Annotated in this window: 45 protein-coding genes and 1 pseudogene (1 of these 46 running past the window's edge); 26 read left to right on the top strand and 20 right to left on the bottom strand. The window is 67.0% G+C overall.

The features are described from left to right. The 3 genes from C4B30_RS29685 to C4B30_RS29675 all read left to right on the top strand — a co-directional run. Positions 1-1,248, top strand: partial view of an NCS2 family permease gene (locus C4B30_RS29685; RefSeq protein ID WP_027781462.1) — the 3' portion only. It extends 102 nt beyond the left edge of the window; 1,248 of the gene's 1,350 nt are visible here — the last part of the coding sequence; its start codon lies off the left edge, out of view; the stop codon is at positions 1,246-1,248. A gap of 45 nt (positions 1,249-1,293) precedes the next feature. Beyond that, positions 1,294-2,394, top strand: coding sequence for an adenosine deaminase (add, locus tag C4B30_RS29680; protein WP_105133370.1), 1,101 nt, complete (start codon positions 1,294-1,296; stop codon positions 2,392-2,394). A gap of 224 nt (positions 2,395-2,618) precedes the next feature. Beyond that, positions 2,619-4,517, top strand: coding sequence for a WG repeat-containing protein (locus tag C4B30_RS29675; protein ID WP_105133369.1), 1,899 nt, complete (start codon positions 2,619-2,621; stop codon positions 4,515-4,517). Positions 4,518-4,538: 21 nt separating this feature from the next. On the opposite strand, the gene C4B30_RS29670 is transcribed toward C4B30_RS29675, so the two are convergent. Then, on the bottom strand, positions 4,539-6,767 hold the full coding sequence (locus C4B30_RS29670; RefSeq protein ID WP_105133368.1) for a penicillin-binding protein 1A: 2,229 nt from the start codon (positions 6,765-6,767) through the stop codon (positions 4,539-4,541). Between the two features lie 124 nt (positions 6,768-6,891). Further along, positions 6,892-8,400 carry a MocR-like pyridoxine biosynthesis transcription factor PdxR gene (pdxR, locus tag C4B30_RS29665; protein ID WP_105133367.1) on the bottom strand — a complete coding sequence of 503 codons (1,509 nt, stop codon included), beginning with the start codon at positions 8,398-8,400 and terminating at the stop codon, positions 6,892-6,894. A gap of 123 nt (positions 8,401-8,523) precedes the next feature. Here pdxR and C4B30_RS29660 point away from each other — a divergent pair, with 123 nt between their 5' ends. After that, positions 8,524-9,162: an FMN-binding negative transcriptional regulator gene (locus tag C4B30_RS29660; protein ID WP_105133366.1), complete on the top strand. Its 639-nt coding sequence runs from the start codon at positions 8,524-8,526 to the stop codon at positions 9,160-9,162. Between the two features lie 51 nt (positions 9,163-9,213). Here C4B30_RS29660 and C4B30_RS29655 read toward each other — a convergent pair whose 3' ends face one another. Further along, positions 9,214-9,795: a thioredoxin family protein gene (locus C4B30_RS29655; RefSeq protein WP_105133365.1), complete on the bottom strand. Its 582-nt coding sequence runs from the start codon at positions 9,793-9,795 to the stop codon at positions 9,214-9,216. A 239-nt stretch (positions 9,796-10,034) separates the two neighbouring features. Between C4B30_RS29655 and C4B30_RS29650 the strand changes: the two genes are divergently transcribed. Together C4B30_RS29650 and C4B30_RS29645 are read left to right on the top strand one after the other, a co-directional pair. Next, positions 10,035-10,775, top strand: coding sequence for a response regulator (locus tag C4B30_RS29650; protein ID WP_027781456.1), 741 nt, complete (start codon positions 10,035-10,037; stop codon positions 10,773-10,775). Beyond that, entirely contained in the window at positions 10,772-12,094 is a 1,323-nt protein-coding gene (locus tag C4B30_RS29645) for an ATP-binding protein (RefSeq protein ID WP_027781455.1), read from the top strand. Before C4B30_RS29650 ends, C4B30_RS29645 begins: the two co-directional genes overlap by 4 nt. 94 nt (positions 12,095-12,188) lie before the next feature. On the opposite strand, the gene C4B30_RS29640 is transcribed toward C4B30_RS29645, so the two are convergent. From C4B30_RS29640 to C4B30_RS29630, 3 genes are all read right to left on the bottom strand, one after another. Continuing rightward, the gene (locus C4B30_RS29640; RefSeq protein ID WP_105133364.1) at positions 12,189-12,923 is read right to left on the bottom strand and encodes a metallophosphoesterase family protein; all 735 of its coding nucleotides are present in this window, start codon (positions 12,921-12,923) and stop codon (positions 12,189-12,191) included. Between the two features lie 97 nt (positions 12,924-13,020). Next, the gene (locus tag C4B30_RS29635) at positions 13,021-13,557 is read right to left on the bottom strand and encodes a GNAT family N-acetyltransferase (RefSeq protein WP_105133363.1); all 537 of its coding nucleotides are present in this window, start codon (positions 13,555-13,557) and stop codon (positions 13,021-13,023) included. 12 nt (positions 13,558-13,569) lie between these two features. Continuing rightward, the gene (locus C4B30_RS29630) at positions 13,570-14,202 is read right to left on the bottom strand and encodes a LysE family translocator (RefSeq protein WP_105133362.1); all 633 of its coding nucleotides are present in this window, start codon (positions 14,200-14,202) and stop codon (positions 13,570-13,572) included. A gap of 299 nt (positions 14,203-14,501) precedes the next feature. On the opposite strand from C4B30_RS29630, the gene C4B30_RS29620 reads away from it, so the two are divergent. The 4 genes and pseudogenes from C4B30_RS29620 (at position 14,502) to C4B30_RS29610 (ending at position 18,440) form a co-directional block, all read left to right on the top strand. Next, the gene (locus C4B30_RS29620) at positions 14,502-15,695 is read left to right on the top strand and encodes a porin (RefSeq protein ID WP_089500609.1); all 1,194 of its coding nucleotides are present in this window, start codon (positions 14,502-14,504) and stop codon (positions 15,693-15,695) included. A 131-nt stretch (positions 15,696-15,826) separates the two neighbouring features. Further along, positions 15,827-16,072: pseudogene (locus C4B30_RS29615) on the top strand (GFA family protein); the annotation flags it as partial. 168 nt (positions 16,073-16,240) lie between these two features. Continuing rightward, positions 16,241-16,429 carry a hypothetical protein gene (locus C4B30_RS35730; protein ID WP_199779097.1) on the top strand — a complete coding sequence of 63 codons (189 nt, stop codon included), beginning with the start codon at positions 16,241-16,243 and terminating at the stop codon, positions 16,427-16,429. An 85-nt stretch (positions 16,430-16,514) separates the two neighbouring features. Continuing rightward, a complete protein-coding gene (locus C4B30_RS29610) occupies positions 16,515-18,440 on the top strand; it encodes an SMP-30/gluconolaconase/LRE-like region family protein (RefSeq protein WP_105133361.1) in 1,926 nt (641 codons plus the stop codon). 25 nt (positions 18,441-18,465) lie between these two features. Here C4B30_RS29610 and C4B30_RS35445 read toward each other — a convergent pair whose 3' ends face one another. The 3 genes from C4B30_RS35445 to C4B30_RS29600 form a co-directional block, all read right to left on the bottom strand. After that, complete coding sequence (locus C4B30_RS35445) at positions 18,466-18,618, bottom strand: hypothetical protein (protein ID WP_158683548.1); 153 nt, start codon at positions 18,616-18,618, stop codon at positions 18,466-18,468. Positions 18,619-18,635: 17 nt separating this feature from the next. Continuing rightward, positions 18,636-19,913: an MFS transporter gene (locus C4B30_RS29605; RefSeq protein ID WP_105133360.1), complete on the bottom strand. Its 1,278-nt coding sequence runs from the start codon at positions 19,911-19,913 to the stop codon at positions 18,636-18,638. Between the two features lie 129 nt (positions 19,914-20,042). Further along, complete coding sequence (locus C4B30_RS29600) at positions 20,043-21,506, bottom strand: mannitol dehydrogenase family protein (protein ID WP_105133359.1); 1,464 nt, start codon at positions 21,504-21,506, stop codon at positions 20,043-20,045. 158 nt (positions 21,507-21,664) lie between these two features. Here C4B30_RS29600 and C4B30_RS29595 point away from each other — a divergent pair, with 158 nt between their 5' ends. The 5 genes from C4B30_RS29595 to C4B30_RS29575 all read left to right on the top strand — a co-directional run bounded on the left by C4B30_RS29595 (position 21,665) and on the right by C4B30_RS29575 (position 27,196). Then, positions 21,665-22,396, top strand: a complete 732-nt coding sequence (locus C4B30_RS29595; protein ID WP_105133358.1) for a GntR family transcriptional regulator — start codon at positions 21,665-21,667, stop codon at positions 22,394-22,396. Positions 22,397-22,417: 21 nt separating this feature from the next. Next, entirely contained in the window at positions 22,418-23,626 is a 1,209-nt protein-coding gene (gene manD / locus C4B30_RS29590; RefSeq protein ID WP_105133357.1) for a D-mannonate dehydratase ManD, read from the top strand. Between the two features lie 29 nt (positions 23,627-23,655). After that, complete coding sequence (locus tag C4B30_RS29585; RefSeq protein ID WP_105133377.1) at positions 23,656-24,687, top strand: Zn-dependent oxidoreductase; 1,032 nt, start codon at positions 23,656-23,658, stop codon at positions 24,685-24,687. A gap of 75 nt (positions 24,688-24,762) precedes the next feature. Further along, on the top strand, positions 24,763-25,797 hold the full coding sequence (gene yiaK, locus C4B30_RS29580) for a 3-dehydro-L-gulonate 2-dehydrogenase (RefSeq protein ID WP_105133356.1): 1,035 nt from the start codon (positions 24,763-24,765) through the stop codon (positions 25,795-25,797). Positions 25,798-25,906: 109 nt separating this feature from the next. Then, positions 25,907-27,196 carry an MFS transporter gene (locus C4B30_RS29575; protein WP_027781442.1) on the top strand — a complete coding sequence of 430 codons (1,290 nt, stop codon included), beginning with the start codon at positions 25,907-25,909 and terminating at the stop codon, positions 27,194-27,196. A 36-nt stretch (positions 27,197-27,232) separates the two neighbouring features. Here the strand turns inward: C4B30_RS29575 and C4B30_RS29570 are convergent, their stop codons facing one another. Continuing rightward, positions 27,233-29,401: a TonB-dependent siderophore receptor gene (locus C4B30_RS29570; RefSeq protein ID WP_105133355.1), complete on the bottom strand. Its 2,169-nt coding sequence runs from the start codon at positions 29,399-29,401 to the stop codon at positions 27,233-27,235. Positions 29,402-29,801: 400 nt separating this feature from the next. On the opposite strand from C4B30_RS29570, the gene C4B30_RS29565 reads away from it, so the two are divergent. After that, positions 29,802-30,248 (top strand): hypothetical protein, encoded by a 447-nt coding sequence (locus C4B30_RS29565; RefSeq protein WP_105133354.1) that lies wholly within the window; start codon positions 29,802-29,804, stop codon positions 30,246-30,248. 175 nt (positions 30,249-30,423) lie between these two features. Here the strand turns inward: C4B30_RS29565 and C4B30_RS29560 are convergent, their stop codons facing one another. Further along, positions 30,424-31,389, bottom strand: coding sequence for a PDR/VanB family oxidoreductase (locus C4B30_RS29560; protein ID WP_105133353.1), 966 nt, complete (start codon positions 31,387-31,389; stop codon positions 30,424-30,426). Then, on the bottom strand, positions 31,386-32,465 hold the full coding sequence (locus tag C4B30_RS29555) for an aromatic ring-hydroxylating dioxygenase subunit alpha (RefSeq protein ID WP_105133376.1): 1,080 nt from the start codon (positions 32,463-32,465) through the stop codon (positions 31,386-31,388). The genes C4B30_RS29560 and C4B30_RS29555 overlap by 4 nt, the downstream gene beginning before the upstream one ends. Positions 32,466-32,663: 198 nt before the next feature. Here C4B30_RS29555 and C4B30_RS29550 point away from each other — a divergent pair, with 198 nt between their 5' ends. Beyond that, a complete protein-coding gene (locus C4B30_RS29550; protein ID WP_027781437.1) occupies positions 32,664-33,152 on the top strand; it encodes a MarR family winged helix-turn-helix transcriptional regulator in 489 nt (162 codons plus the stop codon). 66 nt (positions 33,153-33,218) lie between these two features. Here the strand turns inward: C4B30_RS29550 and C4B30_RS29545 are convergent, their stop codons facing one another. After that, positions 33,219-33,965, bottom strand: coding sequence for a TetR/AcrR family transcriptional regulator (locus tag C4B30_RS29545; protein ID WP_105133352.1), 747 nt, complete (start codon positions 33,963-33,965; stop codon positions 33,219-33,221). 170 nt (positions 33,966-34,135) lie between these two features. On the opposite strand from C4B30_RS29545, the gene C4B30_RS29540 reads away from it, so the two are divergent. The 6 genes from C4B30_RS29540 to C4B30_RS29510 all read left to right on the top strand — a co-directional run bounded on the left by C4B30_RS29540 (position 34,136) and on the right by C4B30_RS29510 (position 42,469). Continuing rightward, on the top strand, positions 34,136-35,317 hold the full coding sequence (locus C4B30_RS29540; RefSeq protein WP_027781435.1) for an isovaleryl-CoA dehydrogenase: 1,182 nt from the start codon (positions 34,136-34,138) through the stop codon (positions 35,315-35,317). A 30-nt stretch (positions 35,318-35,347) separates the two neighbouring features. Further along, a complete protein-coding gene (locus C4B30_RS29535; RefSeq protein ID WP_089500597.1) occupies positions 35,348-36,955 on the top strand; it encodes a carboxyl transferase domain-containing protein in 1,608 nt (535 codons plus the stop codon). 19 nt (positions 36,956-36,974) lie between these two features. Continuing rightward, positions 36,975-37,760 (top strand): enoyl-CoA hydratase/isomerase family protein, encoded by a 786-nt coding sequence (locus C4B30_RS29530; protein WP_105133351.1) that lies wholly within the window; start codon positions 36,975-36,977, stop codon positions 37,758-37,760. Positions 37,761-37,796: 36 nt separating this feature from the next. Then, positions 37,797-39,791 carry an acetyl/propionyl/methylcrotonyl-CoA carboxylase subunit alpha gene (locus C4B30_RS29525; protein WP_105133350.1) on the top strand — a complete coding sequence of 665 codons (1,995 nt, stop codon included), beginning with the start codon at positions 37,797-37,799 and terminating at the stop codon, positions 39,789-39,791. A 317-nt stretch (positions 39,792-40,108) separates the two neighbouring features. Then, positions 40,109-40,312, top strand: a complete 204-nt coding sequence (locus C4B30_RS29515; RefSeq protein WP_089500594.1) for a hypothetical protein — start codon at positions 40,109-40,111, stop codon at positions 40,310-40,312. A 42-nt stretch (positions 40,313-40,354) separates the two neighbouring features. Then, the gene (locus C4B30_RS29510; protein WP_105133349.1) at positions 40,355-42,469 is read left to right on the top strand and encodes a phosphocholine-specific phospholipase C; all 2,115 of its coding nucleotides are present in this window, start codon (positions 40,355-40,357) and stop codon (positions 42,467-42,469) included. A gap of 84 nt (positions 42,470-42,553) precedes the next feature. Here C4B30_RS29510 and C4B30_RS29505 read toward each other — a convergent pair whose 3' ends face one another. After that, positions 42,554-43,873: a galactosyl transferase GMA12/MNN10 domain protein gene (locus C4B30_RS29505; RefSeq protein ID WP_199779095.1), complete on the bottom strand. Its 1,320-nt coding sequence runs from the start codon at positions 43,871-43,873 to the stop codon at positions 42,554-42,556. A 415-nt stretch (positions 43,874-44,288) separates the two neighbouring features. Between C4B30_RS29505 and C4B30_RS29500 the strand changes: the two genes are divergently transcribed. From C4B30_RS29500 to C4B30_RS29485, 3 genes are all read left to right on the top strand, one after another. Beyond that, positions 44,289-45,431: a DUF2827 domain-containing protein gene (locus C4B30_RS29500; RefSeq protein ID WP_105133347.1), complete on the top strand. Its 1,143-nt coding sequence runs from the start codon at positions 44,289-44,291 to the stop codon at positions 45,429-45,431. 779 nt (positions 45,432-46,210) lie between these two features. Then, positions 46,211-47,014 carry an EAL domain-containing protein gene (locus C4B30_RS29490; RefSeq protein WP_089500590.1) on the top strand — a complete coding sequence of 268 codons (804 nt, stop codon included), beginning with the start codon at positions 46,211-46,213 and terminating at the stop codon, positions 47,012-47,014. 70 nt (positions 47,015-47,084) lie between these two features. Then, a complete protein-coding gene (locus C4B30_RS29485; protein WP_105133346.1) occupies positions 47,085-47,501 on the top strand; it encodes a hypothetical protein in 417 nt (138 codons plus the stop codon). Between the two features lie 144 nt (positions 47,502-47,645). On the opposite strand, the gene C4B30_RS29480 is transcribed toward C4B30_RS29485, so the two are convergent. The 6 genes from C4B30_RS29480 to C4B30_RS29455 form a co-directional block, all read right to left on the bottom strand. Beyond that, a complete protein-coding gene (locus C4B30_RS29480) occupies positions 47,646-48,782 on the bottom strand; it encodes a DUF2827 family protein (RefSeq protein ID WP_105133345.1) in 1,137 nt (378 codons plus the stop codon). Between the two features lie 33 nt (positions 48,783-48,815). Beyond that, entirely contained in the window at positions 48,816-49,283 is a 468-nt protein-coding gene (locus C4B30_RS29475) for a DUF4019 domain-containing protein (RefSeq protein ID WP_105133344.1), read from the bottom strand. Between the two features lie 26 nt (positions 49,284-49,309). Further along, on the bottom strand, positions 49,310-50,464 hold the full coding sequence (locus C4B30_RS29470) for a DUF2827 domain-containing protein (RefSeq protein ID WP_105133343.1): 1,155 nt from the start codon (positions 50,462-50,464) through the stop codon (positions 49,310-49,312). Between the two features lie 14 nt (positions 50,465-50,478). Then, positions 50,479-51,624, bottom strand: coding sequence for a DUF2827 domain-containing protein (locus tag C4B30_RS29465; RefSeq protein ID WP_105133374.1), 1,146 nt, complete (start codon positions 51,622-51,624; stop codon positions 50,479-50,481). Between the two features lie 386 nt (positions 51,625-52,010). Then, a complete protein-coding gene (locus C4B30_RS29460) occupies positions 52,011-52,673 on the bottom strand; it encodes an OmpA family protein (protein WP_027781421.1) in 663 nt (220 codons plus the stop codon). A gap of 120 nt (positions 52,674-52,793) precedes the next feature. Continuing rightward, the coding region (locus C4B30_RS29455; protein WP_199779096.1) for a YadA-like family protein at positions 52,794-57,671 on the bottom strand (4,878 nt) is incomplete at its 5' end.

Here is a 57,671-nt window from a genome sequence, read left to right as displayed (position 1 = left end):
GCGGGCGTCACGTCGTTTCTCGCGGCGGCGTACCTGCTCGTCGTGATCCCGTCGCTGCTCGCGACGGGCGGCATGGAGCGCGGCGCGGCGACGACCGCGACGATCATCGTGTTCGTGCTGTTCACCACGCTGATGGGGCTCTACGCGAACCTGCCGTTCCTCGTCGGCCCCGGTATCGGCGGCTCGGTGATCATCGGCGTGACGCTCGCGACAACCGAGCACGTCGGCTGGCAGACGGGCCTCGGCATCGCGTGCGTGTCGGGCGTGCTGTTCTTCCTGCTGACGATATTCGGAGCGCGCGGCGTCGTGGTGCGGCTGATCCCGGTGCAGATCAAGCTCGGGCTCGGCGCGTCGATCGGGTTGTTCGTCACGATGCTCGGGCTGCGCAATGCGGGAATGGTCGTCGCGAACGCGAAGACCAACGCGTTCGCGCTCGGCGACTTCTCGCGGCCGGGCGCGCTCGTCGCGCTGATCGGCCTGGCTGTCGCGATCGTGCTGCAGGCGCGCAAGGTGCCCGGCGCGATCCTGATCGCGATTCTCGTCGCGGCCGCGGCCGGCGTGCCGCTCGGCGTCACGCACCTGCCCGCGTCGTTCATGTCGCTGCCGCACGGCATCGCGCCGATCGCGTTCAAGCTCGATATCGGCAGTGCGTTGAGTCTGGCCGCCGCGCCGTACCTGTTCGCGTTCTTCGCGGCCGAATTCTTCTCCACGCTCGGCACTGCGCTCGCGGTCGGCGCGAAGGCAAATCTGCTCGACGAACAGGGCAACCTGCCGAACATCAACCGGCCGTTCCTCGTCGATTCGCTCGCCGCGACGCTCGGCCCCGTGTTCGGCATTCCCGCACTGACCGCGCTGATCGAGTCGGCGGCTGGTGTCGAGGCCGGTGGCCGCAGCGGGCTGTCGTCGCTGGCTGCTGCCGTGCTGTTCGCCGCGATGCTGCTGTTCGTGCCGGTCGCGCTCGCGATCCCGAAGGAGGCCACCGCGCCGGCGCTGATCCTGATCGGGTTGTCGATGTTCGCCACGATCCGCCATACGCATTTCGACGACTTCACCGACGCGCTGCCCGTGATGTCGATGGTGCTGCTCACGCTGATGTCGAACAGTTTCGGTACCGGCATTGCGGGCGGGCTGCTGTGCTACGTGCTCGTCAAGCTGCTGGCCGGCCGCTGGCGCGACCTGTCGTGGGGGCTCGTCGTGCTCGCGATTCCGCTCGGCTATTACTTCTGGACCGTCGTGAAGCCGCACTGAGAGACGGCTTTCGCGACGCATCGGCACTACCCACAAGAGACTGATATGAAGGGAACACCAGGCAACGTCCCGGCCGCGCGCACGGGCATCGACATCACGCCGGCCCATCGGGCCTTCTTCCACGCGCTGCCGAAGGTCGAGCTGCATTGCCATCTGCTCGGCGCGGTGCGGCACGACACGTTCGTCGCGCTCGCGGAACGCAGCGGCGCGCCGATCGAGCGTGCGGAGATCGATGCGTTCTATGCGCGCGGCGAGAAGCCGGTCGGCGTGCTGCACGTACTGCGCGCGCTCGACAAGTATCTGCTCACGCAGCCCGACGACCTGCGGCGGATCACGTACGAGTACCTGGAAGACGCGGCCGCGCACAACGTTCGGCATGCAGAATTTTTCTGGAACCCCACGGGTACGGTGCGCATCTCGGGCATCACGTATGCGGACGCGCAGGCCGCGATCGTGACGGCGATCCGCGATGCCGCGCGCGACTTCGGGATCGGCGCGCGCCTGATTCCGAGCATCGATCGTGAGCAGGACCCCGACGAAGCAGTGGCGATCGTCGAATGGATGAAGGCGAATCGTGCGGACGAGGTCGCGGGGCTCGGGATCGACTATCGCGAGAACGACCGGCCGCCGGAGTTGTTCTGGAAGGCTTACCGCAATGCGCGCGCGGCCGGCTTCCGCACGACCGCGCATGCGGGCGAGTTCGGGATGCCGTGGCGCAACGTCGAGACGGCCGTCGATCTGCTGCAGGTCGATCGCGTCGATCACGGCTATACGATCGTCGACAACCCCGAGCTGTGCGCGCGCTATGCGGAACGCGGGATCGTGTTCACCGTCGTGCCGACGAATTCGTACTACCTGCGGACGCTGCCGCCGGAGCAATGGGCGGAGCTGCATCCGATGCGCAAGATGCCGGGTCTCGGGCTGAAGATCCATCCGAATACCGACGATCCCACGCTGCACAAGGTCAATCCGAGCGAGGCGTGGGAGCTGATGTTCAGCCATTTCGGCTTCACGGTCGCGGAGCTGAAGCAGTTCATGCTGAACGGGATCGACGGCGCGTGGGCCGATGACGCGACGAAGGCTACGTGGCGTGCGGCATGGGCGCCGGAGTTCGACGCGCTGGCAGGCACGCTCGCCACGGGCTGAACGCGATCGAGTGCTTCGCCGGTCGGCGCGTCGCCCGGCCGGCGATTCTTTCGGATGGGGAAAGTGGTCGCCCTCGAAATCGGACAGCGTGCCTGCGCGCCGCCATGGTTGAACGATGACGGCGATGGGGCGCGACGCAGGCGGCGATCGCCGGCGTCTGGCGTACTCCTATAATGAGCGCCGACACGATCACGGCGACAATAAAAACGAGGGCGACCCTTCCGATGGGCAATCGAGCATGGCTCTATCTCCAGGCCGGTGACGGCGACGACGCGCGAACGATCCCGTTCGCGGAATCCAATAACCACTTCCCGCTGCTGTGGCGCGTGCTGCTTGCCGACGGCGGCACAGGCGACGCGATTACCGATCAGCGCGTGTTCGGCGACGCCGGCACGTCGAATCTCGTGAGCGACGCACGCGCCGCGCATGCGCGCGTCAGCCGGCTCGCATCGTTCGTCGCCGCGTATCCGCTGCCGGGCGACGATCCGGCGCTGGCGCGCCAGTTCGATGCGGTCGTGCGTCATCTCGGCGAATCGATCGATGCGCTCGGCGACGCGCATGGCGCGCCCAGGCTATCCGCGAACCTCGACGAACTGTCATGGCTCGACGACGGCGATCCGAACGACTACATCGACGAGGAGCGCGATGCCTGCACGCGCCTGTGGTGGCGCGTCGCGAACTGCATGGACTTCCGTGACGTGCGCGGCGTGCGCGACGTGCTCGAGATCGACATGCCCGCCGACTGGCGCGACTGGGCGTGGGGCTTCGGGTTCGGCGGCCTGTCGCACTACTACTTCTGGCGCCAGGAACCGCCGCGCCGTGCGACCTATGAAGATCTGTTCGGCGGCGGCGAACTGCATGGCGACTATCTCGGCGACGGCACGTTCAGCTTTCGCGCGCGCAACGGGCAGTGGGGCGTACGGCGCGAAACCGACGATGCATGGAGCGTGATCGTGCCGCCCGAATGGGCGAACCTGTGGGCTAGCGGCGCGCGTAACGATCGGTTGTTGTGGGCCGCGCGCCACGGAAAGGTCGGCCTGTTGCTCGCCGACGGCGGGGGGGCGCGGATCGTGCGCGAACCGGCGTTCGACGCGGTATGGGATTTCAGCGGCGACGTCGCCTGCGTGCGCGTTGGCGAGCGGTTCGGGCTTGTGCGTACGGACGGTGCATGGGTGCTGGAACCGACGCTCGACGATTTCGGCGAGTTCGCCGGCGGCGTCGCGTCCGCGAGCCTGGACGGCCGCTGGGGCTTCGTCGACACGCATGGCGCGTGGGTGATTCCGCCGCGTTTCGACGACGCGCATGAATTCGTGAGCGGCGGCGTCGCGGCGGTAGCCGAAGGCGGGCGGTGGGGGCTGATCGGGCGCGACGGGCAATGGCGCGCGCAGCCGGAGTGGGCGGCGCTCGAATGGTCGTCCGAGTGCGCCGCGTTCGTCGCGCGGCGCAATGGTCACGTCGGTCTCGTCGATGCGAAAGGCCGGGTGATCGTCGACCCGCATTACGCGGAAGTGGCCCCGCTGACCGACGGCGACCACGCGGAAATGTTCGACGAACTCGGCGCGATCCGCCATATCGTGCGGCGCGACGACGGGCGTTGCGCGATCGTCGACGGGCAGGGCCGCGTGCTCACGCCGTTCGACTTCGTCGACATGGGCGCGCTGTCGTGGTTGCCCGACGACGAAGCGGTGCCTGGCGAGCTGTTCACGCGTTACGCGATCGGCGTCCTGCCGGGCGAGCCGGTGCAGCTGGCGATCTGCGATCTCGAGACGGGCGCGACGATCGCGCAGGGGCGCTACGACGATGTCGCCGGCCTGTTCTGGGGTGCCGATCACGGCTGGCTGGCCTGCGTGCAGCACGACGACGGCAACGACGTGCGCGCGACGGTGCTGCGCGCGGACGGCACCGTGCTCCATCCGGCGCATTACACGCGGATCGGCGACGACACGCTGTTCGTCGACGATCGCGACGACGATGCCGCGCATGCGACGTCGATGCCGTGGTTCGTCCGCCGTGTCGAGATCGCGCAGCGCTGGAGCGTGGACGAACCGGTCGCCGCATTGCGCGACGACGGCGTGCCCGTGTGGCTGTACGCGGACGGCCACGCGACGACGACGCCTCGGTAGCCCGGCGCGTCGCCGGCACGCTCAGCGAAAGAACCTCAGCCAGTCGAACAAACCCGAATGCTGCGCGCGCCGCTTCGGCGCCGGCGCGCTGCGCGGCCGGAAGTCCGGCGAGAACTGCACGTGCGGATCGATCGCCCGCGCGCGCAGCGCCGCATCGTAGAACGACCCGACGATCGGCAGCGCGCTGTGCGCGCCCGCGCCCCAGTAGTCGCTGCGCAGCGTTACGCTGCCGTCGTCGAAGCCGACCCACGCGCCGGCCACCAGTTGCGGATGCATCAGGATGAACCAGCCGTCCGTGTTGTCCTGCGTCGTGCCGGTCTTCCCCGCGACGTCGATCCGAATTCCGTAGCGCGAGCGGATGTCGGCGCCGGTGCCGTAATCGACGACGCCGCGCATCGCGTCGACGAGCGTCTGCGCCGCGGCCACCGGTAATGCACGCTCGGGCGGCGCACTGCCGAACGCGGCGAGCACCTTGCCGTCGCGATCCTCGATGCGCGTGATCATCTGCGGCGCAACGTACACGCCGCGGTTCGCGATCGTGCCGTACGCGGACACCATTTCCTTCAGCGTGACGGGGCTCGTGCCGAGCGCGAGCGACGGCACCGCATCGAGCGGGCTGTCGCGCACCCCCATCGCGCGGGCGAGCTGCGCGACCTTCGCGGGGCCTTCGTGCTGCATGACCTGCGCGGTGATACGGTTGCGCGACAGCGCGAGCCCGTCGCGCAGCGTCATCGGCTCGCCGGTCGGCGGTTCCGCATCGGTTGGCCGCCACACGGCGCGGCCGTCGATCGGAATTGCGACGGGGCGATCGACGAACGTATCGCCCGGCCGCATCCCGTCCGCGAACGCGGCGCCATAGACGAACGGCTTGAATGTCGAACCCGGCTGGCGCCGCGCTTGCGAGACGTGATCGAACGGCGCACTGCCGAAATCGGGGCTGCCGACCCAGGCGCGGATCGCGCCGTTGCGCGGATCGATCGCGACGAAGCCAGCCTGTACCTGCGTCTTGCGCTCGCACAGCGCACGCATGAAGTCGCGATTCGCGCCGAGCTGCTTCAGCGCAACCACGTCGGCGAGCCCCGTGTCGCGCGCCTGGCGATACTCGGGCGTCTGGCGCATGAAGTCGCGGAACAGATCGTTGCGCAGCCCGCAGCCGGACGGCCCGCGCCATGCGCCGTCGGCGATCGCCTGCAGCCGTTCGGTCTGCCGCGTCAGCGCCTGCGTGGCCATGTCCTGCAGCCGCGCATCGAGCGTCGTGCGCACGACGAGGCCGTCCGAGTAGAGATCGTAGTTGTTGCGGTCGGCCCACGCGATCAGCCACTTGCGCAGTTGCACCGCGAAATGCGGCGCGAGGCCCGGCTGCGCCGTCTGCCGTTCGAAGTCGACGCGCAGCGGCTGGTGCTGCAGTTTCGCGAGTTGCCGCGGCGACAACATGCCCATTTGCGCCATCCGGCCGAGTACGATGTTGCGCCGCTGGACTGCCCGCTCCGGATTCAGCACCGGGTTGTAGTAGCTGTTGCCCTTCAACATCCCGACGAGCGTCGCGCTTTCCGCGATGTCGAGCTGGTCCGCCGACTTGCCGAAGTAGGTGCGCGCGGCCATTTCGACGCCGTAGGCGTTGTACAGGAACGGCACGGTATTCAGGTAGGTTTCGAGAATCTCGTCCTTGCTGTACACCGATTCGATCTTGAACGCGGTGATCAGCTCCTTCATCTTGCGCGTGAGCGTCGGCGCGCGGCCGACTTCGTCGGGATACAGGTTGCGTGCGAGCTGCTGCGTGATCGTCGAGCCGCCCTGGCGGTCGCCCGAGAACGTATGCAGCCCGGCCGCGAGCGTGCGGCGCCAGTCGATGCCGTGATGCGCGTAGAAGCGGTGATCTTCGGTCGCGATCAGCGCGTCGACCATGTGCGGCGAGATCTGCTTGAGCGGTACCCATTCGCGGTTCACGGGCCGGAATTCGGCGATCAGCTGGCCGTCGGCCGACAGCACGCGCGCGGGGCGGTCGATGCGCGCCTTGCGGATGTCGCCGATGCTCGGCGTGAACGGAACGAACGCGAGCAGGACCAGCAGGCCCAGCACGGGAATCGCGGCGAGCGTCAGCGCCACGCCGCGCCGGGTCGGATGGCGCAGGCGATGCAGCGCGCCGGCGCACAGTGCGCGGACGCGCGTGCGGCACGCGGCGGCGAGCGGCGCGACACGGGCGCGGCAACGGAGCCACGCGTTTCGGAGAAACGGCACGAAGCGATTCAAGGCGGCAGGGACGCGGAAGGAAGACGCGCGATCCTAGCAAACGGAGCCCGCGCGCCGGCCGCCGAAACGGCCGTTTGCTTGCAGGATTTACAGACGATTACGTTTGTTGCCCGCCGACAACCTTTTACGGCGTGCGGGGCCGCGATCCCGCAGACGAAACGACGTCCGCGAGCCGCTGCGCGGCCGCTTCCATCTGCGCGCGGCCGAACCCGCCGAAGCTGAGCACGAGCCCGGGGCGCGCCGTGCCGGGCGCGAACATCGGCGACACCGCACGCACCGCGACGCCGGCCTGGGCGGCGCGCGCGACCACGTCGAGATCGTCGATTCCTTGCGCGAGCCACAGCACGACGTGCATCCCCTGGTCGCCGGGCTGCACCCACGCGCGCTCGCGCGGCAGCCGCGCGCCGAGCGTGTCGATCAGCAGCGCGCGCTGTTCCGCATAGACGCCGCGCACGCGGCGGATGTGGCGATCGAGATGGCCTTCGGCGATGAACGCGGCGAGCACGTGCTGGTCGGCGGTCGGCGCGTGGCGGTCCATCAGCACGCGCGCGCCGCAGAACGCGGGCACGAGATCGTCGGGTGCGATCACGTAGCCGAGCCGCAGCGACGGAAACAGGATCTTGCTGAAGGTGCCGAGATAGATCACGCGGTCGGGCGCGAGGCCCTGCAGCGACGGGAACGGATAGCCTTCGTAGCGTAATTCGCTGTCGTAGTCGTCTTCGACGACCCATGCGCGGTGCGTGCGCGCCCATGCGAGCAGCGCATTGCGCCGCGCCATGCTCAGCGGCATGCCGAGCGGGTACTGATGCGACGGCGTGACGAACGCGGCGCGCGCACCGGGCGCGAGACGGACGCCGGCGTCGACGTCGAGGCCGTCGGCGTCGACCGGCACGCGCACCATCGCGTCGCGCCGCCCGGTGCTTTCGAGCAGCGCGGTGATGCCGCGATAGGCCGGATTCTCGACCCACGCGCGGTCGTCGACGCCGAGCAGCACCTGGCTCGCGAGATGCAGCCCCTGCTGCGTGCCGCTCGTGATCACGACCTGGCCGGCATCGCAGCGCACCGAGCGCGACCGGCGCACGTAGTCGGCGATCGCTTCGCGCAGCGGCAGCGCGCCTTGCGGATCGGCATAGCCGGACGGCGCGCCGGCGCCGCGAGCGCGCAGGCGATTGCCGAGCCGGCGCCAGATGTCGTCGGGCGCGGTGAGGCCGACCGGCACCGAGATCGCGAACGGCATGGCCGGCAGCGGACTGAATTCGCGGGCGATTCGCGCGAAGGTGGCGGCCGGCTCGGGCAGGCCGTCGTGCGCCGGGCGCCCGCGTCGGGCCGGCGGTTCGGGTTCGGTGGCGGGCGCCGGCTCCGCGAGCGCGTTCGCGACCCGCGTGCCCGCGCCGCCCCGCGATTCGAGAAAGCCTTCGGCGATGAGCTGCGCGTACGCATCGACGACGGTGCCGCGCGCCACCTGCAGCGACGCGGCCAGTAGCCGCGTGGAAGGCAGCGTGTCGCCGGGCCGGACGTCACCGCGGCGCACCGCGTCGCGCAGCGCTTGCGCGAGCTGGCGGCTCAGGTCGCCGGCCGCGCGGTCGAGCGCGCCGAGCGACGGGATTTCGACGATCCGGGCCGTTCTTGCCATGATTCTGGTCTGCTGAAATTGTTTCAAACCGGCTCTACAGCATAAACCAGTTTAGGGGCACAATCGACGCATGACGGGCCTGCGCCCGCGCCATTTCCCAGCCCGCACGACCGTGGAGCCGACATGTACGTCCCCGCCGATTTCAACGAACCCAATCCCGACGCGCTGCGCGAGCTGATCGTGCAGCACCCGTTCGGCAGCCTGATCACGCACGGCAAGAGCGGGCTCGACGCGAACCACATTCCGTTCGAGCTGGTGCCCGACGACGGCGGGCTCGGCGAACTGCACGCGCACGTCGCGCGGGCGAATCCGGTCTGGCAGGACGTCGCGGACGGCGACGAGGTGCTCGTGATCTTTCGTGCCGGCGACGCGTACATCTCGCCGAACTGGTATCCGAGCAAGCACGTCGCGCACCGGCAGGTGCCGACGTGGAACTACCGGGTCGTGCATGCGCACGGCCGCATCGCGGTGCGCGACGACGAGAAGTTCGTGCGCGGCGTGGTCGCCCGGCTGACGCGCACGCACGAGGCGTCGCAGCCGGTGCCGTGGAAGATGGGCGACGCGCCGCAGGACTACATCGACACGATGCTGCAATCGATCGTCGGGCTGCAGGTCAAGATCACGCGGCTCGTCGGCAAGCGCAAGCTCGGACAGAACAAGGCCGAGGCCGATATCCGCGGCGCCGGCGAAGCGTTGGTCGCGGACGGCCATCTCGCGATCGGCGAGGCGATGCTCGCGGAGGCCGACGCGAAGCACACGTGAGCGCACGAGGACCGCGGCGCGCGGGCGAGTATCGCGCCCGCGCCGCGCAGGTCACTGCGTGCGCGTCGAACCCTTCATCCCGTCCCCCGCCTGCGCGAGCGCCGCGCGAATCGCCGCCTCCGTCTTGTCGTACCCGCCCTCGCCATAACGCGTATAGACGATCTTGCCGTTCGCATCGATCAGGTACAGCGCGGGCCAGTACTGGTTGCCGTACGCGCGCCACGTGTCGTAGCGGTTGTCCTGCGCGACCGGATACCGGATGTCGAACCGCTTGATCGCATCGGCGACGTTCTTCGCATCGCGTTCGAACGGATATTCCGGCGTATGCACGCCGACCACGACGAGCCCCTGGTCGCGATACTTCCGATACCAGTCGTTCACGTACGGAATCGTATGAATGCAGTTGATGCACGAGTACGTCCAGAAATCGACGAGCACGACCTTGCCGCGCAACTGTTCGAGCGTCAGCGGCGCGCTGTTGTGCCAGCGGTCGATGCCGGTGAAACCGGGCGCCGCCATGCCGGCCGGCGACGTCTGCGCGCCCGCGTCGTCGCGGGTGCCCGCGAAGGCGGCGAGCCCGGCCGTGGCGACGAGGGCGATGACGAGGGCGGCGGTCTTGAGTCGGGGCAGCATGGCGTTCTCCTGATCGTTGGGGGCCGCGGCGCGCTGGCGGCGGCTGGACGGGTTTCGACAGGCCCCATTAGGCGGCGCCGACGTATCTGCGATGTGTCCGGCCGGCCGCGCGTATGCAATGTTGTGTGTCGTCATGGTGGCGCGATACATTGGGATACAAACGCGTGCCCGCCGTGCGGTATAAAAGCGGACATCGCCCGCCCGAACCCCGACACCGATACCGACACCTACAACGACTCATGGACAAGATCGACCACGTGCTGATCGTCGACGACGATCGCGCGATCCGCGAACTGATCGCGGACTACCTGGAGAAGAACGGCATGCGCGTGTCGCTGGCCGCGAATGGCCGGGAGATGCGCAACGCGCTGGATGACGGCGCGCCCGACCTGATCGTGCTCGACCTGATGCTGCCCGGCGAGGACGGCCTGACGCTGTGCCGCGACCTGCGCGCCGGCAAGTTCCGCACGGTGCCGGTGCTGATGCTCACCGCACGCGGCGAGGAAACCGACCGCATCATCGGCCTCGAGATGGGCGCCGACGATTACCTGGCCAAGCCGTTCGCGGTGCGCGAGCTGCTCGCGCGGATCCGCTCGGTGCTGCGCCGCGCGCGCATGCTGCCGCCCGGCATGCAGGTGACGGAAACGGCCGCGATACTCGCATTCGGCGAATGGCAGCTCGACACGACCGGACGCCACCTGCTCGACGCCGAAGGCACGCTGGTCGCGCTGAGCGGCGCCGAATACCGGCTGCTGCGCGTGTTCCTCGACAACCCGCAGCGCGTGCTGACGCGCGACCAGTTGCTCAATCTCACGCAAGGGCGCCAGTCCGACCCGTTCGACCGCTCGATCGACCTGCTCGTGAGCCGGCTGCGCCAGCGCCTGCGCGACGGCGCGCGCGAACCGCGCTACATCAAGACGCTGCGCAACGAGGGCTACGTGTTCTCGTCGGCCGTGACCTCCGTCGGCGGTACGCCATGAACGCGCGCATGCCGTGGCACTGGCCGCGCTCGCTGTTCGCGCGGCTCGCGCTGATCCTGTGCGTGGGCCTCGCGCTCGCGCAGACGCTGTCGTTCTGGCTGACCGTGACCGAGCGAGACCAGGCGACCACGAACCTGATGATGGGCTACATCGAGCGCGAGGTCGCGAGCTCGGTCGCGCTGCTCGACCATCTGCCGCCGGCCGAGCGGGCCGCGTGGTTGCCGCGCCTCGCGCGGCGCAGCTATGCGTTCATCCTCGGGCCCGGCCAAACCGGCACGCCGCCGGAGGCGCGGCTGTCGGCGCGCGTCGAGCGCTCGATCTCGGACGGGATCGGCGGCGACTACCCGCTGACCGCGAATTCGATCCCCGGCGACAGCGAACATCTGCAGGTGCATCTGCGGCTGACCGACGGGTCGCCGCTGACGATCGACATCCATCCGATGTCGACGGTGCCGCTGTCGGGCTGGCTGCCGGCCGTGCTCGTGGTGCAGCTCGCGGTGCTGGCCGCGTGCTGCTGGCTCGCGGTGCGGCTCGCGACGCGGCCGCTCAACCAGCTCGCGCAGGCCGCCGATGCGCTCGGCCCCGATCTGAAAGGCGAGCGGCTGAGCGAAGAGGGGCCGTCGGAAGTCGCGCGCGCCGCGCGGGCATTCAACGCGATGCAGGACCGCATCGCGCAGTACATGGCCGAGCGCATGCAGATCCTCGCGTCGATCTCGCACGACCTGCAGACGCCGATCACGCGGATGCGGCTGCGCGTCGACGTGATGGACGACGACACGCAGGGCGCCAAGCTGCGCCAGGACCTGCTGGAGATGGAGCATCTGGTGAAGGAGGGCGTCGCGTACGCGCGGACGCTGCACGGCACCGAGGAGGCCGCACGCCGCATCGATCTCGACGCGCTGCTCGACAGCATCGTGTACGACTACACGGATGCGGGGCAGGACGTCGCGCTGCACAGCGGCGCGCCGCTCGCGCTCGTCACGCGGCCGAAGGCACTGCGCCGCATCGTCGGCAATCTGGTCGACAACGCGCTGAAGTTCGCGGGCGCGGCCGAGATCGACGTGCGGGCGGCGCCGGACGGCGGCGCGGTGATCGCGGTGCTCGACCGCGGGCCCGGCATTCCGGACGATCAGCTCGACGCGGTGTTCGAGCCGTTCCGGCGCGTGGAGACGTCGCGCAATCGCGATACGGGCGGCACGGGGCTCGGCCTCGCGATCGCGCGGCAACTGGCGCTTGCGATGGGCGGTACGCTCACGCTGAACAACCGGTCCGACGGCGGCGGGCTCGAAGCGAGGCTGACGCTGAGGAGCGCGGGGTGACGCGACGCGGCGCGCGAGCGTCGCGGTTTCAGGCGCGTGCCGATGTGTGTGACCTGTGCGATGTGCGCGACGTCACACGCGTTGCAGATGCGCGTCAGCAGCGGCCGGTGCGCAGCGCGGCGGTCCAGTCGTCGCGACCGCGCGAGGCCGCGATGGCGGCGGCCGTGTGCCAATCGTATTCGACCGCATGGAATTCGACGTTCCAGCCGGCCGCCGTGCGCGACACCATCGCGTAGCGCGCATGGGGCGAGCCGGTTTCGATCCGGTGCGGATGCGGCAGGTCGTCCGCGTACGCCTGCAGCCCGACGCTGCCCGGATTGACGATCAGCCGGCCGTCGTCGAGCTTCGCGGTACGCGGCACGTGCGTGTGGCCGCACAGGATCAGCGAGGCCGCCGTGTCGCCCGCGCGCTGCGCGACTTCGTCGGGCGTGGCCGCGCGGCAGCCGTCGGGCGTGACCGTTTCGAGGAAATAGACGAGATCGCTGGCCGGCGTGCCGTGCACCATCAGCACGTCGCCGTCGAGCATCAGGCGTTCGGGCAGCGCGGCGATCCAGTCGAGCTGGTCGGCGCGCAGCGTGTCGTGCGCCCAGCGATCGGACAGCCGCATCGCGTCGCGATCGTAGGTGAGCAACTGCCGTTCGTGATTGCCCTTGACGGTCGGCAGGCCGAGCGCGATCAGGCGGTCGGCCGTCTCGGCCGGATGGAGCGCGCCCGACACGATGTCGCCGAGATTGACGATCACGTCGGCGCCGCGGCGGCGGACGTCGTCGAGCACCGCGTCGAGCGCGGCGAGGTTGCCGTGGATGTCGGATAGCGCGGCGATTTTCATGGCGGAGTGTCGATGAGGGGAACGGCGATTGTCGCCAATTCGGCGCGGGCCGTCCAATCGCGTGGCGGCGTCGGCGCGCGAGGCCGCGGGCGGCGCGTCAGTCGGTCGCGAGCCGTGCGTACATCGCGAAATCGCCCGGCGTGCCGCGCACCATCTTGTAGGCGCGCAGCAGCCCTTCGTAGCGGTAGCCGCACTTCTGCAACACGCGCGCGGAGCCTGCGTTGCTGGTCAGCACCACGGCCTGCATGCGGATGAAGCCGCCGTGCGCGAACGCCCACGCGGTGACGGCTTCGCATATCGCGCTCGCGATGCCGCGCCCCCAGTGCGACGGCGCGAGGTCGTACGCGATCTCCGCCGAGCGGTTCACGGTGGACACCGTATGCAGCCCGACCGTCCCGGCGAGCGCGCCCGATGCGGTGTCGACGATCGCGAGACGCCGGACCGAATCCGGATCGGCCGATTCGATGTTGTCGAACAGCGGCAGCAGATCCTCGGGCGAGCGCAGGTTCCAGCTCGTGTGGCGGAAGACGTCGGGATTCGACAGATACGCGTACCACGCGTCGAGGTCCGCGCGTTCGAGTTGCCGGAGCGACAGGCCGGGGAAGCCGGAGCGGGGCGGGGCGGCGATTTTCATCGAACCGGGCGCCTACGCGGCATGGCGTCGGTACAGCGCGAGCGAACCAGCGAGCGCCAGCAGCATCGCGCCGCACGTGCGTTCGAGCCACAGCGCGCCCGAGCGCTTCAGCAGCCGCACCGCGCGTGCACCGAGCAGCGCGTAGCCGAACATCACGACGCCGTCGAGCAGCGCGAACGTGACCGCGAGCGCGACGTATTGCGGCGCGAGCGGCGCCTGCGGATCGAGGAACTGCGGCAGGAACGCGGAGAAGAACAGATAGCCTTTCGGGTTCGTCACCGCGGTCAGGAAGCTTTTCGCGAAGATCGACGCGTGGCGTCCGGAGGCCGTGGCGCCCTGCGCGGCCGCGACGTCGAGCGATCCCTTCGACATCAGCAGCCGGATGCCGACATAGGCGAGGTACGCGGCGCCGAGCCATTTCACGACCGAGAACCAGAACGCCGACGCCATCAGCACCGCGCCGAGGCCGAGCGCGACCGCGACGATCAGCACGAAGTCGGACAGCATCGCGCCCGCGAAACCGTAGGCCGCGCGGCGCACGCCGTAGCGCGAGCCGTTGGTCAGCGCGAGCAGCACGGTCGGGCCGGGTGTCGCGATGCCGACGAACGCGACGGCGGCGAAGATCAGCAGGGTCGTTTCATGCATGAAGAAGCTCCCGATGGAAGGCGTGCAGCCGATTATCGTCTGCGTCGCTCCTGACTGTACAGGCGCGCCAGCCGCACCCCCGGTCGCATATCCGACTATCTCAATTTCAACAAAAAACTGTTGTCATTATTCCGCTTTGGAACGGAACCGGTTCCAACTACCATACCGGCCGCAGCGGGCATGCCCGCCGCATCGTCGCGCGCGAACGTCGCCGGCCTCGCACCGCCGGCGGATGTCGGCGCCCGCGCGTTACTCGCAACAGCCAGAACAACGGGTTCACCGCCCGGAGACATGAAACCATGAACAAGCAACTGATCGCAGCCCCGCTGCTGCTCTCGCTCGCGGGTATCGCCGCCGCGCAAAGCTCCGTCACGCTGTACGGCATCGTCGATGCGGGCGTGACCTATCGCAGCAACGAACGCGTCGGCGCCGCGGGCGCGTACACCGGGCATTCGAGCGTCGGGCTCACGACCGGCAACCTGTCCGGCAGCCGGTGGGGCATCAAGGGTTCCGAGGATCTCGGCGGCGGGATGCGCGCGCTGTTCGTCCTCGAGAACGGCTTCGACATCACCAACGGCACGTCGGGTCAGGGCGGCCGCCAGTTCGGCCGGCAGGCGTTCGTCGGCGTCGGCAGCGACCGCTACGGCACGATCACGCTCGGCCGTCAGTACACGTCGCTCGACGATTTCGTGAGCCCGGTCGGCCCGTCGTCGTTCATCGGCGGCTTCGGCGCGCACCCGGGCGACATCGACGATCTCGACCAGACCGCGCGCGTCGACAGCTCGATCAAGTACACGAGCGCGAACTACGCGGGCTTCACGTTCGGCGCGCTGTACGGCTTCGGCGGCCAGCCGGGCAGCATGAAGCAGCGCAACACGTGGAGCGTCGGCGCCGCGTACGCGGCCGGCCCGCTGCGCGTCGGCGTCGGCTACGAGCGCTCGGACAACAGCAAGACGGGCGCGACCGATCCGACGGCGGGCAAGTGGCAAGGCACCGACGACGGCCTGTTCAATTCGTCGATCAACGAAGGCTATGCGAGCGCGCAGTCGCAGCAGGTGATCGCGACCGGTGCGACGTACGACTTCGGCCCGGCCGTCGTTGGCGTGAACTACAGCAACGTGCAGTACCGCAGCGGCGCGCAGTCGCTGTTCAGCGGCCACGCGACGTTCAACGTCGCCGGCGTGTTCACGCGCTGGAACGTGCAGCCGCAGACGCAGCTGTTCGCCGGCTACAGCTACACGCGCGGCAGCGACGTCGACGGCATCGACAACCGTGCGCAGTATCACAACGTCACGCTCGGCGCCGTCTACGACCTGTCGAAGCGCACCAGCGTGTACCTGCTCGGCGCATACCAGCGTGCGTCCGGCACGACGCTCGACGCGCTCGGCCGGCCGGTGGCCGCGACCGCGTCGGTGTCGGACAAGGCGAACGGCCATTCGTCCGATTCGCGCTCGCAGGCGATCGTGAGCCTCGGGCTGCGCCAGAAGTTCTGACGCAGCGGTCGTTGCGCGTGCAACGGGGCTCGCGGCCGCCGCGGGCCTCGTTGTCTGCATGCTCCTTTACTGTCGCCTCCATTTTCGACGAGACGACATGACCCGCTCGACGGCGGCCGCGGGAGGTTCCGCATCCGTCGAAGTCTATGTCGCGGGCGTGGTGCGCGTCGTGCGGCGAAATCGTGTTCGGAACGAACCGGCTCGGCATGCGCGTCGTGCCGAACAGCCTGACTGCGCGTGCGCATGGCGGCCAATTGCCCGCCGACCTGCAGCCGACGATGGATCTGTTCTACCGGCAACGCATGATCGACATCGTCGATGCGCGGCCGAAGTACGTCGACGGCTGGGACGGCCCCACATTCGACGCGGCGAGCTGAACGATCGCCACCACGTGCCGGTACGGCCGGCGCGCGGTTTCCGCCTCATTCTCCTTTTCCCCGCTTTCCCAGCCGTGCGCGAAATCGCAAAAAGCCGATCGCGCCGGATAATATTTTTTCTCTTTCATTTAAATTTCGATTTGTAATAATTGGAACGATTTCCGGCGAATGAAAAGGCAATGCGGTCATATCAGAAAAAATGACGCATTTGCATTCGATGACCCGGAAGAAAATGCCGGGAAACGCGCCGAGGCGGCACGGCTGGCAGGCCGTCGTGGCGAGGGGTTCGCGGATTTTTCGATCGTTGACGAAAAAGCGCCGGACGGCAAAAGGCGCGGAGTGAATAATTCGGGGTAACGGCGAACGCGCATTGCCGGAATCACCAATATTTCATGCGCCGCGATTTACAGTGTCGACCATTGTTCGTCTGGGAGCATTATTCATGTCAATGAAACAAATCCGCGCGGCGTTGCTGGGAATGTGCATGGCGCTGCTGGCGCCGGCCAGCCATGCGCAGGCGCAATACTCGACCGACTGGCTCGCCAACACGTACGGCACGCTGGCCTCGCACGTCGGCAACGGCGCGCGCTCGATGTGGGTCGCGCCCGAAGGCGTGATCTACACGGCGTCGCGCTGGGACGAGAACGCGGGCGGCGTCGCGATCTACCAGAACGGCCAGCCGCTCGGCACGATCGGCATCCACGACGAATTCCAGGGCGGCGCGATCACCGGCAATTCGACGTCGCTGTTCGTCGCGCTCGGCTACAACCGCACGTTCGGCAGCGGCTCGGTGGGCCGCTACAACCGAAGCACGAACCAGCGCGACCTGCGCATTCCGGTCAGCACGTGGACGGGCATCCAGTATGCGGACGTGATCACGGGCCTCGCGACGGGCGGCAATCTGCTGTACGTGAGCGACTTCTACGGCAACCGCGTGCGCGTCTATACGACCGACGGCGTGTGGCAGCGTGACATCGGCGTCACGGGCCCCGGCGCGCTGGCGCTCGACGCGGCCGGCAACCTGTGGGTGGCGCGCAAGAGCGCGGGCGTCGTCGCGCAATTCAGCGCGACCGGCGCGGCGATGAACACGCTGCAGATGGCGGCCGGCGCGCGGCCGGCGTCGCTGTACTTCGATGCGTCGATGGGCCAGTTGATGGTGGGTGACGAAGGGCCCGACATGAACATCAAGGTGTACGGCGGGCTGCCTGGGCTACCGGTGCAGATCGGCACGTTCGGCGTGCAGGGCGGCTATCTCGACACGACGACGGGCATCAAGGGGCAGGTCGGCGACAAGCGCTTCACGCGCGTCGCGGCGCTCGGCAAGGATGCCGCCGGCAACCTGTACGTACTGAACAACGCATGGGGCGGTGGCTGGGATCTCGGCCGCAACGGCAGCACCGATCTGCATTCGTACAGCCCGATCGGCACGCTGCAATGGAAGCTGCAGGCGCTGAACTTCGAGGGAATCGCCGCGCCCGACCCCGCGACCGACGGCACGTTGTTCTTCAGCGGCAACAACGTCTATACGGGCACCGCGGGCGGCACGTTCGTCGCGAACACGGTCGACCCGTTCACGTATCCGAAGGACCCGCGCCTCGACATGAACGACTATCAGCGCGGCCAGCACTTCGGCCAGCTCGTGACGGTCGGCGGCAACCGGATCCTGGTCGCGTCGGGCCAGAATCCGGGCAACTTCAATTTCTATTACTTCAACACGGCGAGCGGCTATATCGCGATTCCGGCCGGCTCGCTGCCCGGCAAGCCGTTCAACACGACGCTGCAGGTGACGGCCGGTTTCGACATCGACGGCAACGGCGACGTGTGGGCCGGACTGAACGGCTCCAACGTGATCACGCGCTACCCGATGACGGGCTTCGACGCGACCGGCAAGCCGTCGTGGGGCAAGCCGGTGACGACGGCCGTGCCGAGCAGCGTGGCGCCCGTGACGCGCATCATCTACCAGGCCGACAGCGACACGATGATCCTCGCGCAGGGCCTCGCGGGCAACTGGGACTGGACCGCGATGAACGGGCACATCGAGGTCTATCGGGGTTGGAAGAACGGCAACACGAGCACGCCGAACCCGGTGATCAACCTGACGAGCGCGAACCCGAAATCGATCGCGGCGGCCGGCCACTACCTGTTCGTCGGCTACGTGCACACGGTGCCGAACATCGACATATTCGATCTGAACACCGGCGCGCTCGTCACCACGCTGACGAACTCGAACACGGCGGCGATGGACGTCGGCAACGACGTCGACTCGATGTACGGCGTCCGTGCGTACCTGCGCTCGACCGGCGAATACGTGATCACGAAGGACAACTACAACGGGTCGAGCATCGTCGTGTATCGCTGGCGCCCGTGAGGGCGCCGGCCGCACCGGCCGCGCGTCATGGCGCGCCGCGCACGCGGCCGTTCACGCTGCGCCCGTACATCGAGTCGGGCAGGAACCCGTGGCCCGACAGCTTCGTGCCGACCGGCGCGCCCTTTGCAAGCCAGTACGCATACGTTTCGAGCGTGGCGAGGGCGGCGTCGCGCGGCAAGCCGCCGCCCGGCGGCGTCAGTGCGCGGTGTGTTCGCGCAGGACTTCCGACGGCCGCGCATTGCGCACGAACACGCCGGCCAGCCCCGCGCCCGTGAGTGCGATCACACCGGCCAGCACGAACGCGGACGCGAACGAGCCGCTGCGTTCGACGATGAGGCCGGTGACGGCCGGGCCGATCACGCCCGACAGGCTGCCCATGCAATGCAGGAAGCCGCTGACGCCGCCGACGCGGGCCGGATGCACGACGTCCTGCACGATCGCCCAGTAGATCGCGCCCGTCACGTACAGGAAGAACAGCGACACGGACATCAGCGCGACCGCGCCTTGCGTCGACTGCACGGCGCCGGCCACCGCCACGCACGCGCCGGCGCCGAGCAGGCAGGTCACGAGCACGATCCGGCGCGACAGCAGCAGGTTGCCGGTGAGCCGGTAGAGCGCATCCGAGATCGCGCCGCCGCACGCGAGGCCGACCGTGCCGACGAGCCAGGGCACGACGGTGGCGACGCTCATTTCCTTGATGTTCAGATGGTGCGCGCGCACGAGGTAGCTCGGGAACCAGCTGAGGAAGAAGAACAGCACGTAGTTGTAGCTGAAGAACGCGGCGGCGGTCGCGAGGATGCGCGGCTGGCGCACGTAGTGCGACAGCGTATGCGCGGGCGTCGTCGTGCCGGCGGGCGCGGCTGCGTGGATCGGCGCGCCCGCGCCCGCTGCATCGTTGATCGGCGTCGCCGGACGGTCGGACGTCGACATCATCCAGACGACGACCCACGCGAGCCCGATCGCGCAGACGATCCAGAATGCCGGCCGCCAGCCGAACTGCGCGGCCAGCAGGCCGACGATCGGCCCGGCGATCGCGCCGCCGAGCGGCGAGCCCGCACTGAGCAGCCCCATCGCGGTCGCGGCGCCGTCGCGCGGCAGCCAGTTGTTGACCATCTTGTTCGCGGCCGAGCACAGCGGCCCTTCGGCCATGCCGAACAGCAGCCGCACGATCAGCAGGCTCACGAAGCCGACGGTGAGCGCGGTCATCCCGCAGAACACCGACCACAGCCCGACCGACAGCACGTACACGAGCTTCGGCCCGAGCCGGTCGGATGCGAGCCCGCCGATGAAATTGAACAGCGCGTAGCCGATGAAGAACGTGCTGAACACGAGGCCCATCTGCGCGGCGTCGATGCCGAGATCGGTCTGCACGATCGGGGCGACGATCGACAGCGCGACGCGGTCGAGGTAGTTGATGCCATACACCAGGAACAGCAGGAACACCGTGAACCACGCCTGCGACTTCTGCTTCATGTCCGTCTCCTTCGTGCCGGTGGGCCGGCCGTCATGTCTTGTCGATCGATCGCCGCGTCGGCACGGACCTCGGCGAGCAGGGGTATTGCGCGGTTCGCGCGGGTTGCGGCGAACCGGGTGGGCGGTCGTTCAGCGCGCGTGCAACGGCGCGAGCAAAGCGTCGGTGCCGTGCGCGCGCAGCGTCGCCAGATGCGTGCCGACGCGCGCGATCAACGCGTCCGGCCATGCCGCCGAACCGGCGAGCACGGCGCTGCCGAGTGCGGCCCGAACCGCGCCGGTTGCATCGCCGGCCGCCGACAGCGTCGCGCCGAGCGCGGCCGCGCCCGGATCGCTGATCGTCAGCGGCCGGCCCGCTTCGTCGTGCGCGGTGGCGAGGTAATGCAGCCAGAGCGCCAGCGCGCGCTCCAGATACGGACGTTCGATGCCGGCCGCCGCGCTTTCGCCGAGCGCCGGCAGCCAGCGCAGCGGCACCTTTTGCGTGCCGTCCATCGCGATCTGTTCGGTGCGATGCGCGAGCGTCGGATTCCGGAAGCGCTGCACGAGCGTCGCGCAATAGCCGTGCGCGTCGTAACCGGACGGCACGTCGACGGTCGCGAGCAGATCGCACATCATCACGCCGTCGACGAGCGCCGCGATCGCCGGATCGGCCATCGCATCGGACACGGTCGCGCGCCCGCGCAGTTGCCCCGCATACGCAATGGCCGAATGCGAGCCGTTCAGCAACCGCAGCTTCATCGTTTCATACGGCCGCACGTCGGCGACGACGTGCGCGCCGGCGTCTTCCCAGCGCGGGCGCGGACCGGCGAAACGATCCTCGATCACCCATTGCGAAAACGGCTCGCAGACGATCGCGGCCGCGTCGCGCGCGCCGAGATGCGCATGCGCCCAGTCGAGCGATTCGGGCGTCGCAGCCGGCACGATCCGGTCGACCATGCTGTTCGGGAACGCGACGTCGTCTCGGATGCGTCGCGCGAGCGCGCCGTCGATGCGTTCCGCGTAGTCGATCAGCAGCGCGCGCAGCGTGTCGCCGTTCGACGTCATGTTGTCGCAGCAGACGACGGTGAGCGGCGCCTTCGCCGGTCGCAAGCGCAGGCCGGCCGCAATCACGCCGAGCGCGGTGCGCGGCGCGTCGGGCGTCGCGAGATCCTGCCGGAGGGCGGGATCGTCGGCGTCGAGCCCGCCGCCGGGGCGTCGGCAATAGCCTTTCTCGGTCACGGTCAGGCTGACGATCGACACGGCCGGATCGGCGATCAGCGCCAGCAGCGCGGGCAGCGATTCGGGCGCGAACAGCGCGCCGTGCACGGCGCCGACGATGCGCGTGCGCGCACTGCCCCCGTCGCGCTCGGTCACCGTGTACAGGTGATCCTGCGCGGCGAGCAGGTCGACGGTATGGCGCCGCCGCAGTTCGACGCCCACGATGCCCCAGCGGAGATCGCCCTGTTCGAGCACCGTTTCCGTATGGAGCGCCTGATGCGCGCGATGGAACGCGCCGAGGCCGAGATGGACGATCCCCGTGCGAACCGCCTGCCGGTCATAACCGGGGCGGCGCGTGCCGGGCGGCGCGGTGCGCAGGAAGTCGGGAGCAGGTGGCATGGCGATCGGCGACGGTTTGTACCATGGTAGATGATGAGATGCGTGCAGGTTATTTCGACTTTTACGCGGAAGTTATCGGTGTAAACGCTAGATCGCCTGGATATCACGCCTTCTGTACCATGGTAGATATCGATATTAAGTCGGATCAATCGGCAACCATGAGCGAAACGGCAGCACTGGAAGAAGAGGACGTCGTCGTCACGGCGTTGCAAGGGTTCTCGCTGGACGAGAGCCGGTCGTATACGGAGCAGGTGCACGCGCTGCTGCGCCACGCGATCGTGCGCGGCGCGCTGCCGCCGCGTACCGCGCTGTCGGAGGCCGTGATCTCCACGACGATCAAGGTCAGCCGCACGCCGGTGCGCGAAGCGTTCGCGCAGCTTGCCGACGAGCGGCTCGTGCAGATCTACCGGAAGGTCGGCACGCTGGTCGCGCCGATTCCGGTGTCGATCCTCGAGGAAGGGCGGTTCGCGCGCAGCACGCTCGAATGCGCGAACCACGTCGAACTCGCGCAGAAGATCACGCCGGCGCAGCTCGCGGAGCTGTCGCGGATCATCGACGCGCAGCGCGCGGCCGTGGCCGCGCGCGATGTCGAAGCGTTCTTCGATCTCGACGAGGCGATGCACGGCCGGATGTTCGCGTTCGCGGGCCGGCCGCACGTGTGGGAAATGCTGCAGCCGATGAAGCGCCAGTTCGACCGCGTGCGCTGGCTGCTGCTCGATCGCGTCGAGGATCACGCGCGCCGCGCGCTGCAGGAGCACGAACAGATCCTCGCGCACATCGCGTCGCGCAACATGGCGCTCCTCGGCGCGGCGGTCGCGACGCACGTCGACCGGATCGGCTCGCATCTGCCGGAAGTGCGCAGCCGCGCGCCCCATTACTTTGTCGACTGAACCGCCCGCTGGAGGAGCGCAGTGAAAATCGAACGCTTGCAGACCATCGTCACGTGTCCGGGCCGGAACTTCGTGACGGTGAAGATCGTGACCGACGAAGGCGTCTACGGCCTCGGCGACGCGACGCTCAACGGGCGCGAACTCGCGGTGCGCGCGTATCTGGAAGACCACGTGTTCCCGTGCCTCGTCGGCCGCGACCCGCGCAACATCGAGGACATCTGGCAATACCTGTATCGCGGCGCGTACTGGCGGCGCGGGCCCGTGACGATGACGGCGATCGCCGCGATCGACATGGCGCTGTGGGACATCAAGGGCAAGCTCGCCGGCATGCCCGTCTACCAGTTGCTCGGCGGCAAGAGCCGCGACGGGCTGATGGTGTACGGCCACGCGAACGGGCGCGATCACGAGGAAGCGGTCGACGCGGTGCGCGCGCATATCGAGGAAGGTTTTCGCGCGATTCGCGTGCAGTCGGGCGTGCCGGGGCTCGACAAGGTGTACGGCGTCGGCAAGACGGCCGGCGCGTACGAGCCGGCCGAGAAGGGGCTGCCGCCCGAGGAGCCGTGGGACACCGCGCTCTATCTGCGCCACACGCCGGAACTGTTCCGCAAGGTGCGCGACGCGGTCGGCGACGCGCCGCACCTGCTGCACGACGCGCATCATCGGCTGACGCCGATCGAGGCCGCGCGGCTCGGCCGCGATCTCGAACCGCATCGGCTGTTCTGGCTCGAGGACGCGACGCCCGCGGAGAACCAGGACGCGTTCCGCCTGATTCGCCAGCACACGACGACGCCGCTCGCGGTCGGCGAGGTATTCAACTCGATCTGGGATTGCAAGGATTTGATCCGCGACCAGTTGATCGACTACATCCGCGCGACGATCGTGCATGCGGGCGGGATCACGCACGTGCGGCGCATTGCCGACTACGCGGCGATGTACCAGGTGCGCACGGGCTTTCACGGCGCGACCGACCTGTCGCCCGTCTGCATGGCGGCGGCGGTGAACTTCGGGCTGTGGGCGCCGAACTTCGGCATCCAGGAACTGATGCCGCACAGCCCGCTGACCGACGAAGTGTTTCCGCACAGCTACCGCTTCGAGGACGGCTATCTCGTGATGGACGACGTGCCGGGGCTCGGCGTCGACATCGACGAGGCGCTGGCCGCGAAATATCCGTACGAGCGCGCGTACCTGCCGGTCGCCCGGCTGCGCGACGGTTCGATGTGGAGCTGGTGAGCGACGAAGATCCGAAGGAGAGAACCGAAATGTTGAGCGTCGTTGTCGATCGTCCGAACAGCATGAGCGTGCGCGAGGTGCCGCTGCCCGCGCCCGCCGCCTGCGAAGTGCGCGTGAAGGTCCGCTATGCGGGCATCTGCGGGTCGGACCTGCATATCTTTCACGGCAAGAACCCGTTCGTGTCGTACCCGCGCATCATCGGCCACGAATTCGTCGGGACGATCGAGTCGGTGGGCGCGGGCGTCGACGCCGCGCGGCTCGGCGAGATCGTCGCGGTCGATCCGGTGATCAGCTGCGGGCATTGCCACGCATGCACCATCGGCCGCCGCAACGTATGCCGGCACCTGACCGTGCTTGGCGTGCATCGCGACGGCGGCTTCAGCGAGTACACGTGCGTGCCGGCCGGCAACGCGTACCGGATTCCGGACGAGATTGCCGATACGTGTGCGGCGATCGTCGAGCCGTTCGCGGTGGCCGCGAACGCGACGTCGCGCACCGGCGTGCTGCCGGGCGATGTCGCGTTGATCTACGGCGCCGGCACCGTCGGCCTGACGATCCTGCAGGTGCTCAAGCGCGTGTACGGCATTCGCGCGTTCATCACCGACCGGCTCGACGCGCGGCTGCAGCTCGCGCGCAAGTGCGGCGCGGCGGAGGACGAGATCATCAACACGAGCGTCGAGTCGCTGCCCGATGCACTGGAGAAGCGCGGCGTCGACGGCGGCCCGACGCTGATCTTCGATGCGGTCTGCCATCCGTCGATTCTCGAGGAGGCCGTGAAGATCGCCGCGCCGGCCGGCCGGATCGGCGTGCTCGGCTTCTCGTCGGAGCCGTCCGCGATCGTGCAGGCCGAGCTGACGAAGAAGGAGCTGACGCTCGCGGCGTCGCGGCTCAACTGCGCGATGTTCCCGCAGGTGATCGACTGGATCGGTCGCGGCCTGATCCAGCCCGAGCACATCGTCACGCACAAGGTGAGTTTTCGCGACGTCGCGCAGGCGTTCGAGATGGCCGAGCGCAATCCCGCGGAAAGCTGCAAGATCCTGCTCGACTTCGCGGGCGGTTGATGCCGGCTGCCGGTTACCGGTTACCGGCCAGCCCGTCGGTAGACGGAATCAATAAAACATCAGGAGACAGACATCGTGGCCCGAGTTTCGTTTGATGAAATGCAGGGTGCCATTCAGTTGGCACTCTTGAATGCCGGCATGAACGAACGCGATGCCGGAATCTGCGCGCGGGTCCACGCCGAATCGACTTGCGACGGCGTCAATTCCCACGGCATCAATCGTGTCGCGCGCTTCGTCGACTACGTCAGGAAGGGCTGGGTGAACCTGGCGGGCGCACCGGCGCCGGTCAAGCAGTTCGGCGCCATCGAGATTCTCGACGGTAATCGCGGCCCGGGCATTCTCAATGCGCTGTCCGCGACGGAGCGGGCGATGGAGATCGCCGACGCGCAAGGCGTCGGCATCGTCGCGCTGCGCAATACGACCCACTGGATGCGCGGCGGCACCTATGGCTGGCATGCGGCGGATCGCGGCTACATCGCGATCTGCTGGACGAACACCGAATCGTGCATGCCGGGCTGGGGCGGCAGGAATCCGCGCGTCGGCAACAACCCGTTCGTGATGGCCGTGCCGCGCGAGAAAGGCCATATCGTGCTGGACATGGCGATGTCGCAGTATTCGTACGGAAAACTGCAAGCGACCCGGCTCAAGGGAAACAACATGCCGTTCCCCGCCGGCTTCGACAGCGAGGGGAAGCTGACCGTCGAGCCCGGTCCGATCGAAGCGTCGATGCGGATTCTGCCGATGGGCTATTGGAAGGGATCGGGATTCGCGATCTTGCTCGACGTGCTGGCGGCCGTGTTGTCGGAAGGGATCGCCACGAACGGAATCGACGCCGTGCAACAGGGAAGCTGTACGGGCTGCTCGCAGATCTTCATCCTGATCGACCCGCGCAAGCTCGGCGGCGAAGCGTTCACGAACACGGTGGCCGATAGCGTGGCCGACTACGTGAATGGGTCGGAGCACGCGGAAGACAGCGGCGAGGTGCTCTACCCCGGGCAGAGCGCGCTCCGGACCCGCATCGAACAGAAGCAGCACGGCATTGCCGTCGATGACGGCATCTGGGCCGAGGTGTGCTCGCTCGCACAGGCAGGCGCGCTGTCCGCTTCCTGACGCGGCGCCGGCAGGCGCCCCTGGCCGGCGCGCGCAACATGCGGAAGGCATGGGCGCAAAGATCGGTCCGATCGCGGGATAGATCGTGTTTTCATCTGGAGAACTGATCATGAAGGCGGATGTCGCGCTTGCGCTGGACGCAGGCATCGAGATGGAGCAGGAAGACGCGTTGTACCGGAAGGTGATACACAGGATCGTCCCGCTGTTCTTCATCGGGTTCATCATGTCCTATCTCGACCGGGTCAACATCGGTTTCGCGAAATTGCAGATGACGGCCGATTTCGGCCTGACGAACACGTCGTTCGCGCTCGGCGCCAGCGTGTTCTTCTGGGGCTACATGCTGTTCGAGATTCCGAGCAACCTGGTCCTCCGGCGGGTCGGCGCACGGGCGTGGATCGCCCGGATCATGATCACGTGGGGGATCGTGTCGATCCTGATGGTGTTCTCGAAGAACCCGACCGCGTTCTATTCGCTGCGCTTCCTGCTGGGTGTCTGCGAGGCCGGCTTCGTGCCGGGCGTGATGTACTACACCAATACGTGGCTGCCGGCGCGGCGCCAGAGCGGAATGTATTCGTTGTTCCTGATGGCACTGCCGATCGCGGTGATGTTCGGTGCGCCGCTGTCGGGCGCGATCATGGACACGCTGGGCGGCGTGGCGGGCATCAAGGGATGGCAGTGGCTGTTCCTGATCGAAGGCCTGCCGTCCGTGGTGCTGGGCATCGTCATCCTGATGTTGCTGCGGAACAAGCCGGCCGACGTCGACTGGTTGACGCCGAGCGAAAAGCGGATCATCGAGTCGAATGTCGCGAAGGAGGCCGCGCTCAAGTCGCATCGCGTGGCCGACGCGTTCCGATCCCCGAAAATCTATGCGCTGATCGTGGTGATGATCCTGTTCAACACGGGATTCTATGGGCTGACGTTCTGGATGCCGACGCTCTTTCACGATGCCGGGATCGCGAACAGCTTCGGTGTCGGATTGTTGACGGCGATTCCGTTTGGCGTCGCGGCGATCTGCATGTACGTGAACGCCAGGCGCGCGGAGAAATCCGGCCGCTTGCGCCGGCATGGCGTGGTGCCCGTTCTGCTGGCCGCTATCGGCCTGTTTCTCGCGACCTATGCGCATGACAGCTTCTGGTTTTCATTGGTCATGCTGACGGTCGCGACCTCGGGCATCCTGTCGCTGATGCCGATCTACTGGACGCTGCCGGGGCGCGTGCTGTCGGGCGCGGCAGCGGCCGCCGGCCTGGCGCTGATCAATTCGTGCGGGAGCCTGTCGGGCGTACTCGGCTCGCTGATCATCGGCTATGCGGGTATCCGGACCGGCATGTACATCCTCGCCGGCTTCCTGTTGCTGTGCGCCGTCGTGTTCTATCGGGTCTGTCCGTCCCGGGTGGAGTGACGGGGCGGCAGGGCGCGCACGCCGGCCGCCACCGGCTCAGAACGAAACAGTCGTCGTCAGCGTGACGAGCCGCGGCTCGCCGACCGCGACGATCAGGTTGTTGTTGCTCGACGGATAGTAGGTCTTGTCGAGCAGGTTCTTCACGTTGAGCTGGAAGCGGGTCGGAAACTTGCCGATCGTCGTTTCGTACGCCGCGAACGCGTCGACGGTCACGTAGCCGGGCAGCGTGAAGCTGTTCGCCGTGTCGCCGGAGCGGGCGCCGACGAGCCGCGCGCCGCCGCCGAAGCGCCAGCGCCCGGGCAGGTTCGCGATGGCCGTGTCGTATACCGCGAACAGGCTGCCCGTGTGGCGCGCGACGTTGACGAGCGGCGTGTTGCTGTCGCGATCGTTCGCGTTCGTATACGCGTAGCTGCCGATCACGCTCAGGTGGCGCGTGATTTGCCCGGCGACGTCCAGTTCGATCCCACGCGAGCGCGCGGTGCCGATCGTCGACGTGATCTCGCCGACCGTGACCGCGACGTTGCGCTTGTCGATCTGGTACACGGCCAGCGTGCCCGTGATCGCGGGTTTCAGGCTGAACTTGAACCCGGCCTCGAGCACGCGGCCGTATTCCGGCGCGAGCGGCGCCGCGACGTTCGACGCGACGTTCGGCTTGAACGAGCGGCTCACGTTCGCGTACGCGGTCAGCGCCGGCGTGAGCGCATACGCGAGCCCGAACTGCGGCAGCCAGACGCTGCCGCGCGAGCGGTCGGCGAACACGAACGGCCGGCCCATCCCCGATTCCTGTTGCCAGTTTTCCCAGCGCAGCCCGCCTACCGCGGTGAGGCGCTCGGTGATCTTCACCGAGTCCTGCACGATCGTCGAATACGCATGCACGACCGAGCGCGAATCGCTCTGCTTCGTATTGGGTATGCCGCCGGGCGCGAGCAGGCCGTACACGGGATCGTAGAGATTGAAGCCCGTCGTCGCCTTGCCGCGGATCGTGTCGCCGCGGAAGCTGCGCTGCCGCTCGTATTCGCCGCCGACGTAGATCGCGTGGTGCATCCCCGCGAGCGTCACGTTGCCGAGCAGGCCGAGCGTCGCGATCTGATCGGAATCGTTGCGTCCGAGGTTCGCATCGGACGAGCGCGTCAGTGCGCCGGTCCTGCTGTTGAACGCGGTGGCGCGCGTGATGAACTGATCGTAACGGTCGCGGCCCCAGCCGTAGGTCGCGCGCACGCGCCATGCATCGGAGAAGCGGTGCTCGATGCGCGTACGCAGCGTTTCCTGGATGCCGGTGCTTTGCGACCACGCTTCCTCGTAGCGGCGATAGCGCAGCGCATCGTCGGGGCGACCGTTCACGAGCACGGTGCCGCGGTCGAACGGCGTCGTGTAGTCGACGTACTGATAGCTGACGTCGATCGACGTGTTCGCGTCGTGCCACGACAGCGCGGGCGCGATCAGCGCATTGCGTTCGCGGCCGAAGCCGCGCCAGTAGCGGCTCGTGTCGTATTCGCCGGTCAGCCGGAATGCGAGCGTGCCGCCCGCGACTTGCCCGGGCTTGCCGAGCGGCCCCGTGAGATCGAACTGCGCGTTGCCGCCGCCGTGGTTCGTGCGCGACGCGGAGATCGAGCCGCCGAACGTGTCTTCCGGTTTGCGCGTGACGAGGTTGATCACGCCGCCCGGGTCCTGCATCCCGTACAGCAGCGAAGCGGGGCCCTTCAGCACTTCGACGCGATCGATCGTCGCGAGATAGCTGTGCAGCACCGGCGTACGCACGCCGTCGACCAGCACCGAGCCGTCGTTGTTCGATCCGAAGCCGCGCTTGATGAACGCGTCGCGCGTGCCGCCGAGCGTGTTGGTTTGCGTGACGCCGCTGATGTTGCCGAGCACGTCGTCGAGCGAGCGCGCCTGCTGGTCCTGCATCACGCTGCTGCTGACCACCGCGACCGATTGCGGGATCTCCTTCAGCGCTCGCTCGTCGCCGCCCGCGATGCTCGTCGTGCGCGGCTGATAGCCGATCGTCGGATCGATGGCAGCCGACGCGTTGACGCTGATCGCCGGGAGTTCGTGTTCGGCGGCCGCAGCAGCGGCGGTTGCAGGCGCAACGGGTTCAGCGCCGGCCCCCTGTGCGCCGCTCGCGGCGCACAGGGTGAGCAGGACCGGCAGGCGTGTACGCCACGGACGCAAGGTCCGGGCACGGCGGGGCGTTCGACGGAATGGCATGAATCGATGCAGGAAGAGGAATGCTGAGGATCATGTTGCGGGCCGCGGCGTTGCGTTGGACCAGGACGCGCATGATATCTGTAATGAGAATCGTTTGCAATTGTAATGAGGCGGCCGAGCAGCGCTCGCCGCTCGATTGCCGGGCCATCGGCAGTCTGCTACCGTAGCGGCCAAAATCAGACGCAGTGAAATTCAACGAGAGAGCCGGGGGCCGCACCATGCCATCTTCCTGTCACGTCGCGTTCAGCGCGACGCCACGCATCGCGCACGACCACGCGGGCGATGAAGTGATCGCAGCCGTGTACCGCCATTCGAACGATTGAAGCGACGCAAGCGCATTCACCCGGCATCACGCCGGGCTTCGATGACTTCAACCACCACGCTGGACGGGAGACCACCCTTGAAGAAGATTTCCGCGCCGTTCATGACGGCCGCGCTTGCGGCCTGCGCGCTGCTGTCGGGCGTTCACGAGGCCGCCTGTGCGGCTTCGAACGCCGAACCCGCGATCGACGTGCACTACGGCGCCGTGATCGAGGCCTATACGCAGGACATGGCCGCCGCGAAGACGAAGTACGACGGCAAGCGCCTCACGTTCGTCGGTGCCGTGATCCGGATGGGCGGCGACCCGGGCGGCACGTATTTCGGTGCGCTGACGGCCGACGGCGAGCAGTTCGACACGCATTTCGACGTGGCGGATCAAGGCGCGCTGAAGCCGAAATTTCCCGGCGGCGAGATCAAGCCGTTCGTCACGTCCGCGGCGTTCCGGTTCAGCTGTGTGAACGAAGGCTATATCGACGCGCCGGTGCTGCCGGGGTTGAAACTGTCGCATTGCCGGCTCGCCGATTGAGCCGAGCGATGGGCGCGCACCGAGCGCGATGGTCGAGCGGGTCCGGGTTGCAGTGCCATTGATCGGTCGGGAATTCAGGTGTCTTGATCGATGGCGGGCCAGGATGCGCCGTTGATCGTTCCAGTATTGCGATTGGCCGCCGCGTGTCGGGCGGTCCATCTACCGATCTACAGGTCTACAGATCGAGTACCAGCAGCTCGGTTCGCGACCGCGAGCAGCACGGCATGAACTGGTCGCCGGCGGCCTTTTCGTCGTCGGTCAGATATGCATCGCGATGATCGGGCTCGCCTTCGAGCACGCGGGTCACGCAGGTGCCGCACACGCCTTGCTCGCACGACGTCAGCACGTCGACGCCATTCGCCGCCAGCGCCGCGATGACCGTGCAGTCGGCCGGCACGTCGATCACCTTGCCGCTGCTCGCGATCCGCACCTGGAATGCGCGATCGGCGCCGGACGACACGACCGCGCCGCCGAAGAACTCGTAATGCAGTCGCGCTTCACTCCAGCCGCGCTCGCGTGCCGCGTTCAGCACTGCATCCATGAAGCCGCGCGGGCCGCACACGTACAGGTGCGTGCCGTCGGGCGCGCCGGCGAGCACGGAAGCCAGGTCGAAACGTTGCGCGGGGTCGCCGTCGTCGACGTGGAAGCGGGCGCGATCGCGAAACCCGGCCCCATTGATCCGCTCGGCGAAGGCCATGCGATCGGCCGAGCGCGCGCAGTAGTGCATGTCGAACGGCGTGCCGGACGAGAACAGCCGTTCCGCCATGCTGAGAATCGGCGTGACACCGATTCCGCCGGCGAGCAACAGATGGTGCGTCGCGTCGGATGCGAGCGGGAATTGATTGCGCGGCATGCCGATCCGCACGGTGTCGCCTTGCCGGACTTCGTCGTGAATCGCGCGCGATCCGCCGCGACCTTCGGCATCGCGCAGCACCGCGATCTGATAGCGATCGCGTTGCTCCGGGTGATTGCACAGCGAATACTGGCGCACGAGCCCGCCCGGCAGATGCACGTCGATATGGGCGCCGGCGTCGAAGCGCGGCAATGGCGAGCCGTCGTCGCTGACCAGTTCGAAGCCGCAGATGTCGCGCGCTTCCTGCCATTTGCGGGCCACCCGGACCGTCAATGTCGCGTCGTTCATGACGCCTCCTTGACGGGCGCGACCGGAATCACGGGCCGTTGCGGGCTCGCCGCGTTTTCGGCGGCGAGCAGCCGGTCGATCACCTTGCGCGACAGCACGCCGCCGGCGTCGATGTTGAGCTTGAGGAGCTTGCGCTCGGGCCACTGTTCGAGATTGCGCTGCTGTCGCTCGAGCATCTCGAGATCTTCCGCGAAGATCTTGCCCTGGCCTTCGCGGATCTCGGCGGTCAGCGCGCGATCGTCGGGCCGGAAGTTGCGCGCCATCCCCCAGAAGTACCAGATCGACGTGTCCGTCTCGGGCGTGATGAAATCGACCACGATCGACGACGCCTTCTTGTCCGCAGGCGCGTCGTAGCCGCCGTGGCCCGCATGCGCGACGCCCACTTCGATCATCACGTGGCTCGGCGGCGTGAAGCGGCAGATCTGCCAGCGGTCGACCGGCACGTCGTCGGCGAGCCCGTTGCCGCGCAGCGCCATCCGCCAGAACGACGGCGGCATCACGTTCTCCATGAAGCGGCTCGTGACGACTTCGTCGCCGTGGCTGGTCGTCTTCGGCGCCGCTTCGTCGATTTCCTTCTGGCCGATGCTCGTCGCATGCACGTAGGTCTCGTGCGTGAGGTCCATCAGGTTGTCGATCATCAGCCGGTAGTCGCAGCGAATGTGATACAGGCCGCCGCCGTGCGCCCAGGCGGGATCTTCGGCCCATGCCAGCGCGGGCAGTTTGGCGGGATCGGCTTCGGACGCGTCCCCTGGCCAGACCCACACGAAGCCGTACCGCTCGACCGCCGGGAAGCTGCGAATCGGCGGGAAACCGCCGACGCGCTGGCCCGGCATGCCGGTCGCCTTGCCGTTGCAACCCATTTCCAGCCCGTGATAGCCGCACACGAGCACGCCGTCGCGCACGAATCCCAGCGACAGCGGCGCGCCGCGGTGCGGGCAGAAATCCTCGAGCGCGGCCACCTGGCCGTCCGTCGCGCGGTAAAACACCATCGCCTCGTTGCAGATCTTGCGGCCCAGCGGCTTGCCGTCGATTTCATCGGGCGTGCAGGCCACATACCAAGCGTTCTTGAGAAACACGTTCGTCGTCTCCTTCAGGGCGGTGCCGCCGTTACGCGACAATTCGTCATTCCGTGTACTGAATGAGATTCAGTGTACTCATCGAGATTGGCGGGAGCAAGGCGAGCGGTATACTGGTTTTCCCGGGAACTGGCGCGAGACGGCGCCATGCCGTCGGTGTGCGCAACGGCGCGCGCCGCCTATGTCATCGACTCATTCATGGAAAAAACGAATCCCGCCGGCCTGCCGGCTTTCCCGCTCGATCTGTACGACGAACCCGGGCACCTGATCCGGCGCGCACACCAGATCGCGGTTGCGATGTTCTACGAGAAGCTGGGCCGGGACGTGACGCCCGTGCAGTACGCGGTGCTGCGGATGCTGTACGAGTGTCCGGGGCTCGATCAGGTGACGCTCGCGCAGCGGGTGGCGCTCGACACGTCGACCACTGCCGATCTCGCGGTCCGGCTCGAAGCGAAGGGATTGATCGTCCGCGAAGTGCTGCCGCGGCGTCAGCGGCGCCTGCTGTTGACGCCGGCGGGCGCCGAACTGCTCACGCATCTGATTCCGTCGGTGCAGGAACTGCGCGCCGGCCTCTTCGACGGGATGGGCGACGACGATTCGCAGGAACTGATGCGCCTGTTGCGCAAGTTCGTCCATTTGAACAACGAGCAGAGCCGCGCGCCGCTTCGCGTCAGCGAGGATTCATAGCAGCGCCCACCTCTGAGCGACGGTGCGGAAGCGGCGGTGGGGCGGCCGCCGCGCTGCCCGGCGGCGTCACGCGCGTGACGCTTCGCCTTCCAGCCGCCGCACGGCTTCGGCCACTTCGTTCCTGAAGCGCACGAGCGCCGCCTGTTCCGGCGCCGGCGGCTGCACGGCGGCCCACAGCATGTCGATCAACTGCGTGGCCGTCGTTTCCGTATCGAGCTTGCGGTGCCCGAGGATCGCGTCCCACAGCACGTGCTCGATCGGCCCGAACACCATCGAGCGCAGCAGGCTCAGCGGCAGATCCGCGCGAACCTGCCCGGCCGCCTGGCCGCGCGCGAGCACGTCCATCAGCGGCGCCGTGTAGCGGCGCTGCAGCGCGGTGAGCTCGTCGCTCAGCGCATGCTGCTTCGCGCGGCCTTCCGACAGCACCAGCGCGCACAATCCCGTACCGTTCACGAGCATCAGCCGCAGGTGCGTGCGAACGATGAACGCGAACTGCTGCTGCACCGACGCGTCCCGCGGCATTCCGTGTTCGAACGCGGCGATGATTTCGTCGTACCAGTCGGCGATCACGCGCGCACACAGCTCGCGCTTGCCGCGGAAATAGCTGAACACCGTCGCCTCCGACACGCCCACGCGCTGCGCGATCTCGGCGGCCGTCGCATGCTCGTAACCTTTTTCGGCGAACACTTCACGGCCGGCGCGCAGAATGTCCTGCACGCGCTGCTGGGATTTGCGCCCGGCGGGGGCGCGCGGCGTGTCGGCGCGGTCGGCTTTGGCGATGGCGGTCATGGTGTCGGCGGAAGCGGCTGTCATGGTCGCATCATATCTGAGTATCACTCAGAAAACTATTGACGCCGAACCGGTGGAGACGCGAAACTGTGCAAAATTTCCGCTTTATGGGTCAATGAATGGACGTAGTCATTCGATTTGAGTAAAGCTCAGAAATCGGTGAGTGCGACACACTTTCTGGAGACGGAGGAGACATGATCAACCTGCCCGGCGTGCAATTCATGCTCGGTGAAGACATCGAGATGCTGCGCGACGCCGTCGCGACGTTTGCGGCGAAGGAAATCACGCCGCGCGCGGCGGAGGTCGACCGCACCGACCAGTTCCCGATGGATCTGTGGAAAAAGTTCGGCGATCTCGGCGTGCTCGGCATGACGGTGGCCGAGGAATACGGCGGCGCGAACATGGGCTATACCGCGCACATGGTCGCGATGGAAGAGATCTCGCGCGCGTCGGCGTCGATCGGCCTGTCGTACGGCGCGCACTCGAACCTGTGCGTGAACCAGATCCACCGCAACGGCACCGATGCGCAAAAGCAGAAGTACCTGCCGAAGCTCGTGTCGGGCGAACACATCGGCGCGCTCGCGATGAGCGAGCCGAACGCCGGGTCCGACGTCGTCAGCATGAAGCTGCGCGCGGACAAGCGCGGCGATCGCTACGTGCTCAACGGCACGAAGATGTGGATCACCAACGGCCCCGATTGCGACACGCTCGTCGTCTACGCGAAGACGGACGTCGAAGCGAATGCGCGCGGCATCACCGCCTTCATCGTCGAGAAGGGGATGAAGGGCTTCTCGGTCGCGCAGAAGCTCGACAAGCTCGGCATGCGCGGGTCGCACACGGGCGAGCTGGTGTTCCAGGACGTCGAAGTGCCGGAAGAGAACATCCTCGGCCAACTGAACGGCGGCGTGAAGGTACTGATGAGCGGCCTCGACTACGAGCGCGCGGTGTTATCGGGCGGCCCGACGGGCATCATGGCCGCGTGTCTCGACGCGGTGGTGCCGTATATCCACGACCGCAAGCAGTTCGGCCAGTCGATCGGCGAATTCCAGCTGATCCAGGGCAAGGTCGCCGACATGTACACCACGTTCCAGGCGTGCCGCGCGTACCTGTACGCAGTGGGCCGCCATCTCGACTCGGCGGGCAGCGACCATATCCGCCAGGTGCGCAAGGACTGCGCGGGCGTGATTCTCTACACGGCCGAGAAGGCGACGTGGATGGCCGGCGAGGCGATCCAGATCCTCGGCGGCAACGGCTACATCAACGAATACCCGGTCGGCCGCCTGTGGCGCGATGCGAAGCTGTACGAGATCGGCGCCGGCACGAGCGAGATCCGCCGGATGCTGATCGGCCGCGAGCTGTTCGCGGAAACGATGTAACGCCCACGTCACGCGAACGGAGCCTTGTCGATGCCGATCATCGAATCGAAACTGAACCCGCGTTCGGAAGACTTCCGCGCGAATGCCGCGGCGCTCGAGGCGGTCGTCGCCGACCTGCGCGCGAAGATCGAACAGCTCGCGCAGGGCGGCGGCCAGGCCGCGCGCGACAAGCACCTGTCGCGCGGCAAGCTGCTGCCGCGCGATCGCATCGCGCAACTGCTCGATCCGGGCGCGCCGTTCCTCGAGTTCTCGCAGCTCGCGGCGAACGGCATGTACAACGACGACGCGCCGGGCGCGGGCGTCATCACCGGGATCGGCCGTATCGCCGGTCGCGAATGCGTGATCGTGTGCAACGACGCGACGGTCAAGGGCGGCACCTACTATCCGATCACCGTGAAGAAGCACGTGCGCGCGCAGGAAATCGCCGCGGAAAACCGGCTGCCGTGCGTGTACCTCGTCGATTCGGGCGGCGCGAACCTGCCGAACCAGGACGACGTGTTTCCCGATCGCGATCACTTCGGCCGCATCTTCTTCAACCAGGCGACGATGTCGGCGGCGGGGATCGCGCAGATCGCGGTCGTGATGGGCTCGTGCACGGCCGGCGGCGCGTACGTGCCGGCGATGAGCGACGAGTCGATCATCGTGAAGGACCAGGGCACGATTTTCCTCGGCGGGCCGCCGCTCGTGAAGGCCGCGACCGGCGAGGAAGTGAGCGCGGAGGATCTTGGCGGCGGCGACGTGCACACGCGCCTGTCGGGCGTGGCCGACCATCTCGCGCAGAACGATGCGCATGCGCTGTCGATCGCGCGCAACATCGTCGGCCATCTCGCGCCGAAGATCGCGCCGCCGGTCGCGCTGCGCGAGCCGAAGCCGCCGCGCTACGACGCGAAGAGCCTGTACGGCGTGATTCCGGTCGATACGCGCAAGCCGTTCGACGTGCGCGAAGTGATCGCGCGCATCGTCGACGATTCGGCGTTCGACGAATTCAAGGCGCGCTTTGGCACGACGCTCGTCACCGGGTTCGCGCACATCTGGGGCCATCCGGTCGGGATCGTCGCGAACAACGGCATCCTGTTCTCCGAATCGGCCGTGAAGGGCGCGCACTTCATCGAGTTGTGCTGCCAGCGCAAGATTCCGCTCGTGTTCCTGCAGAACATCACCGGCTTCATGGTCGGGCGCAAGTACGAGAACGAAGGCATCGCGCGGCATGGCGCGAAGATGGTGACGGCCGTGTCGAATGCGAAGGTGCCGAAATTCACGGTGATCATCGGCGGCTCGTTCGGCGCGGGCAACTACGGGATGTGCGGCCGCGCGTTCGGCCCGCGCTTCCTGTGGATGTGGCCGAACGCCCGCATCTCGGTGATGGGCGGCGAGCAGGCCGCGTCGGTGCTCGCGACCGTGCGTCGCGACGGCATCGAGGCGAAGGGCGGTTCGTGGTCGGCCGAGGAGGAGGACGCGTTCAAGCAGCCGATCCGCGACCAGTACGAGCGCCAGGGCCATCCATATTACGCGAGCGCGCGACTGTGGGACGACGGCGTGATCGATCCCGCGCAGACGCGCGACGTGCTCGGGCTCGGTCTTGCCGCGTCGATGAACGCGCCGATCGACGACACGCGCTTCGGCGTGTTCCGCATGTAACGCCCGGGAGGACAGACCGATGCGATACGAAACGATCAAGGTAAGCGAAGCCGGCCGCGTGGCGACCGTCACGCTCGCGCGTCCCGACGTGCGCAATGCGTTCAACGAGACGGCGATCGCCGAGCTGACCACCGCGTTCGAATGGCTCGACGCGCACCGGGACGTGCGCGCGATCGTGCTCGCCGCGGAAGGCGCGGCATTCTGCGCGGGCGCGGACCTGAACTGGATGAAGAAGATGGCCGGTTACTCGGCCGACGAGAACCGCGCCGATGCGCGCAAGCTCGCGCGGATGCTCGAAGCGATTCATCGCTGCGGCAAGCCGGTGATCGCGCGCGTGCATGGCGACGCGTATGCGGGCGGCGTGGGCCTCGTCGCTGCGGCCGACATTGCGATCGCCGCCGACGGCGTGAAGTTCTGCCTGTCGGAAGCGCGGCTCGGGCTGATTCCCGCGACGATCGCACCGTACGTCATCCGTGCGATGGGCGAGCGCGCGGCGCGCCGCTACTTCACGACGGCCGAGGTGTTCGACAGCACGCGTGCCGCGTCGCTCGGCTTCATTCACGATGCGGTGCCGGCCGACGCGCTCGACGAAACGGTCGCGAAGCTGGCCGCGACGCTCGTCGCGAACGGCCCCGACGCGGTGCGTGCATGCAAGCAGCTGGTTGCCGACGTGGCCGGCCGCGCGCTCGACGCGACGCTGATCGAGCAGACCGCCGACTGGATCGCGAAGACCCGTGCCGGCGCGGAAGCGCGGGAAGGGATCGCGTCCTTCCTCGACAAGCGCACGCCGTCGTGGCGTGAATGATCGCGTGACCTCAACCCACCGGACGACATCGAAGCCATGTTCGACAAGATTCTGATCGCCAACCGCGGCGAAATCGCCTGCCGCGTCGCCGCGACGTGCAAACGCCTCGGGATCGCGAGCGTCGCCGTCTATTCCGACGCGGATGCGAACGCGAAACACGTGGCCGCATGCGACGAGGCCGTGCACATCGGCGGCTCGGCCGCGGCAGACAGTTACCTGCGCATCGAGCGCATCATCGAAGCCGCGCGCGCCACCGGCGCGCAGGCGATTCACCCCGGCTACGGATTTCTGTCGGAGAACGAAGATTTCGCGCATGCATGCGAAGCGGCCGGCATCGTGTTCATCGGGCCGCCGGTCGACGCCATCGCGGCGATGGGGTCGAAGGCGGCCGCGAAGGCGCTGATGCACGCGGCGGCCGTGCCGCTCGTGCCCGGCTATCACGGCGACGATCAGGATGCGGCCAACCTGCATCGCGAAGCCGACGCGATCGGCTATCCGGTGCTGCTGAAGGCGAGCGCGGGCGGTGGCGGCAAGGGGATGCGCGTGGTCGAGCGCTCCGACGATTTCCGGGCGGCGCTCGCGTCGTGCCAGCGCGAAGCCGCGAGCAGCTTCGGCAACGATCGCGTGCTGATCGAGAAATATCTGACGCGTCCGCGCCACGTCGAGGTGCAGGTGTTCGGCGACACGCACGGCAATACCGTGTACCTGTTCGACCGCGACTGCTCGGTGCAGCGCCGTCACCAGAAGGTGCTCGAGGAAGCGCCGGCGCCGGGGCTGCACGACGACGTGCGCCAGGCGATGGGCGAAGCGGCCGTCGCGGCCGCGCGCGCGGTCGGCTATGTCGGCGCGGGCACCGTCGAATTCATCATGACGGGCGAAGCGTTCTACTTCATGGAGATGAACACGCGCCTGCAGGTCGAGCATCCGGTCACCGAGATGATCACGGGGCTCGATCTCGTCGAATGGCAACTGCGCGTCGCGGCGGGCGAGCCGCTGCCGCTGAAGCAGGAGGCGTTGCGGGTACAGGGTCATGCGCTCGAGGCACGCCTTTATGCGGAGAATCCCGCGCGCGGCTTCCTGCCGTCGACGGGCACGCTGAAGCACCTGCGGCTGCCTGCCGGCGTCGAGTTCGACATCGGTGCTTCGGTGCGCATCGACAGCGGCGTGCGCGAAGGCGATGCGATCACGCCGTTCTACGATCCGATGATCGCGAAGCTGATCGTCCACGGCACGGATCGCGCGGAAGCGCTGGGCCTGATGCTGCGTGCGCTGCGCGCGTGCGAAGTGGTCGGCCTGCATACGAACGCCGCGTTCCTGCAGCGGATCGTCGCGTGCGAGCCGTTCGCGACGGCCGATCTCGACACGGGCCTGATCGAGCGCAATCACGATGCGCTGTTCGCGCCGCAACAGCCGCCGCGCGCCACGCTCGCGCTTGCATGCGCGGCGCTGCTTGCGCGCGAACGCGGTGCGGCGCGGCACGCATCGCCATGGGAGGCGCTGCCGGACTGGCGGCTGAACGGCGGCTATCGCCGCACGCTCGAATGGCACGCGGCCGATCGCGAAGCGGACGTGACGGTCGCATACGAGGACGACGGCGCCGGCACGCGTATCGCAATCGGCGATGCGGCCGCGCAACCGTTCGCCTGGACGCGCGGCGCCACGCCGCTCGATTTCGACGTGACGCTCGGCGGCGTGCGCGGCAGCGGCCGCGTATATGCGGACGGCGACACGTTCCATGTGTTCACGCAGGGTGCGGCCGAGACGTTCGAATGGCGCAACGTGCTCGCGCATGCGGGCGACGCGGAGCAGGGCGGCGGCCGCTTGACCGCGCCGATGCCCGGCAAGGTGATCGCGGTGCTGGTCGAGCCGGGCCAGAAGGTCGAAGCCGGCACGCCGCTGATCGTGATGGAAGCGATGAAGATGGAACACACGATCGGCGCGCCGCGCGCGGGCATCGTCGCGGAAGTGCTGTACGGCGTCGGCGATCAGGTCGTGGACGGCGCGCAGTTGCTGACGATGGCGGAAGGCTGAGCGGCCCAGCTACTGTACGCGGGCCGGTCGCTGCGGCGGCCGGCCCGCAAGAAAGCGCTTCGTCGCTCGTCGTCGCCGCGACGCGGCTTCGGTATCGAGGACACACGAAGCAGTACGCTTGAATCACACAAATCTTTCGAACGACTTACGACTTTCGACGTTTCCGTCACATCCCCGCGTGCCGCGCCCTGCGTGCACCTCGATCTTCCCGCCGCTCGACACCGTCGTGTAACAAGTCGAACATAGCATCTCGGCTTCGATATGACCGGCGCGGCGTTCGCGTCCGCGTCGCGTCTTCATCCTCACGGAGAACCGTTATGCGAACGTCGGCCCTACGGCCTTTCGCGGCCGCCGGTCTGATCGCGCTGACCGCCCTGCTCGGCGCCTGCAACGACGACCTGACCGCACCCGCCGCGCCCGTCGCGCAGCAGAAGGCCGCGTGCGGCGGCGCCGTGGTCGCCACCGCGCAGATGCGCTGCCCGCCGGGTTTCACCGCGCCTGCTTCGTCGCCCGCTTCCTGATATCGGCCGTTTCCACCAGAAAACCCATCAAGAGCAACCAGCATGGCCATCCATTCGCGACGCGATTTTCTGAAGTTCTCGGCCGGCCTCGCCGGCGCGACCGCCGCCACCGCACTGCTTCCGGAATCGATCCGCAAGGCGCTGGCGATCGAGCCGAACACCGTGACGGGCACGATCCAGGATGTGCAGCACATCGTCGTGTTCATGCAGGAGAACCGCTCGTTCGATCACTACCTCGGTCATCTGAGCGGCGTGCGCGGCTACAACGACCGTTTCCCGGTCACGCTGCCGAACGGCAAGCCGGTGTGGTTCCAGCCGCGCCAGGAGGACAAGTCGAGCGTGATCGCACCGTTCCGCTACGACACGACCAATCCGGGCGTCAACGCGCAATGTATCGGCGGCCTGCCGCACACGTGGGCGACGACGCACGGTGCGATCGACAACGGCCGCGCGGACCAATGGGCCGTGCAGAAGTCGAACATGACGATGGGCTATCACGTTCGCGACGACATTCCGTTTCACTACGCGCTCGCGGATGCGTTCACGGTGTGCGACAACTACTTCTGCTCGATCCCGGGCAACACGCACCCGAACCGCATGTACCTGATGACGGGCATGGTCGATCCGCTCGGTACGGGCGGCGGCCCGCTGCTCGACAACACCGACTACATCGACAACCAGTTCGACAAGGTGCAGCTGCCGCCCTTCAACTGGACGACCTACCCGGAACGGCTCGAAAAAGCCGGCATCTCGTGGCAGATCTATCAGCAGGGCACCGGGTTCGACAACTTCACCGGCAACTACGGCACCAACATGCTGGCGTGCTTCAACAACTTCGTGAATGCGCCGGCCGGTTCTTCGCTGCAGACGCGCGGGATGAGCACGCGTCCGATCACGCAGTTGAAGGCCGACGTGCAGGCGAATGCGCTGCCGCAGGTGTCGTGGCTGCTGCCGCCCGCCGCGTATTCCGAGCATCCGAAGTTCACGCCGCTGTATGGCGCGTACTACCTGTCGACGATCCTCGATGCGCTGACGTCCAATCCGGACGTGTGGAGCAAGACGGTCCTGCTGATCATGTACGACGAGAACGACGGCTTCTTCGACCATGTCGTGCCGCCCTCGGCGCCGACGCTGCCGGGCTCCGGCATGAGCACCGTCGACGTGTCGCTCGAGCGGCACAACGTCGTGACCTCGACGCAAGCCGGCACGTATACGGCCGACAACCTGCCGTACGGCCTCGGCCCGCGCGTGCCGATGTTCGTCGTGTCGCCGTGGTCGAAGGGCGGCTTCGTGTGCTCGCAGGTGTTCGATCACACGTCGGTGCTGCAATTCATCGAGAAGCGCTTCGGCGTGACGGAGACCAACATCTCGCCGTGGCGCCGCGCGATCTGCGGCGACCTGACGTCGGCGCTCGACTTCTCGAAATCGGATGCGACGCTGCCGAGCCTGCCGAGCACGCAGGCGTATGTCGCGCAGGCCGACCTGCAATGCTCGCGCGCGTCGTCGCAGACCGCGCCGGCCAGCACCGCGCAGCAGGTCGTGACCGCGCAGGAGCCGGGCACGCGGCCGGCGCGCGCGCTGCCGTACGAATTGCACGTCACCGGCCAGTTGCAGGCGCAAGGCTACGCGCTGACGTTCGCGAATACCGGTACGCAGGGCGCGCACTTCTGGGTCTATACGGGAGACCCCACCGCGATGCCGCGCCGCTATACGGTCGAAGCGGGCAAGCAGCTGACCGATACGTGGGCGCTCGATGCGAACGGCAACTACCTGGTGAGCGTGTGGGGGCCGAACGGCTATTTCCGGCGCTTCGCGGGGTCGGCGGCTGCGGATGCCGCTGCCAAGCCCGAAATCACGCCGTGCTACGACACCGCGAATGGCGATGTGTACGTGACGATCGCCAATGCAGGCACCGGCCCGCTGACGATCACCGCGACCGATGTCGCATACGGCGGCGCGGCGCGCACGCTGACGGTTCCGGCCGGCCAGCGGATCGAAGCGCACTGGGACCTGTCGTGCAGCAGCCACTGGTACGACCTGCAGTTCGCGGTGGCGGGCAATGCCGGCTGGACGCGCCGCATCGCGGGGCACGTCGAGACCGGCAAGCCGAGCCTGACCGATCCCGCGGCCGTCGCGCCGACGATCGCGGCGATCTGACGATGGCCATCGATGCGACGACGCGCCGGCCGGTCGAATCCGGCCGGCGCGTCGTGTTTGCCAATCGACGACGATGCGGCGCCGTCAGGGCAGCAGCCCGTCGTCGTGCGTCATCATCAGCGCACGCATCGCCGACCACATGCCGTAGTAATGCACGATGTAGCTGTCCGCACGGCGAAACAGCCAGGGCGTGTTGAGGCCGACGAGATCGGCCACGCCTTCGGGTTGCAACCGTCCATTGCGCTCCATCGCGCGAATGAAATGCAACTGGTCGCCATCGCTCGCATAGACGCTCGAGCGGTCGTGCAGCGCGGCGATCGTCGTCATCAGGTCGCGCAGCATCGCATCGTTGCGTTCGGTGCGGCGGAACGCCATCACGCCCGAATTGAACGCCCACTGGCCGAGGTCCTGCGCGAGCAGCCAGTCGCGCCCTTCGAGCAGCGGTTCCAGCGGTTGCTGCCGGTTCGCGATCAGCACGTCGGCATCGAGCCACACGATCCATTCGTGGTGCTGCAGGTAGGCGTGCAGCAGCCACGGCTTGAACCAGTTGCCCGTCGCGTTCAGCCCGATCTCCGCGGGAATGTCGCGATGCACGTAGAGCGTGTAGCCGTGCGCGTCGCAGTAGCGCCGGAAATTCCGTTCGGCGATGCGTGCATAGCTGCCGATGTTCGGCGTGTACAGCATCATCAACGCAATCGGGCGGCCGGGGTTGTAGGTGCTGCGCTCGGCGGCTTCGTCAGGCGCCGCGGCGTCGTGATCGAACGCGAACATCGGTCGCCCGGCGGCGCGGCAGCGATTGACGTGCGCGACGAGCGTGTCGCGAAAGCGCGGCGTCGCGCCTTTCCGTTCGGGATCGTGCGGCGTGTCGTCGATGCTGATCGCGAACGTCGGTTCGCGGCTCCACATCGGATCGAGGTCGGGGCCGCACGGCATGACCGCGTACAGCCCGTCGATCGGCGTCATGTAGCGATGCGTATCGAGATCCGCGAACAGCGCGGCTTCGGACGTCAGCCTCGGTTCGCTGCCGAGCTTGCAGCGCTGCACGAGCCGCATCGCGATCGCACGCACGTCCGGTGTATTGCGCCAGATCTGCACGTCGACTTGCGGCAGCGGCGATGCGAATGCGTCGACGAACAGCATGTCGCGTCCGGCCATCAGGCGATCGAGCGCGACGGGTTCGATGATCGCCGCGTCTTCGCTGAGCAGCAGCACGAGTTCGTCGGGTTGCGCGCCGCGCAGCACGTGAAGCAGCGACTCGTAGCGATGCAGCGGCCGCAGCGGCAGCGCTTGCGGCATGCCGGATGCATCGACGATCTCGTGACGATAGCCATGCGCCTGCGCGTACCGGCGGTGGTTATCGAGGCTCGCGGGCGCGTGCTGGCTGAAATGACTGAGGACGATCATCGCGCGCTCCGAATGCGGGGACGCGCACACACGATCCGCGCGATGTTCTTCGGCCCGGCGCTCCATCCGGATACGCTTTCCCGCGAGCGCCGCCGCGGTTCATCATGGATGGGCTGGAAGCCTTGCGCGGCATCGTGTTCCATTCTGTGTGCCCTGGTTTTGATCGTGGCGCGGCGAGGTGGCGTGCTGCTTGCTCGAGTGCTCCGGGACAACCGGGCTGCCTGCCGCCGGTCGGCACGAGTATCGCATAACGATCGGGCGGATCGGCACGGCCGAAGTGGGCGCTGACCATCCCTGACAGTGTGCGGCGGGCTGTCTTCGCTAAAATGCCGGGTTGCCGCCGCTTGACGCGGGCGGCGCTCCGCGCGCTACACTGCGCCATGCCATTTCCGTTCAACTTTCCATCCCGCCGACGATGACGTCTCCTGTCCTGACCGGCCTGCGCATCGGTATCACGATCGGATTGCGTGCCCCCGACGAAAGCCTGTGGATCAACGGCATCAAGCAGAACGCGCTGTTCCTCGCGAAGCTGCTGATGGCGTCGCCGCACGGCTACCGCGTGACGCTGGTCAACACGACCGACGTGCCGCTCACCGATGCGCTGCCGTGGGATCGCAACGTCTATGACACGCGCGCGTTCGCGGACATGAAGGACGCGCTCGACGTGGTGATCGAACTGGGCGGGCAGATCGACGGCGAGCAGACGGCCTACCTGAAAGCGCGCGGCGTGAAGCTGGTCAGCTATTGCTGCGGCGTCGAGTACATCAACGCGATGGAGTCGATGCTGTTCGGCCGTCGGCTGTGGGATTCGCTGTTCATCAACCGCGGCTACGACGAGGTATGGGCGATTCCGCAGATCGCGCCGTCGTCGCTGCCGTTCCTGCAGTCGCTGCGCCGCTGCCCGGGGCGCGTCGTGCCGTTCGTGTGGGATCCGATGTTCCTGACCGAACGCGCGCAGTCGCTGCCCGAGCGCGGCGAATATCGGCCGCGCAGCGAGCCCGGCAAGCGGCTCACGGTGATGGAGCCGAACCACAACGTCGTGAAGTTCTGCGTGTATCCGATGCTGATCATCGACGAAGCGTATCGTCGCGACCCCGACGCGATCTGCTTCGCGCACGTGACGAACGCCGATCGCCTCGCGCACGACAGCCCCGAGTTCGTGATGCTGATGAACTACCTGGAGATCGTGCGCGCGGGCAAGGCGAGCTTCGTCGGGCGCTTCGATACGCCGCTGTTCCTGGCCGACCTGACCGATATCGTCGTGTCGCACCAATGGTCGAACCCGCTGAACTATTTCTATTTCGACGTGTGCTGGCAGGGTTATCCGCTCGTGCACAACGCGAGTCTCGCGCCCGATCTCGGCTACTACTATCCGGACAACGACGTGCAGCAGGGCGCCGATGCGCTGCTTCGCGCGCTGCATACGCACGACGACGACTGGCAAGCGTATACGCGGCGCCAGCGCGAGATCCTCGGACGTTACACGTCGGCGAATCCGGCGCTCGTCGCCGAATACGACGCGCTGCTCGCGAACCTGATCGGCGCGCCGGCCGCCTGAGACCGAGTTTCCGCGGCGCACGGTCGTTGCGCCGCCCCGCCGTCGGGTTTGTCCCGCCCTAATGTCTGACGAAATAATGCCGTTAAAAAAAGAAACCGCCGAACCGGATGGGTTCGACGGTTTTCGAAGGCACGAAATTGACGGCTCCGAGGGAAGTCCGTCGAAAACAAGTTTATAGGTTAACAAGTCAGAAAGATTGTTAAATATGTTTCAATCTATAATCTTCATATAATTGAAGTTGGTATTATTGATTCAACGGGGATGGATTCCGTTTCGAAATTTAATAATATCGTTTGAAACGTGAAAATTGAATGCTGCGGTGATCGAATGACGCGCGGCGGCAGGTTGTGCGTGGGAAGCGGCATGTGCGGAGATCGAAGTTTCGACCGACATATCGAGCATGGGCGGCACTTTGCGGCACGCTATTTATCTGAGCAATTGGCGTTGTCCCGATTCGCGCGTCGAGCAAATCCGGGAAAATACAATCCGGATAAAACCGTTTAGATAAAAAAGATAAACGAGCCGAATTTTGGGTTCTGGTAATTCTCGTTGTGTAACCTGTCGCACTGTCGGTATCGTGCACGCATGGTGTATTTCGAGTAACCGTATATCGTAAAAATATCGAATTTGACGGCGCCGAAGCGAACAGTACGCTCCCCGGAAAAAATCGACATACAGGATGGGCCGGGTGGGCGGCGGAGCGCGTCGAGGTTGACTCGTTCCGCCTATGTGTTGAGGTCGAGCCGTGATCGGCGGCTCGCCATTAGCCGGAGCGCCGGATGAATGCGGTCGAAGCTCGCCAGGAGGCGAATCGGAAAGCGAATCGCGACGAAATCGATCTCGTGTTCGGAGCACCCGACGATCATCCCGACCTTGCGTCGGTACGCAGTTTCGTCGAAAGCCGGCTCGGATTCGCGCACGAGCCCGTGTGCCGCGCCGACCTGTCGGGCGGCGTGCTGTACGAGGAATGCCTCGCGCGGCTGCGGTGGGGCGAGCGCGATGCGCTGCCGCCGCTCGCCTTCCTGCCGCGCCTCGAAGCGCTCGGGCTGATGCGCTGGTTCGACCGGCTGGTGGTCGGCCGCACGATCGATGCGCTGCGCGCCGATCCGGGCGCCGTGTACGGCTGCAACGTCGCCGCGGCGAGTGCGGTCGTGGACGACGCGTGGCTGGCGATTTTCAGGCGGCTCGAGCGCGAGCCGTCGGTGGCGGCGCGGCTGGTGGTCGAGATCACGGAGACGGGGCCGCTGAACCCGGTCGCCGGCCGGTCGTTCGTATACCGCTTCCGGCGGGCCGGGTGCCGGATCGCGATCGACGATTTCGGCGTCGGTTTCAGTGCATTGAACAATCTGGTGGTCGGCAATCCCGACATCGTGAAGCTCGACCGCTCGATCCTGTCGCTGATCAAACGCAACGCGATCGGGCGCTACCAGTTCCGCCGGCTGATCGCGTTTGCGCATGAAAGTGCGCGGCACGTCGTCGTCGAAGGCGTGGAAAGCGAGACCGACCGACAGATCATCATGGATGCCGGCGTCACCTGGGCGCAGGGCATCCGGTTTTCATGGCGATCGCCGGCCGCCGCTTGATCGCGGGAACGGGCAGGGCGGCGCGCGGGGTGCGCGTCGGGAGCGGGACGCATCGCAAAGGGGCGTGGGCATGGCGGGAACGAAAGCCGGAGGCGAAACGGGCACGCAGGCGGCCGATGCGTGCGACCTGGTCGCGATCGCCGAACTGATCGACATGCTGGGGCAACTCGGCGCCGAATCGAGCGATGCGCCGATCGATCTCGCGTCCTACCTGGACGGCCTCGCGATCGTCGCGCGCCGCATTCAGCGGATGAGCCCGCTCGACGCGGGCGACCGCGAGCTGGCGGCCCGGCACTATTACGCGGGCGTCATCGCCGGCGCGTGCGGCGACGAATCGGCGATCGCGCGCGGCGTATCCGACAGCCTCGTCAGGCAATCGGGCGGTGCAGACCGGTCGGCAGCCCGTTGTTTCGCGGTGCTCGCGCGCATGGGGCGGCGGCATGGCCGCGCGTTCGCCGCGCAATGCGGCGATCGGGTACTGGCGTAACGCAACCGGCGCGCGTGCGGGCTGTGTGCCGCGGCCCGGATCAGCGCGGGGGCCCGCCACGCGTCGTGTCGGTCATGACCAACGGGTGGCGGATCGAATCGAGCACGACGAAATGGCGGAACGCACGGGCGCGTGCGAAGAACATCAGCCGAGCGGGCGGCCGGCGAACAGGTGCTGGATCTGCGTGGAATAGGCGCAGACGTTGTGCTCGGCGAGGGTGTCGACCTGATGCAGGCAGCGGCGGGCGGCGGCCGCGTAGTCGTCCAGCCGTGCGTCGTGCGTCTGCGCGGCGGTCGCGATCGCGGCCGCCGCATCGAAGATCTCGAAGTCCGGATAGTAGTAGCCGACATCGCGCAGGAACGGCGAGTTGTGCACGAGCGGGTAGTTGCCGTACAGCGCGTCGTACAGCAGGTAGTTCAGGCCGTTTTCCCAGTGGTGCGACACGACGATGTCGGTGTGATGCGCGGCCCATGCGACGAACGGCGCGCGCACGTCGGCGGTGGCCTTGCCGGCGCGCACCATTTCGAGCCCGAGCGCGAGATGCTTGAAGGCGACGTTTTCCTTCTTGTCGAACGTGTTGGTCATGTACACGTGCTCGACCAGCTCAGGATGTTCGACGTAGCACGCATTCGCGGCGAGCATCGGCACGATCGCGCTCTTCACGACGTTCAGGTTCGGCTCGAAGAACGCGATGCGCTTGGCCGGGCCGTGATTGCGATAGCCGAAGCGCGCCTTCAGTTCAGGGTCGGCGTCGAGGCTGCGTTCGATGAAATACGGCGACCAGATATGCGGCAGTTCGATCACCGGCGCGCGGTACACGGCCCGGAAATACGCGGCGCACGTATGCATGTGCTGCGGATTGGTCCAGATCTCGTCGAACTGCACGCGGTGCGGGTTCGGACGCCAGTCGTTCTTCTCGAAGTTGATCGTCTCGACCGCAATCACGTAGTCGTTGCCGAAGCGGTACGACACGCACTTGCCGCCGCGCTGGCGCACGACGTCCGTGTGCGACGGGTCGACGAACGCATTCATCTCGATCAGCAGGTCGGTCTGGTGAACGACGGCCGACAGCGGCCGCAGCGCGTCGCCGAACGCGTCCATCATCAGCGCCTGCGGATACTCGGTGACGCCGTCGTCGTGCGCGAGCCAGACCTCGCCGATCAACGGCGATTGCTTCAGCAGCATGTACAGGTACACGCAGTGCTGGTTCGCGCCGTTGTACCAGATCGACTGCGTCGCGTCGCGCTGCACGTTCATCGTTATCGCGACATTGAGTTTCATCGGATCGGCTCCGTGAGCGGGCGCGGGCGCCGCTTATTGCGTGAAGTTTTGCGACCGGCGCGGCACATAGCCCGTCAGGTGCCAGCGGCCGTCGTCATCGAGGCGAAAGCTCAGCTTTTCGTAAACGGTCGCACCGCTCGCGAGCGTCGTCGTGTAGTCGACGTTCGCGTACAGGCCGTCGGGCATCGACGATGCGTTGCTGTAGCGGATCCGCGTGATCTGTGCCCAGCCGCGATGGCTGACCGTGCCGACCGACTGGCGTGCCTGCTGCATCTGCGCCGCGAACTGATCCTGCTTGATGCGCGTTTTCACGAACGGTGCGGCGTCGGTCCATACCGCGCCGTACTGGCCGGCGTCGAGCTGCTTGAACACCGCATCGGAGTCGCGGAGCAGCGTGTCGGCCGATTCGCCGGCGGATTGCGCGTGCGCGCCGATCGCGATCGATGCGGCGGCGCAGCCGATCAGCCATTTTGCGCGAGTGAGGGGCGTGCGTGCGTTCATCGTGTGGGTCCGGAAAGGGCGGCGCGTCACGCGTCGCGATAGAGGGCGGCGATCGCGTCCGTATAGGCCGCGACGTTCTCGGGATTGTAGATGCTGACCGAGTCGAGCACGTGCTTCGATTGCTCGCGGTATGCGTCGAGATTCGCGTCGTGTTCGGCGAACGCCTGCAACAGCGCGCGGCCGCCCGCCTGGCAGTCGAAGTCCGGATAGAAATACCCGGCCTTGCCGAGGAACGGCGAGTTGTGGATCAGCGGATAGTCGCCGTACAGCAGCTCGTAGTACAGGTAGTTCTGCGCGTTTTCCCACGTATGCGACACCACCGCATCGCCGTACGCGGCCATGAACTCGTACACCGCATAGCGGCTTTCGAACGTCGTGATGCCGTGCTCGACGATGTCGAGACTCTTCGCGAAGTGGATGAACGTCGTGTGATCCTTCAGGTGAATCGTGTTGCACACGCGCACGAATTCGAGGAATGCCGGGTTCGCGCGGTAAGCCTCCTCCGTGATCAGCATCGGAATGACGCTGGTCTTCACCATGCAGATGTTCGGCTCGAACATCGTCACGCGCCAGCGCGGCTTGCCGGGCTGATAGCCGAACGTCAGACCGGCGCCGAGCGTCGCGCGCGCCTTGTCGAACAGCATCGGGTGCCAGATGTGCGGGACGATCGTGACCGGCGCGCGCAGGCCCGTCTGGTAGTAATGCAGGCACGAGCGCTCGAACTCGGGAATCGTCCACACCGCGTCGTACGGCGCGCCCGAGAACAGGAAGCCCGACGGCTTGTCGAACATCGCGCGTTCGATATCGATCACGTAGTCGTTGCCGACCCGCATCGTGACCACCTTGCCGCCGCGCTCGCGGAACGCGCGCAGGTAGTCCGCGCCGAACTGCGCGCTCATTTCGATCAGCACGTCGCAGCGCTCGAGCGCTTCGTCCATCGACAGCAGCGGCACGTTCCACTCGCCGAGCATCATCTGAGGATCGGCGACGTGTTCGCCGCCGTTCACCATCACGGCTTCGGCGACGAGCGGCGACTGGCGCAGCAACAGAATGAGCAGCAGGCAGTTCTGGAAAATGCCGTTTTCCCACAGCGACTGGCCGGCGCCGCGCACGAACAGCGACACGCCGACGACGAGACGCTTGCCCTCGCCGGGCGCTTGACGGGCATTGGAGTCCGACATGCGTATTCTCCGGTTCAGGCGACCAGACGCGAGACGAACGCGTCGAGGTTCGCGGGGTTGTCGATCGAGACCGACTGCAGCAGCCGGGCCGCCTTCGCGCGGTAGTCGTCGAGGCGTTCGTCGTGATGCAGCCACGCTTCGAGCAGCGCGCGGCCGCCGGCGGCCGAGTCGAAGTCCGGGTAGTAATAACCGGCATCGCCGAGCAGCGTCGAGTTGTGGATCAGCGGATAGTCGCCATACAGCACGTCGTAATACAGATAGTTCTGCCCGTTTTCCCAGTGATGCGATACGACCGCATCCGCGTGACGCGCCATGAAGCCCGGCAGGTCGATGCGCGGTTCGAACGTCGCCTTGTGCTGGCGGACGAGATCGAGGCTGTTGGCGAAGTGCACGAAGGTCGGATGTTCCTTCATGTGCATCGAGTTGACGACGAACATGTGCTGCACCGCGTCGGGCCGCGCGCGATAGAACTCGTCGCACGCGAGCATCGGGTAATGGCAGGACTTCGCGACCGAGATGTTCGGCTCGAGCATCGCGAGCTTCCACGGCCGTTGGCCGGGCCGATAGCCGAACGTCGCGCCTTCGTCGGCGAGCGTGGCCACGCGGCGCTCGAGAAAGTACGGCGACCAGATATGCGGCATCAGATGGACGGGCGCGCGCAGGATCGTCTGCAGCATCGGCGCGGCGGTCTTGTCGTATTGCGGCAGCAGCCACGCTTCGTCGAACGGTGCGCCGTTGAACACGTGCCCCGACGGTTTCCCGAAGATCGGCGTTTCGCACAGGCCCGCATACACGTGCCCGCAGAAGAACGCGGCGATCTTCTTGCCGAGCGCCTTCATGTGCCTGAGCCATTCGACCGGCAACTGCGCGCCCATTTCGATCACGACGTCGAGTTCGTGCGTGACGTCGGCGGGTTTCACGAGCGGGATGTCGAGGCCGTCGAGTTCGAGGCCGGCCGGCAGCGCGTTGGCGTCGCCGCCGTTCAGGAAATAGACGGGGCCGACGCGATCCGAGCGCTTGAGCATCATCGCGAGGAACGCGATGTTCTGGTGAATGCCGTTTTCCCAGATCGCCTGGCCGTCGCGCGCAAACAGCGAGATGCCGACCGCCGGCCGTTGCTTGCGGGTGCCGCTCGCGGCGGCTTCATTGATGTCCGTCACCGGTTGTTTCCTCTGCGGCGTCGTGCGTCCGGGCATCGCGTCGAGCGTCTGGCCGGCAGCGGCGCCGTGGATCGTCATGGTTGGATTCGCGCCGGTGCGCCGCTGTGCGCGAATCGGGCGTCGGGATTCGCGCGAACGGCAGCCGGATTCCGGCGTGTCGCCGGGCACGCCCGGCACGGCGTGCGTCGGGCAGGCTGCCCCGGCAACTGTTTGCCGGCGATTGTGGCATGGAAACCGCCGGTTTTGGCAGGGCGTGACGAACTTTGACATAGCCGCCGCCCAACGGGAGCGGGCGCCGGCGAAGCGGCGCCCGGTCGTCCGGCGGCATGCCGGCGCGGCGCGGCGGCCCGCCGGATCGCGCGGCCGCAGGGGCGGCCGCGGGCGGCTCAGTGCTGCAGCCGGATCTCGACGCGGCGGTTGCTGGCGCGGCCTTCCGGCGTCGCGTTCGAGGCGACCGGATCGGCCTTGCCGCGGCCCGAGACCGTCATCGAGTCGGTCTTCAGCCCGTGCGCCTTCAGATAGGCGGCGACCGATTCGGCGCGGCGCTTCGACAGCGCGAGGTTGTAGTCGTCGCTGCCCACCGAATCGGTGAAGCCGGTGACCGACACTTGCGAGTACGTGCGGTCCGCGCGCTCGCTCAGCAGCCGGTCCAGCGATTCGCGCGCGGTCGGTGCGAGCGTCGCGTGGTCGGTGGCGAACAGCGCGTCGCCCGACAGGTTCACGCGTTCGACCGCGGCGGCGGCCGGTTCGGCGGCCGAGGCCGCTTCGGCCGGTGCGGCGCCGCACTGGAAGACCAGCGTGGCCGGATCGGATTTGTCGCGCAGCGCGCGGGCCGAATCCACGGCGCGCACGGGCTCGTCGCCGCAGATCTTGCGGGCAGCCCTCATGCAGGTCTGCGGGCCCGACAGCAGGCCGTGGCAGTCCACCTGGAACGTGCGCACGCCGTCGCGCGGTTGCAGTTCGGAGGCGCTGAAGGTCGGGCCGGATGCGGTCGAGCACGCGGCGAGGGCCGTTGCGGAAAGCGCGAGCGCAAGAGCGAGTTTGTTCACGGTGACGTCCTTAAAGCTTGGGTTGACCGAGGCCCGCCGCGCGGCGCGCAGCGGGCTCGTCCTGCCGTCGGAGCCGCGGGCCGTCCGGCGGCGAGCCGAACGGCCGGGCGGCGCGACGCGTTACTTCCACTGATACAGCATGCCGGCGCCGATCACCTTCTGACCGCCGCTGAAACCGCCGTTGATCGACGCCTTCAGGTTCTCCGTGATGCGCGCCTGCATGTTGACCGCCATCGCCTTCTGGCCGAGGAAGGTCGACGTGCCCACGCCCATCCCGAAGTTGGCGTCGCGATCGAGCTGCGGGATCGACGCCATCGCGCCGACGGCCGCGATACCCTGCTTCGCCATCTGGTCGGTCTGCTGCAGTTGCGAACCCAACGAGTTGATCTGCGCCTGCTGGCCCGACAGTGCCGTCGACAGCGTCGTCTGCACCTGCGTCAACTGGTTCACGTTCACCGCGTCGGTGCCTTGCGTACCCGGCGCGACGTTCGTGATCTGGCGCTGCTGCGTGTCGCTGCCGACCGACACCACGTTCGAGCGACCGCCGTCGTTCGAAGCCGCACCGATCGCCACCGAGTTCGAGCCGGCGGTGACGACCGGGGCGTCGGTGCCCTTGCCGTTCATGTCGGCCGCGATGCCGTTGTTGTTGGCCGCACGCGTCGTGTTGTTGTTGAGCGTCGTCGACAGCTGGTTCAACTGGTTGTTGATGTTCGTCACGCCGGTCGACAGCGACGCCACGTTGCTGTTCGTCGTGCTCAGGCCGGTGGACAGCGAACCGATGCCCGTCGAGGTCGACGTCGACAGCGAGGTGACGTTGCTGTTCGTCGTGCTGAGGCCCGTCGACAGCGAATTGATCGCGGTCGAGGTCGACGTGGACAGCGACGCCACGTTGCTGTTGGTCGTGCTCAGGCCGGTCGACAGCGAATTGATGCCGGTGGACAGCGACGCGACGTTCGATGCGGTGGACGTCGACAGCGTGTTGATCGCGTTGTTCGTCGCGTTCAGCTGGCTGCCGTTGATTGCGTCCGTGCTCGTGGCCGAGATCCGGCCCGCGGCGACGTTCGTGATCTGGCGTTCCTGGCCCGGTGCGCCGACGCTCACCACGCCGACCGGCGCGCTGCCCGCGAACGGGTACGTGACGCCGCCGATCGTGGCGCTCGAGGTGCCCACCGCCGCGGCCGTGACCGAGTTCGCGCCGAGTGCGATCGAGTTGGCCACGTTCGCTTGCGCGTTCGTGCCGAAGGCGAGCGCGTCGGCGGCCGTGGCCTTGGCGGCCGAGCCGTACGCCTGTGCGCCGGTGGCGCTGGCCGTGGCCTGGCTGCCCAGCGCGATCGTGTTGTCCGCGGTGGCCTGGTTCGAGCTGCCGAGGGCGAGCGCGCTTGCGCCGGTTGCCGTGTTCTGGTTGCCGAGGGACACCGTGCCGTCGCCGGTCGCCGTGTTGTTCGCACCCATCGCCACTGCGCCGGTACCCGTCGCAACGTTCGGATCGCCGATCGCGACTGCGCCGTCGCCGGACGCGGTGTTGCCGGAGCCGATCGACACCGCCTTGCCGCCCGTTGCCGACGCGTTCTGACCGATCGCGACCGCGCCTGCCGTCTGCGCGTTCGAGCCGTCGCCGACTGCCACGCTGCTCGCGCCTGCCGCGCTGGCGTTCACGCCGGCGGCGAGGGCGTTGGTGCCGGTGGCGCCGTCGTTGGCGTAGTTGGCTTGCTGCACGCCGTTGTCGTTGACGCTGTAGTAGTGCGTCTTCGCGGCGTTGATCGCGGTCGAGGTGGACGTGGACAGCGACGACACCGAGCTGTTCGTGCTGCTCAGGCCGGTGGACAGCGAGCCGATGCCGGTCGAAGTCGAGGTGGACAGCGACAGGATCGTGCTGTCCGTGCTGCTCAGGCCGGTGGACAGCGAGTTGATGCCGGTCGAGGTCGAGGTCGACAGGGAGGTGATGGAACTGTTGGCCGACGACAGGCCGGTCGACGTGGAGGTCGACAGCGACGACACCGAGCTGTTGGTCGAGCTCAGGCCGGTGGACAGCGAGTTGATGCCGGTCGAAGTCGAGGTCGACAGCGAGGTGATCGAGCTATTCGCCGACGAGAGGCCAGTCGAAGTCGAAGTCGAGAGCGACGTGATCGAGCTGTTGGCCGACGACAGACCCGTCGACGTGGAGGTCGACAGTGACGACACCGAGCTGTTGGTCGAGCTCAGTCCGGTGGACAGCGACGTGATCGAGCTATTCGCCGACGAGAGGCCCGTCGAAGTCGACGTCGACAACGACGTGATCGAGCTGTTGGCCGTGGACAGACCCGTCGAAGTCGAGGTCGACAGCGATGTAATCGAGCTGTTAGCCGACGACAGGCCGGTCGAGGTCGAAGTCGACAACGAGGTGATCGAGCTGTTGGCCGTGGACAGACCTGTCGAAGTCGACGTGGACAGCGAGGTGATCGAGCTGTTAGCCGACGACAGACCCGTCGAAGTCGAGGTCGAAAGCGACGTGATCGAGCTGTTGGCCGTGGACAGACCGGTCGAGGTCGAAGTCGAGAGCGAGGTGATCGAGCTGTTAGCCGACGACAGGCCGGTCGAGGTCGAAGTCGACAACGACGTGATCGAGCTGTTGGCCGTGGACAGACCTGTCGAAGTCGAAGTCGACAGCGACGTGATGGAGCTGTTAGCCGACGACAGACCCGTCGAAGTCGAGGTGGACAACGAGGTGATCGAGCTGTTGGCCGATGACAGGCCCGTCGAAGTCGAGGTCGACAGCGACGTGATCGAGCTGTTGGCCGTGGACAGACCTGTCGAAGTCGAGGTCGACAGCGAAGTGATTGAGCTGTTAGCCGAGGACAGACCCGTCGAAGTCGAAGTCGACAGCGAAGTAATCGAGCTATTGGCCGTGGACAGACCGGTCGAAGTCGACGTCGACAGGGACGTGATCGAGCTGTTTGCCGACGAGAGGCCGGTCGAAGTCGAGGTCGACAACGAAGTAATCGAGCTGTTGGCCGTGGACAGACCGGTCGAGGTCGAAGTCGACAGCGAAGTGATCGAGCTGTTAGCCGACGACAGGCCGGTCGAGGTCGAAGTCGACAACGAGGTGATCGAGCTGTTGGCCGTGGACAGACCTGTCGAAGTCGACGTGGACAGCGAGGTGATCGAGCTGTTGGCCGTGGACAGACCTGTCGAAGTCGACGTGGACAGCGAGGTGATCGAGCTGTTAGCCGACGACAGGCCGGTCGAGGTCGAAGTCGACAACGAGGTGATCGAGCTGTTGGCCGTGGACAGACCCGTCGAAGTAGAAGTCGAAAGTGACGTGACGGAGCTGTTTGCGGAGCTCAGGCCGGTGGACAGCGAGCCGATGCCGGTCGAGGTCGACGTGGACAGCGACGTGATCGAGCTATTCGCCGACGAGAGGCCAGTCGAAGTCGAAGTCGACAACGATGTGATCGAGCTGTTGGCCGACGAGAGGCCGGTCGAGGTCGAGGTCGACAGCGACGTGATCGAGCTATTCGCCGACGAGAGGCCAGTCGAAGTCGAGGTCGACAACGATGTGATCGAGCTGTTGGCCGTGGACAGACCCGTCGACGTGGAGGTCGACAGTGACGACACCGAGCTGTTGGTCGAGCTCAGGCCGGTGGACAGCGAGTTGATGCCGGTCGAGGTCGACGTGGACAGCGAAGTGATCGAGCTATTCGCCGACGAGAGGCCAGTCGAAGTCGAGGTCGACAGCGACGTAATCGAGCTGTTTGCCGACGAGAGGCCGGTCGAAGTCGAAGTCGACAGCGACGTTACCGAGCTATCGGTCGAGCTGAGGCCGGTCGACAGCGAATTGATACCCGTCGAGGTCGAAGTCGACAGCGAAGTGATCGAGCTGTTAGCCGACGACAGGCCCGTCGAAGTCGAGGTGGACAGCGACGTGATGGAGCTGTTGGCCGACGAAAGACCCGTCGAGGTCGAAGTCGACAACGAAGTGATCGAGCTGTTGGCCGTGGACAGACCCGTCGAAGTCGACGTGGACAGCGAGGCGATCGAGCTGTTGGCCGACGACAAACCGGTCGAAGTCGAAGTCGACAGCGACGAAATGGCGCTGGTCGCAGTACCGACTTGTTGAGCGACCGAATACAGCTGGCTGCCGTTGATCGCGTCGGTACTGGTCGAGGTCACTTGACCTGCGGCGACGTTGGTGACTTGTCGTTCCTTGCCGATATCACCCACGCTGGCGACGCCGACCGGATTGGCACCAGCGAATCCGCTGAACGTCACGCCGCCGACGGTCGCGCTGCTCGTGGGGGTTGCCGCGGCGGTCTTTGAGTTGGCGCCGAGCGCGACGGAGTTGTTCGTGCTGGCGGTAGCGCCGAGGCCGATGGCGACGGAGTTGATCGTGCTGGCGACAGCGCCGGAGCCAATGGCGACTGCGTCGGCGCCCGTTGCGGCGCTGTCGGGGCCGGTCGAATTCGCGTGGAAGTACTTGATGCCCTGGCTGTTGATGTTGTTGATCGCCGAGCCCACGTTGTTGGCGGTCGACGTCGTGCCGTTCGCGTTGTACGTGGTGTACGACGGGGCCGAGACCTTGCCCGTCGTCGGGTCGTACGTCGAACCGCCGCCAAGTGCCGAGGCGGTGCTGCTACCGAGGTTGTCCGTCTTCGTCGAGACCGTGCTCAGGCCCGTGGACAACGAATTGATGCCGGTCGAAGTCGACGTGGACAGCGACGTGATCGTGCTGTTGGCCGACGAAAGACCCGTCGACGTGGAAGTCGAAAGCGACGTGACGGAGCTGTTTGCCGAGCTCAGGCCGGTGGACAACGAATTGATGCCGGTCGAAGTCGACGTGGACAGCGACGTAATCGAGCTGTTTGCCGACGAGAGACCCGTCGACGTGGAAGTCGAAAGCGATGTGACGGAGCTGTTTGCCGAGCTGAGGCCGGTGGACAACGAATTGATGCCGGTCGAAGTCGACGTCGAAAGCGAGCCGATCGAGCTATTAGCCGACGACAGACCCGTCGACGTGGAAGT

It is taken from the genome of Burkholderia sp. BE12, from assembly GCF_002959955.1.
GTDB lineage: Bacteria > Pseudomonadota > Gammaproteobacteria > Burkholderiales > Burkholderiaceae > Burkholderia.
The sequence above is the reverse complement of the archived record's forward strand: the minus strand, read 5'-3'. Positions and strand labels throughout refer to the sequence as shown.

What these genes read in the sequence shown, in the direction of transcription:
- add (WP_105133370.1), top strand. Translation starts at nt 1,294, where the DNA reads ATGAAGGGAACACCAGGCAACGTCCCGGCCGCGCGCACGGGCATCGAC.
- C4B30_RS29675 (WP_105133369.1), top strand. Translation starts at nt 2,619, where the DNA reads ATGGGCAATCGAGCATGGCTCTATCTCCAGGCCGGTGACGGCGACGAC.
- pdxR (WP_105133367.1), bottom strand. Translation starts at nt 8,400, where the DNA reads ATGGCAAGAACGGCCCGGATCGTCGAAATCCCGTCGCTCGGCGCGCTC.
- C4B30_RS29660 (WP_105133366.1), top strand. Translation starts at nt 8,524, where the DNA reads ATGTACGTCCCCGCCGATTTCAACGAACCCAATCCCGACGCGCTGCGC.
- C4B30_RS29655 (WP_105133365.1), bottom strand. Translation starts at nt 9,795, where the DNA reads ATGCTGCCCCGACTCAAGACCGCCGCCCTCGTCATCGCCCTCGTCGCC.
- C4B30_RS29650 (WP_027781456.1), top strand. Translation starts at nt 10,035, where the DNA reads ATGGACAAGATCGACCACGTGCTGATCGTCGACGACGATCGCGCGATC.
- C4B30_RS29645 (WP_027781455.1), top strand. Translation starts at nt 10,772, where the DNA reads ATGAACGCGCGCATGCCGTGGCACTGGCCGCGCTCGCTGTTCGCGCGG.
- C4B30_RS29640 (WP_105133364.1), bottom strand. Translation starts at nt 12,923, where the DNA reads ATGAAAATCGCCGCGCTATCCGACATCCACGGCAACCTCGCCGCGCTC.
- C4B30_RS29635 (WP_105133363.1), bottom strand. Translation starts at nt 13,557, where the DNA reads ATGAAAATCGCCGCCCCGCCCCGCTCCGGCTTCCCCGGCCTGTCGCTC.
- C4B30_RS29630 (WP_105133362.1), bottom strand. Translation starts at nt 14,202, where the DNA reads ATGCATGAAACGACCCTGCTGATCTTCGCCGCCGTCGCGTTCGTCGGC.
- C4B30_RS29620 (WP_089500609.1), top strand. Translation starts at nt 14,502, where the DNA reads ATGAACAAGCAACTGATCGCAGCCCCGCTGCTGCTCTCGCTCGCGGGT.
- C4B30_RS35730 (WP_199779097.1), top strand. Translation starts at nt 16,241, where the DNA reads ATGAAAAGGCAATGCGGTCATATCAGAAAAAATGACGCATTTGCATTC.
- C4B30_RS29610 (WP_105133361.1), top strand. Translation starts at nt 16,515, where the DNA reads ATGTCAATGAAACAAATCCGCGCGGCGTTGCTGGGAATGTGCATGGCG.
- C4B30_RS29605 (WP_105133360.1), bottom strand. Translation starts at nt 19,913, where the DNA reads ATGAAGCAGAAGTCGCAGGCGTGGTTCACGGTGTTCCTGCTGTTCCTG.
- C4B30_RS29600 (WP_105133359.1), bottom strand. Translation starts at nt 21,506, where the DNA reads ATGCCACCTGCTCCCGACTTCCTGCGCACCGCGCCGCCCGGCACGCGC.
- C4B30_RS29595 (WP_105133358.1), top strand. Translation starts at nt 21,665, where the DNA reads ATGAGCGAAACGGCAGCACTGGAAGAAGAGGACGTCGTCGTCACGGCG.
- C4B30_RS29585 (WP_105133377.1), top strand. Translation starts at nt 23,656, where the DNA reads ATGTTGAGCGTCGTTGTCGATCGTCCGAACAGCATGAGCGTGCGCGAG.
- C4B30_RS29575 (WP_027781442.1), top strand. Translation starts at nt 25,907, where the DNA reads ATGAAGGCGGATGTCGCGCTTGCGCTGGACGCAGGCATCGAGATGGAG.
- C4B30_RS29570 (WP_105133355.1), bottom strand. Translation starts at nt 29,401, where the DNA reads ATGCCATTCCGTCGAACGCCCCGCCGTGCCCGGACCTTGCGTCCGTGG.
- C4B30_RS29560 (WP_105133353.1), bottom strand. Translation starts at nt 31,389, where the DNA reads ATGAACGACGCGACATTGACGGTCCGGGTGGCCCGCAAATGGCAGGAA.
- C4B30_RS29550 (WP_027781437.1), top strand. Translation starts at nt 32,664, where the DNA reads ATGGAAAAAACGAATCCCGCCGGCCTGCCGGCTTTCCCGCTCGATCTG.
- C4B30_RS29545 (WP_105133352.1), bottom strand. Translation starts at nt 33,965, where the DNA reads ATGACAGCCGCTTCCGCCGACACCATGACCGCCATCGCCAAAGCCGAC.
- C4B30_RS29540 (WP_027781435.1), top strand. Translation starts at nt 34,136, where the DNA reads ATGATCAACCTGCCCGGCGTGCAATTCATGCTCGGTGAAGACATCGAG.
- C4B30_RS29535 (WP_089500597.1), top strand. Translation starts at nt 35,348, where the DNA reads ATGCCGATCATCGAATCGAAACTGAACCCGCGTTCGGAAGACTTCCGC.
- C4B30_RS29530 (WP_105133351.1), top strand. Translation starts at nt 36,975, where the DNA reads ATGCGATACGAAACGATCAAGGTAAGCGAAGCCGGCCGCGTGGCGACC.
- C4B30_RS29525 (WP_105133350.1), top strand. Translation starts at nt 37,797, where the DNA reads ATGTTCGACAAGATTCTGATCGCCAACCGCGGCGAAATCGCCTGCCGC.
- C4B30_RS29515 (WP_089500594.1), top strand. Translation starts at nt 40,109, where the DNA reads ATGCGAACGTCGGCCCTACGGCCTTTCGCGGCCGCCGGTCTGATCGCG.
- C4B30_RS29510 (WP_105133349.1), top strand. Translation starts at nt 40,355, where the DNA reads ATGGCCATCCATTCGCGACGCGATTTTCTGAAGTTCTCGGCCGGCCTC.
- C4B30_RS29505 (WP_199779095.1), bottom strand. Translation starts at nt 43,873, where the DNA reads ATGATCGTCCTCAGTCATTTCAGCCAGCACGCGCCCGCGAGCCTCGAT.
- C4B30_RS29500 (WP_105133347.1), top strand. Translation starts at nt 44,289, where the DNA reads ATGACGTCTCCTGTCCTGACCGGCCTGCGCATCGGTATCACGATCGGA.
- C4B30_RS29490 (WP_089500590.1), top strand. Translation starts at nt 46,211, where the DNA reads ATGAATGCGGTCGAAGCTCGCCAGGAGGCGAATCGGAAAGCGAATCGC.
- C4B30_RS29485 (WP_105133346.1), top strand. Translation starts at nt 47,085, where the DNA reads ATGGCGGGAACGAAAGCCGGAGGCGAAACGGGCACGCAGGCGGCCGAT.
- C4B30_RS29480 (WP_105133345.1), bottom strand. Translation starts at nt 48,782, where the DNA reads ATGAAACTCAATGTCGCGATAACGATGAACGTGCAGCGCGACGCGACG.
- C4B30_RS29475 (WP_105133344.1), bottom strand. Translation starts at nt 49,283, where the DNA reads ATGAACGCACGCACGCCCCTCACTCGCGCAAAATGGCTGATCGGCTGC.
- C4B30_RS29470 (WP_105133343.1), bottom strand. Translation starts at nt 50,464, where the DNA reads ATGTCGGACTCCAATGCCCGTCAAGCGCCCGGCGAGGGCAAGCGTCTC.